Genomic DNA, 44,520 nt, shown 5'->3' with positions numbered 1-44,520 from the left:
GTTCGGCGAGCGATTTATGCAGGCGCGTGGATAACGCGTTGTTCAACCGCCTCGCCCACAAAAATGCGGACAGGTTCGTCAAACGGCCTATTTATCTGGCGCGCTACTCGCTCGCGTCGGATTCGATGTCCGGCACGTCGCTCGCCTTGACCTCTAGATCGAGGTCCGATGTAAATCCGCCGTTACCGTCGACCGTATGTGTAACGCGCGCAATGATCCAGTTGCAATCATCAATGACCCGTTTGTAACCGCGCACGGTTACAGGTAATTCGGTCATCAGCTCGGGGCGGCCGAGCGCCAGCACAATGCTGAATTCTGCGACGCCGCGCTGTAACTTCTCCCACTCTGCCTTCGCCGCGCGCGTCGCGTTCCCCTTGTTCGCATACGTGTGCCGTAGCGTTTTGACGTTCTCGGCCGTGCCGAACAACACGTCGCCGCTCTTGTCGATCGGCTTCTTCTTCGTTGTCGTGCGGCGCCGGCGCCGCTTGACGGTGGTCGACTGTTTCTTCGCGGTGCGCGTGTTGAGGTAGAACGCCTGCACGCCGGAATACGTGTCGCGATCGGCGACACCGAACTCGTGGCGATCACCGACGTCGCGCGTGATCGTGACGGCGGGCAGCGGCTTGCCGCTCGCCGTGGTCGCTTCGCCGGCCTTGATGAACAGCAACAGGCCGTTCTTCACGGTGGCAACCGCGTCGAACATCTTCGCCAGGCGCGACAGCAAATTGGCGTCCGATTCGGCCGTCTGGTCGATGTGGTCGACGAGCTGCGCGTCGAGGGCCTTGCTGATGCGCGCCTCGACCTTGTTCTGACTGGCGATCGCACGCACGATGGCACCGACCGTCTGCCGGTGCCAGGACCGCTCTTTCTTGATCGACAGGCCCGCGCGCAGATCGACGCTGCGCGCGCGGATCGTCAGCACGTCCGGCGTCCCGGTGTGCCGGACCTCATCGACCATGAATTCCCCCTTGTCGACCAGGCCGTTCGCCGCACCAGCCCAGCCGATCGACAGCTTCAGCGTGACGCCCCGACTCGGGATCTCGAGTGCGCCGTCCGAATCGTCGAGGCTGATGTCGAGCTGGTCGGCTTCGAAGCCACGGTTGTCCTGCAGCGTCATCGAGATCAGCCGGCCGTCAAACTTCTTCGTGATGTTCTTGCCGTTCAGCGTGATCGAGTAGATCGCGCGCGGCACGCGATCGTTGGCCAGCGCGGTTTTCTGTACCAGCTCGGCGCCGGGGATGTCGGCGAGGTTCATAACGAGATTGCCCCCTTGATGGCGTCGGTCACGATGCCGAGCAGGCTGAAGTCGTCGCAGCGCGTCAGCGTCATTGAGAATTCAATGCGGCGGGCGGCGCCGTCGTCGAAAAACAGCGTGCGCGTCGTTTCGATGTTGTCGATCGTGAACATGCCGTAAATGTGTCCGGTGCCCTCGATCAGCGGCCAGGAGGTGTGCTGACTCGCCATCGCTTCGATGACGGCAAGCGAGAGGTCGCCGCCCGTCAGCTCGGGCAGCAGCACGCCCGACAGATTCACGGTCTCGTCATCCTCGCCGACGTACTGCCGCGCGGGCTTCTTTCCCATGCGGGTGTTACTGGCATAGCGCCAGCCGCGCCGGCGCTTCAGCTCCTGGTACGGCAGGGTCGACAGGCTGAACACGAACAGCCCGAGCGCCATCATCATGAGAAACCCTCCATCAATCGCGATCGCGCAGACGCGAGCGCTCGCGCGCGGCCTGTTCCTGGCGCAGCACCTGGCGAACTTCCTGCGCGATCGCATGTGTGTCCATGCCCGGCGCCGCGTACACGTTGATCGTGATCGGCGCCGGCGCGGCCGGCGCGCGCGCAGCGGCCGACGCGGCCGTGAGCGGCGGCCGGTTGTCGACGGTGAGCGGTGCGCCGCCGGCGATCGCCGCGCCCGTGATGCCGATGCCGGCGCCGGCGGCGACGATCCGCTTGCCGACCTCGAGCACGGTCGACAGCGGCCCGTCCTGGCCCTCGCGCAGCCCCTGATCCAGGCCGGCCATCGTGAAGCCGCCGAGCGCGGCGAATACGCGGCTTGGCGAATGGATGCCGAGCTTTTCCTTGAACCAGCCGATCACGCTGCCGCCGGCCGACTCGATCGCATCCTTCACCGAACCCAGGCCGCTTTTGATGCCGTTGACCAGGCCGGACATCATGTTGGCGCCGAATTCGACGAAGCGGGCAGCGGCCTGCGCAGCCACGACGACGATGTCGGCGAGCCATGCGCCGAACCCCTTGCCGGCGTTGGTCGCCGCGTCGAGGCTCTTCTTGCTGGTGTCGACCGGCCCCAACAGACGCGTGATCCAGTCCCACGCACTCTTCACGGCACCGACCAACCAGTCGAACACGGGCTTCAGTGGCGCGAACGCGGCGCCGAGCGTCGCGAGCACGCCGCTGAACAGCGGCGCGAGCGGGCGCAGGCCCTCGGTCAGCCCCTGCCAGAAGCCCGCGAAAAACGCCTTGATCGGCTCCCAATACTTCACGATCAGCAGCGCGGCGAGCGCGATGCCGGTAATGACCAGGCCGATCGGATTCATCAACGCGGCGCGGCCGACGAACAGCAGCGTCTGCGCGAGCCCGCCGAGCGCCGCGCGCACGCCGTTGATCGCGCCCATCGTGCCGCCCTTGACCAGGTTGAGGCCGCCGCGCGCTGCGTCGACGGCCATGCCGGACGCGCCGCGCCGGCCGACATACTGGCGGGCTGCGGTCCAGCGCGACGCCGCTGCAGCGCGTGTCGCGGCAGCTTGCGCGGCGAAAGCGCGCCACACCTGGACGGTGTATTGCCGCGCGGCGCCAGCGCCATCCTTCATCGCGGTCACGGTCGACACGCCCCATTGCCGGATCGACGCCTTCGCGGCCTGGCACGCGGCCGGCACGCGCTGCGCGAGCGACGCGACATAGGTGCGCAGTGACGACGCCGCAGCGCGAGGCGACGAAGCCTGCCAGGCGCCCGACAGCGCCGCGCGAATGCGACCGGCGGCAGACTGCGTGCTTCTGCCGGCGGCGGTGACGCCGGATGCGGCGCCGGACGCCGCACGGGAAATGCCGCGCAGCGCACCGGCGCTGGCGCCGAGCGCACGCACGAAGACGCCGCCCTGAATGCCAAGCATCGACATGCTGAAGCGCACGATCGCCAGCGGCCCGAGAATGCCGGCGAGCGCGATCGTCAGCGTGCCGAGCACGGCGAGCAGCACGCCGAGCCCGGCCACCCCAATCGCGACCGCACGCGTGAAATTCGGGTATTCCTTCGCGAAGCCGAGCAGCCGCTCGAGGATGCTCGTCGTCAGCTCGAGCGCGCGGTTGTACACGGGCAGCACCTGCTCGCCGATCACGGTGCGCAGGTTGCGCACCTTCTCGAGCGCGATCAGCTCCTTCCCCTCCGTTTGCTTCTGGCCCAGCTCGTGCAGCTTGTCGATGCCGTACGCGCCACGATTCAGTTTTTCATTCTTGTGGATCTGCTCGCGCTGCATGTACATCGTGGCGAACAGGTTCGCGCCGTTGCCGTTGGTCATGATCGTGGAGAATTCCTCCAGAATCTTGGCGTCGGACGTGATGCCCTTCGCCTTCAGCTTCGGCAGCAGCACCTTCTCCAACCACTCGAACGGAGACGCGTTGAAGAGATCGCCGCCGATCAGCGCGCCCGGTTTGATGCGCTTCACGTTGCCGATCGTGTTGTACTCGACCGACTTCTTGTCGACGAGCCCAAGCTCGACCAGACGCTTCGCGGCGCGCACCGTCGTCTTGCCCTGCATCAAGTTGCTGTACGCGGCCTGCACGCCGGTGCCGGCAGCATGGCCGCCCATTTCCTGAATCAGCGGCTCCATCTGGTAATAGAACGCGTCCTGGCGCATCTGCTTGGCAGCGACCTTGCCGGTCTGGATGAAGTTGCGCCACTCGTCACCGCCGACGCGGCCGCCCGTCGCTGTCAGCACCTGCTGGACCATGTTCGCTTCGCCCTTGAACGCTGCTTCGCTTTTCGTGCCGCCGCGCAGCTCGATCACTTTCAGCATGTTCATGAACTTCTCTTCGTTCTCGTGCCCCTGGCCGGCACCGAACATTGCCTCGTTCGCGAACTTCATCTTCGCGAGGGTCGGCATCACCATCTGCGCGTGGTGCTCGTCCGCAAAGATGGACATCGCGTCGCGCATCAGCGTCATGTTCTCGGCGATCGCAACGCCCGGCGTCTTCATCGCGCGCACGTAGCGCTCGGCGTCCTGCGTGGCGCGATCGCCCAGGCCGAGCCCCTGGATACGGCCGCGCTCGTTCTGCACCTTCTTCGCCTCGGACAGCGGCTCGCGCAGATCGTTGAGGATGTGCGAGCCGGTCGCACGCGCGGCATATCCGCCGATCGCCATCTCGGCGGCGGCGCCGCGCATCGCGCCCATCTTGGCGCGAGTGTCCGCGATGCGCTTCTGGCGGGTGTTCAGCGCGTCCAGGCGCCGCGATTGGGCATCGATCGCGCCGGTCGTCGCGGTAATGTCAGTGCGCAGCGTGCGCTCGTGCTGGGAAAGCTTGCCCGTGTCGACGCCGGCGCGACTGAGCCGGTTGCGCAGCTCGTCGACACTGGCGGACTGCTTTTTGAATGCGGTGCCGAGCTTCGATGAGGCTTGCCGGGCCTTCGCCAGCTCGGCAATCATCTGCTGCGACGGAGGCCCGACCGCATGCAGCGATTTCGCGAGTTCCTTGACCTTCTTCTGCGCGTCGGCGAGCTTCGTCGCGGTGTTGGTCAGGCCCGTGCGCATCTCGCGGAACTCGCCGATACGCCGCTGCGTGTCGTTGAGTTCCTTGAGGCGCGTGCGGGAATCCCGCAGCTCTTTCACGAGCGTGCGGTTCTTCGTGGCGATCTCGCGGATCGGGCGGCTCGCCTGGTCGAGCGCCTTGAGGACGACCTCGAGGCGCAGGGAACGATCGCTCATTCATCGCCTCGTTCGTAGCGCACGCGTGCGCGCTCGCGCCAGCCCATCAGGTCCGGCAGCGACATGGCGTCCATCACGTCGGGTGACCAGTGGAAAACGAGGGCGATGTCTGCCATCACTTCGTCGACGGATCGAGGGACACGTCCACCTTCGACGACTTCGGCAGCAAAAAACCGGCCACCTCAGTACCGAGCTGCAGCAGGTCTGCCGGGTCCATGCGCAACACGTCCGGCTCGGTCAGCGTCGGATTGCTGATGCGCGGCAGTACCTTCGACAGAGCGATCACGTCGAGCTGCAGCAGGTCGGTGAGGGCAACGCCACGCAGCGCACCGGAATGCGGCTTGGTCAACGTGATCGCGGCGATTTCCTGCTCGCCGCGCTTGATCGGGGTGTCGAGCTGGATGATGGCGGATTGCTTCGATTGCATGGTGTGTTTCCTGAATGGATAGTGGAAAGGGGGTTACAGGCCGAGCGCGCGGCGCTGCTCGGCGAGGCGATCGACGCCGCCGACGATCTCGACGAAGTTGGGAATGTCGATCTCGATCAGGGTTTCGCCGTTGCTGACCAGGCGGTAATACGACAGTGACATCGTGCCAGTCTGGTCGGCGTTGTCGCCGGCCTTCGCCTTGCCGGGGTCGATTTCCTTGTAGCGGCCGCGCACGTACACCTCGACCGCATCGGTTTCCTCGGTGTCGTCGCGCTGGTAGGAGCCGGCGAAACGTACGGAGACACCGTCGATCTTCGACGTGCCCCACGTCTTGAACATCGCCTTCATGAAGCCGCCCATCGTGAGGCCCAGCTCGAGCTTCTCCATGCCAAGGTCGATGTCGACTTCGGCATTCATGCCGCCGCCGCGATATGCCTCCATCTTGCGCGTGAGCTTCGGCAACTGGATCTCGGGCACTTCGCCGACGAACGAGGTGCCGTCCTCGAACACGTTGAAATTCTTGAGTTTGGATGGCAGAGCCATTGCGTTTTCCTATGGTGAGTGGCGGGCCGTCAGACGGCGATGCTTTCTGCGAACTTGACCAGGTAGCGGTCGGTGATGCGCTGGCGGAACGTCAGGTCCTCGAGCGGGGGCGTCGGACAGAAGTCATAGTCGATGAAGCCCAGGCCGGCCTTGAGCGAATCCTTGTCGTTCGCGCCCGGATCGAACCAGCACTCGCCGTCGATCACGTAGCCGGCTGTTTTCCACGCGCGGAACTTCGCGTTCACGCCGTCGACGACGTCGCGGATCAGCGTCCGGCTCATCGGCTGGTCGACCGCCCACATGTGGGCCTCGGCCATCGTTTCGGCGATCACCTGCGCGCTGCGCACGTAATTCTCGAACGCCCACAGCTTGTCCTCGGAACAGGTGCGCGAACCCCATAGACGGTAACCATTCGCGTTCACGAGCGTGGTGACCTCGTGACTGTTCAGGTAGCCGGCGTCGGTGTTCGGGTCCTGCAGGTCCCAGAACACGTCGCGGCTGATGCCGGTGACGCCGTTCACGGCGACGTTCGAGATCGTCTTATGCCAGCCGGTCTCTTCGTCGATCTTCGCGCGCATGCCGAGCGCGCGCGCCGTCGCCCAGGTGATGTCCTCGGCGTTGGTCGTGGTGTTCCAGTTCACGAAGTCCGGCCAGATCGTCATCAGCTCGCGCTGACCGAAATTCGCGCGGTAGGCGACGGCCTCTTCCTTCGTCTTCGCGCCGAACGCGTTGACGTAGCCGAAGCCGCGCAGCTTCTGCGCGATCGTCGCCAGCTCGGTTGCAACCGGCAACGTGTCGAGGCCAGGGCAGCCGAGCACGCGCGGTTTCACGCCGAGCCGGCTCTTCGCGGCGAGCAGTGCCTTCATGCCGGTGTACTGGCCGTCCGCGGTGGTCGTGCCGATCACGTTGCTGGTCGTGGCGTCTGCATCCTTGCCGGTCGGCACGCGCACGCCGACGATCAGGGGCGAGGTCTGCGCGGCGATCGCGTCGAGCGAACGCGCGAGCGTGCCCTTCGTGCCGGCACGGCCGATCGCGGCCTGCACGTCCGTAATGAGGACGGGACGGTTTTCGGGGAAGGTGGCCGCATCGGCGTCGTCGCCGGTGCAGACCAGGCCGATCACGGCCGTGCTGACCGTGCGGATGGGGCGCGTACCGTCATTGATTTCAATGACGCGTACGCCGTGGTGGTAATCAGAAGGCAAGCTTTTCTCCCGGAAGTGAGCCTTCCGAAAGATTGCCTTCCGCGCGCGCGGAGATCACGCGCGGGAGGTTGTACAGCGGCAAGGTACAACCAAAGCCGCTGCAGGACGGCGTTATGCTGCGACGGGCAGCGTATCCAGTTCGGCCAGGCGCGCAGTCGCGACCTGGTGGTAGCTCGGTTCGAGCTCGCAACCGATCCAGTTCAAGCCGGCTTCCTTCGCTGCGGCGAGGAACGTGCCAGACCCCGCGAACGGGTCGAGGACAACACCGCCGGCCGGCGCCAGGCGCACGACGTCGCGTGCGAGTTGCGACGGCTTCTCGGTCATATGGCGCTTCGGATGCGCCAGGCGTTCCGAGAAGACGCCGGGCAGGTACACGTCGGTGCGTCGCACCGCGCCCTTCGTCGCCCAGACCAGGAATTCGGTCTGCTGCGCGAAGCCGCCCATACGCGGCCGCGTGCGGCCGCTCGTCTTGTCCCACACGGCGACGCCGCGCCACGTGAAGCCGGCCGCCTGGATCGCGTCGGTGAGGCTTGGCAACTGGCGCCAGTCGACGAAGCACGCGAGGTGCGCTTCGTTGCTGCACACACGATAGGCTTCCGCGAGCCACGTCATGCACCAGAACGTCCACGATCGCTGATCCTTGCTGTCGTGCTGAAATTCAGGATAGACGGTCTTCGTGTCGCTGCGGATGTACTTGCTCGACGGCGCCTGGCTGCGCGATGCACTCGTCGTGCCGCCGGACGAGTAGGGCGGATCGGTGAAGACCAGGTCGACGCAGCCATCGGGCAGCGCGCGCATGACGCTCAGGGCGTCAGCCTGGTGGACGCGATTGATCAGATCGGCGGAGAGAGTGTGTTGCATGGGGCGAGTTCCTTGTATCGGAGGCTCGATGGCCTGCGGGTAAGGGGCTCGCGGCCCTCAGAATATTCATTGCGCCGCAGCGCGGGCATTTGATGGTGAGCCGGACGTATTCGCCGGCGCCGAGTTTGCGGTTACAGCTTCCGCAACGGATGTCCTGCATGGGGTGAATCCTGCTTGTGCTAGGATGCCGGCGCCTCTCGAGAGGTGTCGCGGCCCTGGCCAATCCTGCAGGTCTGCTCTGCGGGTGCGGGGCGTGCACGATGTTCCTGCATCGCGCACGTCGCCGCGTCCTTTTCTTCCTACCTCGTGTTACGCGACGTATTCGCCACCGGCGAGCATGTAGCGATCGATCGAGCCGTACATCATCGACCCATCCGCATTCGCGGTGTCACCTTCGGGCTTCGGTTCCACCAGTCGTCGCTGGATATACGCGAACGCACCCTCGTCGGCTTCCGGCATGCCCGACACGAAAATCGTTACTCCGCCCTGCAGCGGCTGTTTCCCGGCCTTGAATGTCGCTTCCGACACGTAGCTCTGTATCGTTCCGCTCGTGAACTTCGACGCCGCGTCGATCGCGACGTTGCTGACGACGTGATATGACGCCTGCGCGCCGGTCGATTCGAGAACGAGTGCTTTCTTGATTGCCATGTGCGATTCCTGAAAATAATGAAAATGAAACGGGACTTCGGTTTATTGGACGACTACGCGGGCAACTGCGGCCAGACGACGTCGAGCGGAAAGCCAGCCTGCTGCGGTACGTCACGCAGCGCGGCGCGATAGCGGCGCAGCGCGGCCTCTCGATCCGCGTCGCTAGCGTCCGCCGCGCGTTCGACGAGCGGGTCGACCTCGGCGAGCAGCGTGTCGCGCTGTCGGCGGACCTTTTCCGACGCCTCAATGAGCGCGTATTCAGCTTCGAACTCGGGCCACCACGCGAGCAGGTCGGCGGGCGTCGGCTGCGGGATGTCAGTCGGCGTCCAGATTGGCACCCAGGCCGTTTTGGTCTGCTCGAAAGTCTGCTCGTGCACCGGATGCGCGACCCAGTAATCCCGGCAGCGCACTAGGTCCGGAAATTTCTCCGCGAGAATGAAGGCGGCTTGCTCGACGTTGAGCATGGTGTTCGTGTTCGTCATTGGTTCCTCAAAACTACGCCGTAGACAACGATCGCGTTAGCCGTGCCGTTGCCCGGACCGCTCAGGCCGCATACGACCCACGGCGCAGGCAGCGCACCGTTGAGCCGGTCGATTGTGCCGAAATTGTTGACGCCGGAATCCCACTGCACCCGTGCGCCGGCGTTGGCCTTGCCGTTGTCGCGGTTGTACAGATCGTCCAGGATTGCGTTCATCCATGCGCCGCGATACGCGCAGAACAGATTGCCGTCTGTATTGAGGATTTGTTGGCCGCGCATGAACATCGTGCCCGAGTCGTCCAACTGCCATGTGACGGCGTTGTACGCGCTGTTGATCAGTTCGATACCGCCGCCGCGCCTCGCGCGCAGGAACGTCTGTGCGCCGTCGGCCGCGCGCAATCCGAAATCCGCGTCCCAGCCATCGCGCGCGAGCATCAGACGGCCCCACATCGTGGTGCCGCTGCGGTTCACATAATTGTTCGACAGGAAGTTCGAAAGCCATCCGCCCCACACACTGCCGTACAGATTTCCGTCCAGCGCAACTCGAGTGGCGCCGCCAGCGGTCTGCAATTCGCCGCGTGCGATGACCGTGCCGCCTTCGTTGACCATCAAGTTGGCGGCCGTATTCGCGCTGTTCGTCACCATCCACGTGGACGTCGACGCCTGCACCTGGATTCGCGGAGCGTAGCCGTTCGAATTGAAGACGAGCTGCGATCCGTAGTCGCCGGCGCCGTACAACGTCACGTTGCCATTGACCTGGCCGCCGATATTCCTGTCGAGCGGCGTGAGGTTCGCGCTATCCCACGGCGTCGCGCCGGCCCACGTCGGGCGCTTCACGAAACTGACAACCTGCGACGCGCGCGGAATATCGAGTACGCGCCGTTGCGTGACACCGTCATCGTCGAACGCGCTGACTGCGAAATCGTCGGTATCGGATTTGCCGATTGTCCAGCGGTTCTTTCCGCCGTTCTTCAGATAGATCGTGCTCCAACCAGCGCCGCTGTCGATGATTGCGGCGGCTGAATACAGCGCGCCCGAGAGCTTCGCGGCTCCGGCGATTTGCAGCTTGTTCGCCCCGTCGTCGGCCGCCGTCCCGATCAGGAGGTTGCCGATAGCACTGATGCGCGCGCGCTCCGTCCCGCCCGTGCTGAACGTGACGGCGCCCGCGCCGGTCGTCGCGCTGCCGTAAAAGCCAATGTTCGGCCCGTTGGCCCCCTTGGAGATACCGATCAGGCCCGAGTCGCCGACACCCTGACCATTGATAAAGTAGTTCGCCGCGCGCACGCTGCCCGACACCTGCGCCGCATTCGCGCCGTCGTCGGCCGTTGCGCCGATGAGCACGCGGCCGCTATTCGGCGCGAGCGCGATGCTCTGGATCGCATTGTTGTTGCTCTGCCGTGCGACGTTGATCCACGGCACGCCCGACGTCCACCCATCGGTGACGGCGCGTCCCTGGAAAACCCCGTCGCCTGCCTTGAAGTCCCATACCTTCATGTCAGCCGCCGCCGTGGCCGATTTGAAGATGATCGTGCCGCCGCCGTTGTTTCCGAGCAGCACGCCGGAGCCCATCGCGGCGAGCCCGTTTCCCGGCGCCGCGCCCGTGAATGACGCGGCCCCACCGACTTGCAGCGCGCTGTAGAAGTCGTCGGGCGTTCCGCCGATCAGCACACGGTTCGTCGCGCCAGCGACAAAGCGCATCGTTTCTTTCGCGTTGTTGGCAACCGCAAACACGCCATCGGCAACGTGGAAGAACCCGGTGTCCGGGGCGCCGTCACCGACGAACGAAATGCCAGGAGCGGAGACGCTGCCTTCAGCGGCCAGAATTTGGCCGGACATGGTGAATCCCGTCGTCTGCGCCGGGTTCGGCAGATTCCCTGCGTGCCACACATCCTTGCCGTTGACGTGCAGATTCTTCCGCGTGAAATTGAGGGCGAACATCGCGCCGTTCGCCGGGAGGTAGAACCCGGCTTCCGATGCGTTTCCGAAGAAGTAGCCGCCATTCGGGCCGATCACAGCGCGCCCTTCGCCGCTGGCAGTACCGATGTTGAGCAACCCCTTGACGCTCAGGGGGCCGCCGACGAACGTGCCGACACCGGTATCGTCCAGCATCAGCGCGCCCGTGACTACATTCACGGTCAACGGCCGGAAATTGTTCCACTTGGCGTCGGCGCCGCTCGTGTCCGACAGCAGCACGTAGAAGTTCGAGCCGTCGTTTCGCAGCAGTACATCCCGGCTGTTCAGTAACCGGAAGTTGGCGCCGCCCGTGTCGAGGCCCGAGGAACCAACGCTGCCGGAGAACGCGCCGTTACCTGCGACCTGGAGCGCGTCATTGCCATTATCGTTTCGATTGCCTACAACGAGCCGACCGCCATACGTGATCCGCATGGCGCGGACCTGGTTCGTGTCGCTGTTGGAATCGTTGGGCGCTCGATTGATCCAGAAGTCCAGGTACTCGCGCCCCCACGTGCCGCCGTCGTAGCCGGCGCGGATCGACGCGATGAGCCGTGCGTTGGTGTCCGCGGTGCCCGCTGCGAACGTGCCGTGAAAGCGGATCTTCGCCCCACGGTTGAGCGCGCCCGAAGTAGCAGCGACGGCGAGCTGCGCGTCCTGGTCCGTCGACGTCGACGTGACGCTGACGGGGCCGATGAGCTGCGCGCGTACGAGCGGCGCATACCGCTTGGCGGCGGTTTTCGGCGTCACGGCGCGCGTGTCGTCCGCGCCGTCGTCGACCTCGGCCTGTGTCGCCAGTTCGACGACGCCCTTGCGCTCGGTGGTCGCCGGCGGATTGAGGAACGAGGTCGGCCCGAAAACCAGCTTCGTCACGTCGATCGAGGCGAACACGGTATCGGCGGCCAGCAGCAGCATCGACGCCGGCGCCTTCTCCAGGATCGGATCGTCTTGCACGTAGACGCTGAACAGCACGCCGTTGTCCAGGTACAGCCCGAACCCGTACAGCTTGTACTGGTCCGCGCTGTCGTCCTGGATCACGATATGGATCGTGTCCTGCGCAACGGTGTCGCCGCCGAACGTCGTGATGCGCTTCAGCTCGCTCGGCAGCGCGGTCATGTCCGGCTTGAACGCGAACGCCGCCGTGGCGAGGCCAATCTGCGTGACCTGGTGTGCGGTTGTGCCGGTGTTGCCGGGTGCCACCAGCGCGGCGCGGCCGGCGTCCGTAATGTAGATGAGGTTTCCAGCCATGTTCGTCAGTCCGTGAGAGAGAGGCGGCGATAGACGGCCGCGCGCACGCCGCATGCGACGCCGATCGGGCCGTGCATGCTGAATCCTTGCGTGAAGGTGTAGTGGGCGGTGCCGCGCTTCGCGCGATCGACCTCGGCCCGGATGTCGTTGACGTATTGCGCCGTGGCCGGCACGCCGTCACGCGCACCGACCGTCATCACGATCTCGAACGTGCCCGGCACGCCTCGCGGCGTTTTCTCGAACCACTCGCGCATCACCACGTTTGCGCCGAACGACGCGCAGACGTCGCGCACGGCGTCTGCCGTGCCCTTTTTGCGGGCGATGCGGATCGCGGATTTCACGCGTGCGCGCTTTACTTGCTCGGGCCATTCGTCGCGCCAGGTATCGACGCCCATGTGCCAGGCGAGCCAGGGCAGGAAGCGCAGCGGGATTCGATCCGGGTCCATCAGCGTGTCGATCTCGACCGGGATGTCGCGCACGTCCGCGTTGGCTTGCGCCAGACGCCGCTCGAGCACCGTCGCGTTCGGCGGCAGCAGGGAGGGGGCCAGCTTAGTCATCAGCCACCCCGCCATCCTTCAGCTCGATACCCGTGCAATACGGCGCCTGGTCAATCGCGATCGGCACGCCTTCTGCCGGCGTGTCGAGCAGCACCTTCTGGACGCCGGCGACGCGCATCGACGCGTACAGACCATCCTTCGTGATCTCGGAACCGGGGCGGTGCATCGATTCGGCGAACTGCTGCGTCTTCTTCTGCGCTTCCGCGAGCGCGACCGCGCGATCCGGGCCGTCGAAGAAGCGCAGCGTCGCGCCAATCGCGTACCGGACAATCTTCGCGCTCTGCACGATCACTTCGTCGGCCTGCGGCCGCTTCTTCTCCAGCGCTTTCTTGACGATATCGAGCAGCTCCTGGCTGGCCGTGCCGTCGCCTTCGCGCGACAGGACCGTGACGATCATCACGCACGGCGACGGGCTGTAGGCGGTCGCGGCCTTCACGCGCCCGTCAGCGGCCCGCGCGTGGAATACATACGCATCGGTCGGCCCGGCGACAGAAAACCCGCGCGGCGCGAGCTGGATGCGTTCGCGCAGGTTGTCGTCGTCTTCGTAGACGGGGTCGATACCCTTGTCCGGATCGCCGGCCGAGATCATCAGGCGGTCGACGTCGAAGAGGGCGCCGATGTGCTCGAGCGTCGTGCGTTTCGCGTACGCGAGCAGGATGCCGCGCGCCTTCTCATTGATGAGCGCGAGCAGCAGCATCTTGTCGTACGCGGCTTCCTGCAGCAGCTTCACCATCGGCTCGGATTCGAGCTCGAGCGTGGCTGCGATCTCGTCCTGCTGTTCCTTCGGATACAGGGCGACCAGGCGAGCCTTCTTTTCCGCCAGGATCGTTTCGTAGTCGAGTTCGTCGACGATGTCCGGGGCCGGGAGCTGCGACAGGTCGATTGGCGTCGTTCTCATGCCGCACCTCGTCCGTTCGTTGCCGGCAGGCGCACGGAGAATGGCGTGCCCGCGCGCGGGCCATCCGTGCGCTCGCCTCGCAGCTCAAGCACGGCGCCGCCGTCGATGCCCGTGCTACCGAAGTCCACCTGGTTGACCTGGATGCGCGGTTCCCACCGAGCCAGCGCCATGACAGACGCCGCCATGACACGCATGCGCATCAGCGGATTGACCGGGCCATCGATCAGCTCGGGAAGGAGCGAACCGTATTCACGGCGCATCACGCGCGTGCCGAGCGGCGTGAACAGAATGTCTGCGACGGACTGCTCGATGTGGGCCTGGCCGGCGATCGCGCGGCCGGTGCGGGCGTTCATGCCGATCATGCGCCACCCGCGATCGGTTTCGAGGTGTTGGCGAATTCGCCTTGTGCCTGGTGGGGATGGCCCACGAGGCTGACGTTGCGCGACTTCACATCGACGTCAGCGGTCACGGTGCCGGTGAAGTGTGCGCTGCCCTGAATTTCGATCACGGAGCCGCCACCGCCGGTGCTACCTCCATTCTTGCCGGTTGCGCCAGATTCGAACGTGAGCGGACCCTTCACGAGTAACGAGCCCGTAACCGTCGTATCGTCGGCGTCGAGCGTGACGGACTTCGCCTTGACGGTCGCAGTGTTGGTTTCGACCGTGACGCTGACCGGCGCGACGACGCGCACGGTGGCACCCGCCGGCAGTTCGGCGGTGAGAGCGTGCGATGCGAAGTCGTAGGCGATGCGCGCCTGGTCCTTGTAGACGCGCACGTGCTGCGTCGGGCTCGAGCTGGGCGAGTCGTGGCCGTCGCAGTACACGCCAGGGAGAAAGAGGCCCGTCGTCGGTTCGCCGGACGGGCAGAAGAGCAGACCCGGTTCACCGATCGACGGCGGGTCCCACACGATGCTGTCGCCGGTGCGCTGCGCGAGCCAACGAATCCAGTCGGTTTGCAGGCCGCCGGATTCGATGCGAACGCGGCGGGCGCCGTGGTCGACTTCGATCACGGTGCCCTCGCGCAGGAGGCTTTCGAGGCGGCGGTTCAGGTCAGCAAAATCATCCATGCGGCAAGGATGCCGCGCGCGTGGGAGAGGGTCACGCGCTGGAGGTTGTGCAGGGCCGAGCGACAACGCGAACTCGGTCGCGCGTCGCGCTATCGCGACAAGTGATCGAGGATCGGGTTTGAGGTGGCGGCGACGTTAGTGTCGGCAAGGCAGAGAAATGACCTGTTTTCGATGGACCGAATGCAACCTGTAGCGACATCAGGTGATTTTGCCAAGCGGAGTTTCAACGTAGGAGTGCGCGACCAGCGTGGTCTTGTGTGCTGGCCGCTCGATTGCGATGCTATCTACCGTTTCGCATGTCGTAAACGCCAACAAGGCGAAATTGACGGAGTGACTCATATTCGTCGATGTCGACAGGAGTGTCACCTTCCTGCATTATCTGACGAACGTATATTGGCAACGACTCGTTATCCTTATATTCATTAATTTGGCTGTCGCGTGAATTGCTAAAGTAGTGGTCGAAATAGTGGTATTCGTGAGCGAACGGGCAGCAAAAAATGCAATGAAAAGGGTTGGTAATTTCGAGTAATTTATCTCTTGTAATTCTATTTCCGTGTTTGCCATCTGCATATTCGTTAATTTCGCGTGCATCGGCTGTGAAGATGGCACCAAGTCCTTTGTGCCCGCCTTTGCATCTGATGTGCGGTGGAGAGTCGGGGAGGGAATAAATGAAGTAGAAAGGCTGTCGATTGTTTGATGCGGCATATGACAGAAGCGTATTTAATTGATTTTTCGTACTTCGAGGGTATCGGAGCTTAGCTACGTACGAGTCGGCACGTTTGACAAATTTCTTAGCCTGTACGGCAAGTGCTATATGGCGCTCTCGGCCTACCAACCAAAGCTCAATGTCAAAATCCGCTCCGGTCCGTGAACTTTCTTCTTCGTGATTGAACGGATAAACGCGAATGAAGTTGAAGCGCTTATCTAGTTCACGCCATTTCCATACGAGAAAGTCCGTAATGGACTCTTCCTTGACATCGGCGACATTTTCCATAAAGAGCCGGACTTCCCTGTCGAGGGCGAGGCTTGCGTCGCAGATATTCATGATGTCGACGATCCTGGATGAGGTTGTTGACGAAGCAGCAATTCCAACATTAGACGGCGACGCAAGGTTGAGCGAAACGCTCAACAACGAAGGGACGGACCCGGTACGGCCCCTAGTCGCGAACGACGCTAGTTTGTTCGTCAATGGACTACTGCTATCGCATTTTGGCTGGCGTATCGAAGGTCGGCAAGTGGCCGAACTTGGTCCGACGCAAGCTTGGATCGACGGATGGCGACGAATACCTGCCACGCGTCGTGCTATCGCGATAAGAAGTCGAGCACGACGCCCGCGATCCGATCGACATCGGCGTCGGCGAAGCCGAGCAGTTCGCGCACCGGATACTGGACGACCGGGCCGTTGCGCTCGACGCGATCGCGCAGGCCCTCCTGGTGGACGCGCGCGATGCGCTCGACCTGGCGCGTGAAATGCAGCACGGACGCGTCGGCCGTCGCGGCGGTTTTGAGGAAGCGGGCGGTGCGCAGCTTCGCGAACATCGCGCGGCGAATGCGGCCTTTCTTCCGCCGGGCCTGCGGCTTGCGCGGCGCGAAGCGGCTACCGTCCGGGTTGCGGGCCTCGGCGATGCGTCGCGAATGACGCCGGCGCAACTCGCCGGCCAGCCCCTTCGCCAGGACTACGCGCTGCGCGGGCGTGAGCTGGCCGAGCAGGCCGGAGGCCCAATCCTCAGCGCGGGACAGGCGATCGACCATCAGGTCCCCGCGATCGGCGGCTCGCCGAAGTGGCGAATCTCGTAGCCATCTGGCTGCTCGACCACGCCGACGCGCTCGGTCAGCTTCAGCAGGATCTCGACATCGGATTTGCCATTGTCGAGCAGCTCGGCCTGGAACTTGAACCCGTCGCGGCAGAGGTCGCGGTTGAGCAGCAGTTCGGGCTGGTGGATCTTCAGCCAGGCGATGATCGGCACCATCAGGTGATCCGAATGACCGGCGTAGTCGGTCACGACGATATCGAGCGTGTACGCATATTCGAACGACAGCGATTTCGCTGCGGTGACGGCAATCGACCCATGTTCGATGAAGATGTGCAGCCGGTCGGGATCGCGTGCGAACTCGGGCAGGGCGGCGGTGAGCGCCGCGCGCAGGCTGTTGGGCTTGTTCATGGTGCAGGTTCCTCGCCGTCGCGCACGCGAGCCTGCAGCGCGATCAACTGCTCGACGTTTTCGTGACAGGTGGTGTAGTTGTCGGCGACGGTTGCGGCGACGGCAGAAAGTGCAACGCCCGAGGGGGCCGCATCAGCGGCTCCGGGATCGCCCACCGGCACGTTGGCGGCGGCGCCGTCGTGCACCCGCACAAAACCGACAGGGACAACACAAGCACGATCGGCTTCGCGATCCACATAAACGGGAACCTCCTTGATGATGGTGTCGCCCTTCTCGCGGACGACCTGGACGCGGTCGACGTACTGCGTGACGACCTTCACATCGCGGCGGGCCGCGTCGCGCTCGGCCGTCCGCTCGCGCACGTCGCGCGCCAGATCGTCGGCGTGCCGGCCGGCGTCGACCAGGCGCGCATGCTGGATCGCGATGACGACGCCAGCCACGGCGAGCGCGATCGCGCCGGCGGCGAAGACACGGGCGCCGGCGGTCACGTGCCCGCCCGGCTGTAGCGATCGAACGCCCGTTCGAGCTTCACGTCGTACAGGTTCTCGGCGTACGCCCGGCCGTTGTACAGCTCGGCGAACTTCGCCCACTTCCGGCCGCGCAGCGCGGCCAGCAGCGTCTTGTCGTTCAGGATGAACCGGACGAACGCCTCGAGCTGCTCGGCCTCGCTGACCTTCATCGCCTCGACGAACGCGAACACGTCCGGATAGCCGAGTGCCTTCCAGTGGAAGCCCATGATTTGGAACGCGCCCCAGCTCGTCGCCTCGAGCGCGCACACGGCCGAAATTTGCGACGCACTCGCAAGGCGGGCATATTCGGCGGCATCGCCGGCATAGCCGCCGCGCTTCGGGTTGACCAGGGCCGGGTACTTCGCTGCCAGCGCATCGGCGTCCAGGCCGGCGGCCGCGAGCTGGCGGTACATGACGTGCCGCTCGTACAGGACCACGGGCCGGCCGTCCGGCAGGAACCCGGCGCCATGCGATTCCACCTCGTTGACGGCGCGCACGGCCGCGAGATCGACCTGCAGCCGATCGGCTGCACGCTGAAGATCCGCGTCGGTCAGGTGTCGCGGATCACGCCGGCCGGCCGCGAGTGTCGACCAGGTCTTCGGGCCGGCGACGCCGTCCGCTACCAGGCCGTGCGATGCCTGGAACGCCATGACAGCGGTGCGTGTCGCGCTCCCATAAATGGCGTCAGCGTCGATGCTCGCGCCGGCCGCGACGAGTTGGCGCTGCAGGTAGCCGACATCCGTGCCACGGTCGCCCAGGCGAAGGGTCTTATACATGGCGCCCCCATACCTTGAATTGCAGCACGCGGGCGAACAGGGAGTCGCGCGGGTTGCCACGGTGGAACAGCTCGACCACGTTGCCGCGCACGCCGTACACGGCGAGACACAGGACGCCGACCAGGACCGTGTCCGCGATTCCCGCCGGCGGCAGCGTGCCGAATGCCGCGCGGATCGGCGCGGCGCCGGCGGCGACGGCCAGCGCATAGGCCAGGCACGACGCGAGCGGACGGTGTGCGCCGGCGCCGCGACGGAAGGTGACTAGGCGCAGCGCGAGCAGCGCGCACAGCACCGCGTAGATGATCGTCAGCATCACTTTTCCCTCCCCTTGAACACGTTCAGCAGCCGGTCGGGCGCATCGGCCTGGGCGATCAGCCACAACAGCAGTTTCACGACGAGCGCGGAAGCGATCAGCGCGCCGATCCCGGCGTGCACCTCGACGCGGGCCGGCAGCACGGCATCGAGTGCGGCGGCGAACAGCTCGGCCGTGAGGCAGCCGGCGACGAACGAGATCACGAAGAACGCGATGCGCTTCGGGATCGACGGGTCGGCTGCCGTCATCACAAACAGCAGCGAGCCGGCGAACGCGCCCATGACGACGTTGGCGTCGACGCCGGGAAACAGCGACAGCGTTGCGACGCCGAGCGCCGCGACCGTCGCGGACGACGTGGAAATAGGTTCAGCCATTCTCAGTCCCATAACTGGAGCCGCTCGGCGCCGGATTGCGCCGCTTGCGGTACTTCGTCGGGCAGCTCGACGAGCAGCCCGTGAGGCAGGATCAGGCCGTACTGCGCCAGGTCCCGGTTGAGGTCGAGCACCGCTTCGACGACGCCGCGCGTGCGGCCGAGCACGCGCCAGCACAGCGCGTCGACGGTTTCCCCCTGGAGTGCGCGGACCATCATGGTTCGATGCGCCTGCCGCGCCGATCAAAAATAGCGACGAGAAACGGCGGCCGTCCGGTGAGCGTGGACAGCGCGAATTCGGCCTCCTGTTCCGTTTCGAACGATTCCTTGCGGGCATCCCGCCAGCCGCGCCACGTGCGCCGCTGAACGCGATAGCGCTCGACACGGCGGACCTGGTCGATCGGGTCCGGCGCAAGCGGATACCGAATCAGCAGTTCATCAACGAGCACGATGCGATAGAGCTTCTTCATCAGATCAGCTCCACCGTGACGCGCGGCCGGCGCAGCAGGGCGCTGATGGCCCATCGTGCGTCGCGGCGCAGCTCGTCGCCCTGCGGCTCGAGCTCGTCGGCACGGCGCGCGCCGTCGCCCGTCGTGTCGTAATCGCGGTACCGCTCGATCAGCGACGCTTTCGCCAGGCAGTACACGGCGCGGCGGTAGTGGTGCAGGAACACGCTTTCGCCGTCGAGCTGCTCGGCCGGAACGTCGCCGAGCCGACCGACGCCATCGGCCTGCCACGCGGCACGCGCGCCGCGTAGCTCGTCGTTCACGCTGGCGACCGCGTCGAGCAGCTCGTGACGCAAACGGGCGTCGGTCACGGAACCGTCGAGGCGCATCGTGTCGCGCGCATGCTCGAGTGACACATCCGGGTAAAACGGATCGTTCTTGATCGGCTTGGCGGGTTCCGTTTCCGCCGGCACGCGCGACAGTGGCGGGGTCGAGACAAAGGACATGGTCGGGCTCGTCAGGTTGATCGGGTGAGGCGGTGGACGGGGCTTTCGCGCGGACAGTGCCGGCTACGGCCCCGTGCCGCCTGGTGCGCGGGGTACGCTCGGTGTCAGCCACCGGGGCCGGACTGGCCCCCGTTGGCGGAATTTTTCAGCTCGCGCTCGAGCCGCTCGATGTCTTTCTTCACGCCCACGTTCGCGAAGAGCTGCAACGCGCGGCGCAGGTGGTCGAGTGCGCTTGCGGGATGGGACGCGGCCAGGCCGTAGCCGATCGCCTTGTGCAGCTTCGCGCGCACCTCGTCGGGCATGTCGGCCATTGCGGTGAGGTGCTCGATGTCCAGCAGCGGCTCGACCTGGATCGCTTCGCCCGCCCGGTTCGCGCGCAGCGCGGCCTCGGCGAATTCTTCGACCAGCAGGCACGGTGTGCTGCGCTTGTACTGGTCGGGCAGGGGCAGACCGTGCCGCAGCGCGTACGCGCCGATATCGAGTGCGCCACGGAAGTCGCCCACGTCGACGCGCCAGACCATGATCGTCATCAGCACGTCGTCCTGGGCGCCGGCCGCGCCGTCCAGCACGCCGGCGACCCATGCGTCGTACACGGGCAGGAACTGCCGCTTCAGGTCGGCCTTGCGCTCGAGCGACTCGACGGCCTTCAATGCCCGGCGGTGTTCGTCGAGCTGCGCGAGCATCAGCGTGTACGCCGAGTCGTCGCGCAGCCCGCCGACACTCGAGGGCGAACCGGTCGCGGCCCTGGCCGCGACGGTGCGCTGGAAGTGTTGGCGGAACGGGTTCGTCATGCGCCGGCCTTCGGTGCGTCGGCCGCGACGTCGACGAGCTGGATGTTCTCGACCACACAGCCCGCACCGTACTGCTCGATCACGTACGCATCATTTGAGCTTTCATAATTCTCGATGCGATCGCGTTCCGGCTTGTCTTTCAGTGCGCGACGGCGCGCGCTGATTTGCCAGTAGATCGACAGATTGTCCAGACGCGTGACCATCATGGCGTGCGCCGGGAAGAACGGCACGCTGACCGCCGGCAGGTTGCCGATGCGCTTCTGCGACACGACGATGTCGGTTGCAAGCGTTTCGGTCGACGGCTGCGCCTGGTTGATGAGCGGGAAGTACTTGTCCTGGAGCAGCTCGCGGCCGCAGATCACGACGAGATTCGGATCTTCGGCGTACCACGGCTCGAGGAACTCGTTGCGCGCGAGCGAAACGACCGCGTCGAGGTTCTTGAACTCCTCTGCTTTACCGATCTTGACACCAGACTTCACACGCTCGGGCGCGTTGTTGCGATACTGCTGAAGCCAGCCGATGTTCACGTCCTGAAGCAGCGGGTTCGCGTTGAGATCGGTGTCGGCCGCAACCTTCTCGCCGTTCCAGCCGATCATGACGCGATCGAGTGCCTGGCGAAGGATGATGGAATCGCGCACACGTGCCTGGAAGTCCGGAAACTTCGCCCACGCGTCGAGCTGCTGATAGCGGATGTGGGTGTCGTAGTCCGTCTTCTCGCAGCGGTATTTTTGGTTGTCGAGTGCCGACACGTCGCGCGTCTGTCGTTCGCGCTTGGTCGTGTCCGTGCGGCTCGCGATCGGCCCGGACACGCCCAGGCCGATCTTCTCACCTTCCATTTCCTCGACGCCGTGGATGTTGATCCGGCCGAGGAACGCGCTCGACTCCTGCATCTTGGTTTCGAGCGTTTGCTGCACGCTCGGCGCGACTGAAAACTTCTTCGTCGCGTCGCCGACGCCATTCAGTTCCTGGATGCGGCCAAGAAACCGGTTGTAGAGTTCGCGGGTATCGTTCCGCATGGGTTCTCCGTCTATCGAAAGTGGAATAAGGGCGGGTTAGCAGTCGGTCTGGGCTGCGTTGTCTCTGCCCGTCGACGTCGGCCGCTGCTGCGTGCTGCTGTCGGTGCGCGACAGCTTCGTGACCAGGTCGGTATGTCGCTTGTCGCTGGCCAGCTGCGCCTTCTGCAGATCGGTGAAATTCGCGTTGAACTTCTCGAGCTGCTCAAGCACCTGGCCCTGGCTTTCGGCGAGCGCGACGACCGATTGCGACAGGTCGGAAAAGCGCTGGTCGTCGGTCGCCTCTTTGCGATTCAGCATGCCGCGCACCTTCGAGAACAGCGACTTGCCGGCGTCGCCGGTGCGCGGTGCGTCGTCCTCGATTTCGATGTCGGCTTCGACGGCAGCGCTGAAGAGGTTTTCCGGGCGTTGCTTGCGCGTGTCGAATGCCTTGTGCTTCGCGCTGAAGGCGAGCATCTCGGTGCCGAGGCTCGCCGGGTTGTCGGTGACGGCGAGGCCAACCAGGTACGCCTCGCCAGTGCCGGCGAAGTCGGGGTCGACCTCCATCGACGAATAAACCTTCTGGCGCTGCTCGGTGGTCATTTCGACCAGGTCCTTCGTCGGCGAGAGCTGCGCGAGCAGGCGCAGCTTGCCGTCCTGCTCTTCGGTCTTCAGTGCGATCACGTCACCGTATGCGCGAAACGCGCTGTCCGGATACATGCCGCGAACGTGTTCCATGTTGATGCGCGCGCCGTACGTCTTCGGGTCGTAGCTGCTCGCCATTTGCTCGAGCATCGTGCGATCGATCGTGCGGCCGTCCGTCGTCGCGCCTTCGGTCGCGATCCGGAAAAACTTCGTCTTCTTTGCGTCCTGTGCCATGTGCGAATCCGCTGAGAGGGGGCTGTGTTCAGGGATTCCAGTTTCGGCAGTTCGCCCCACGGTCGCAACGCATGTTGGTTGTGCGCGCAACCGATACAACCGCATGCAGTAGGGCCTACGCGCGCGCGTCGGTAGCCTTGCTGCATGACTGCACTTCCCATCGATTCATCCGACGTTGATCCACGTCGACGCGCACGTGACCTGTACTGGCAGGGGTATCGCATCGCGCGTATCGCCGAGTTGCTCGGCGTGAAGCCGGCCACGCTCTATAGCTGGAAGAAGCGCGACCGATGGGACGAAACAGAGCCGGTCGATCGCGTCAACATGACGATCGAAGCGCAGTTGATCAAACTGGTCACGAAGGAGGCGAAGGAAGGGCGCGACTACAAGGAAATCGACCTGCTGACGCGTCAGCTCGACAGGTTGCGATCGCGCCCGGCGAACGACGCGAAGGTGAGCGAATCCGGGAGCGCGGGCAGCACCCGCCGGTCACGCAGCTCGGACGATCGCAACGCGTTCAGCGAAGAGCAGGCTGCGAAGCTGAACGACGCGTTCCTTGAGTCGATCTTCGACTATCAGCGCACCTGGTACCGGGCCGGCTTCAAAGAGCGAATTCGCAACATCCTCAAGAGCCGGCAGATCGGCGCGACCTGGTACTTCGCGCGCGAGGCGCTGCTCGACGCGTTGAACACGGGGCGCAACCAGATCTTCCTGTCGGCCAGCAAGGCGCAGGCGCACGTGTTCCGCCAGTACATCGTCCAGTTCGCGAAAGATGCGGTTGGCGTCGAGCTGCGAGGTGATCCGATCGTGCTGCCGAACGGGGCGACGCTGTACTTCCTCGGCACGAACGCACGTACCGCGCAGAGCTATCACGGCAACCTGTATTTCGACGAGTACTTCTGGGTGCCGCGCTTCCAGGACCTACGGAAGGTCGCGTCGGGCATGGCGATCCATTCGCAGTGGCGGCAGACGTATTTCTCGACGCCGTCGAGCCTGGCGCACGACGCGTATCCGTTTTGGTCCGGGAAACTGTTCAACCGCGGACGGCCGAAGGATCAGCAGGTATCGATCGACATCTCGAACGCGGCGCTCGCGGCGGGCCGCGCGTGCGGCGATGGTCAGTGGCGGCAGATCGTGACTGTCGAGGACGCCGTGCGCGGCGGCTGCAACCTGTTCGACCTCGAGCGGCTGAAGCTCGAGTACAGCGCTGACGAATACGCGAACCTGCTGCTGTGCCAGTTCATCGACGATTCGCTGTCGGTCTTCCCGCTGTCGACGCTGCAGACCTGCATGGTCGACGCCTGGGAGGTGTGGGACGACTTCAAGCCGCTGTACATGCGCCCATTCGGCGACGAAGAGGTGTGGATCGGCTACGACCCGTCACACACGGGCGACAGCGCTGGCTGCGTGGTCCTGGCGCCGCCGAAGTATCCCGGCGGGAAATTCCGCGTGCTCGAGCGGTTCCAGTGGCACGGCCTGGACTTCGAAGCGCAGGCCGCGCAGATCGAGGCGCTGACCAGGCGCTACCGCGTCACCTACATCGGCATCGACACGACCGGGATCGGGCAGGGCGTCTATCAGCTCGTCACGAAGTTTTTCCCGGCCGCGACGGCGTTCCACTACTCGGTCGAGATCAAGACCGCGCTCGTGATGAAGGCGCAGAACGTGATCCGCAAGGGCCGGCTCGAGTTCGACACGGGCTGGAAGGATCTCGCCGCGTCGTTCATGGCGATCAAGAAAACCATCACGCCCAGCGGCCTGCAGGTCACGTACAAGGCGAGCCGCTCCGAAGAGGCGAGCCACGGCGACCTGGCCTGGGCCTGCATGCACGCGCTCGCGAACGAACCGCTCGAGGGCGCGACGGGCACCAATACCGGATTCATGGAGATTTTTTAATGTCACGCAAGTATCGACGCGGCGCCGGGCGCCGCACGCACGACCGCGCCGAGCCGGCGGCCGACACGACGCCGGCGCCGGCGCCGCGCGCGGAAGCTTTCTCGTTCGGCGATCCGGTCGAGGTGATGGATCGGCGCGAGCTGCTCGAGTATGTTGAATGCATGCGGATGGGGAACTGGTACGAGCCGCCGCTGCCCCTTGACGGGCTCGCGCGCTCGTTCCGGGCGGCGCCCCATCACAGCTCGGCCATCTACGTGAAACGCAACATCCTCGTGCAGTCGTACGTTGAGCATCCGCTACTGTCGCGCGCCGACTTCAGCCGGTTCGTGCTCGAGTACCTGGTCTTCGCGAACAGTTACCTCGAGCTGCGCACGAACCGGCTCGGCACGCCGATGGCGCTGAAGTCGTCGCTGGCGAAATACACGCGCGTTGGCGTCGAGCCGGACGAGTACTGGTTCGTGACGAACGTGCGCGAGCCGCACGCGTTTCCGAAGGGCGCTGTCTATCACCTGTACGAGCCCGACCTGAACCAGGAGATTTACGGGCTGCCCGAATACCTGTCGGCGCTGAACTCGACCTGGCTGAACGAGAGCGCCACGCTGTTCCGCCGGCGCTACTACAAGAACGGCAGTCACGCGGGCTTCATCCTGTACATGACGGACGCGGCCGAGCGGCAGGAGGACGTCGACAATCTGCGTTCGGCGCTGAAGAACGCGAAGGGGCCGGGCAACTTCCGGAACCTGTTCATGTACGCGCCGAAGGGGAAGAAGGACGGCATTCAGCTCCTGCCGATCGGCGAGGTCGCGGCGAAGGACGAGTTCTGGAACATCAAGAAGGTGACGGTCGAGGATCAGCTCGCGGCGCACCGCGTGCCGCCGCAACTGATGGGGATCATCCCGTCGAACGCGGGTGGGTTCGGTGACGTGGAGAAGGCGGCCGGGGTGTTCAACGGCCTGGAGATCGATCCGCTGAAGGCGCGGCTCCGGGAGGTGAACGACTGGCTCGGGATCGAGGTTGTACGGTTCAGGGACTTCGAGCTGCCGAAGGGCTGACGCCCGAGCACACACCTGGCAAAGCAAAGCCGCCGGGCACTTCGGTGCCGGCGGCTTTTTTGCGTCTGGCGCCCTTGCACGGGGCGCGGCGGATTAGAGCGCCTCTGGGCGGCCGCCGCATGGATGCACCCCAAGGGTCGGACCAGCCCGCCGCAGGGCCGTGGCGGGCCGCCTGACGCGCCGGGGCGTCATTCCAAGGGCCGGACCCCTGCCCCTGGGATGACGATTCAGACCCGGCGCGCGCAGTTGTGACCCCGCCCCACCTGCCCGCGAAAACGAACGGTTTTTATGCACTCATGCGCCCGGCGCTCGGGGCCGCCTGGCGCGGGCCGCGCGGCGGTCGGCGGGCCGATTCTTCTATGCAGTTTTATGCGCCTTGGTTATGCAGTCTCGGCGTTTCTTGGCTCGCCCTCGGGTCATCGGCCATAATCGACGACTCACGCGGCGCCGACTTCGTGCGGTAAGAGCCCGCCCCCCAAGTGCCAGCCGGCCGCGCGAGCGGCGTATGGGGAAAGTCGGTGGTCGTGTGAGCCTATCCCCGTTTCATTGTGCGGCCGGCAGCTTTGCCGTCTTGTGAAGCGCGACCCAGTAGTCGGGGAGCTCGTCGTCGGGCACGTTGAAGCGCCGGAGCCACGCTTCGCTCGCGATCGTCGTACTGAGGAGGGGAGCGGTGCTGTTGACCGTGCCATCCTGCAGGCTGTCGATCGTATCGGCGACGATTGGGCGCAGAGCCCGGTTCAGCAGGACATATGCTGCTGGCGGCTCCGGCGGGTGCCCGGCACCAACCGACACGCCGGTTTGAGGTTCCACCCCTGCCTGAATGAGCAGGCCGCCATCGCCGAACGCAGACTTTCGATACCAGTCCGGCGGGAGCACCATTCCGTCTGCTCCGCCGGCGCGGCGGACGAGATCAGCATCGATCGCGGTCAGCCAGTCGACCGTCTTGAGCTTATCGGTCAGGTCACGCACGCACGTGCGCCGTGGGCTTCCGACGTCGAGCCCGGCCCCGTACTGCCGCGCCCAGAAATACTCGCTCGCTTCGTTTGGCTCCCGCCCCATCGGCGGCAGGTTGACCGCGTATCCGCCATGTCCGTGTACTGGCCGCAACCATTCCGCGAACTCGGCGAACAGCCGCTCGAACGCGCCGGGCGCGAGCTGCAGAAAGCTACGCGGCACCGTGAACGACATGACGTCGAGACTGCGCTCAAACTTCGCTTCCCAGTCTTCCAGGCAGAACACGGCGAAATCGTAGAAGCCGGCCGCGAGCTTGTGATCCGCGCTGGTCGTGGTCGACACCAGGGCGGCATTGCTCGGGACGCGCTTCGCCAGGTCGGGAAAGCCGGCGGATTTGTCGAACGCGACGGGAGCCGCGCCCTCGGCGTAGAACCATTGCATTGGGCCGGCCTTCGGCGGATCGCGGCCTTCAGCCTTTGCCAATGCCGTCTCGTATTTCGTGATGACGTCGAGATAGCGGTCGTAACATCGCACGAGCGCCTTGCGTGTCGCCTCCGCGTAACCGTTCCGAAAGTACAGGACGCCGCGCACGACAAACGCAGCGCCTACGATGCCTTTCTGATAGGGCGGCTCGAACAGTCCGTACGGCAGGGTGTCGCGGCGCTTTGGGTCGTTGGCCCATGCGGCCAGTTCGTCTTTCGTCATGGTATTCAGGGGAACGCGAAGCCGGGGACGCCCGGCGGAAGATGCGGGATCGGGGCAGGCATTGCGCGGTTTGACCCGGCTGGACTGACGCCAAAAATCGACTCGACGTCAGATTGCGTTTGCGTCGATCGCGCCGGTTTCTCGTCTGGCTTGTCGTCGCCACATCCACAGTCGGCAGGACGCAGCGTCGCCACCTTTTTGTCGCTGCCGGCGATTCGCACGTATGCCTCCCGTTGACGATCGCCGTACGAATCCTCGAACTTCATTTCGACGACGGTCTTGATATTCGACTGCTCGGGCGGCAGAGCAGGATCGCGCACAATCACGACGTCGGGTCGACGCGTTTGATCCAGCCCCACCTTCTTCCCGTCGCGGTAGCCTTTCATGCCGCCCGGCCAATTATCCCGTATCCAGTCGACGATGGAATCAGGGCGCAGCGGTCTGTCCTCCTCGGTCATGATCGGGACCGGTGGCGCAGGCGGTGTGGGGCTCATGTCGTAACTGACCTCCGGCAGATACTCGGTCGGCCCGCCGAACGTCGCGCGGGACGATTCGTTCAGTGCGTCCAGGCGTTGCGCGACGCATGCTTGTCGGAGCGTCCTCGATCTCCCGCGCTTGTCCACTCTCGTCTGGACGCCGATGCGCGCGCAGGGGCACATCACGCCGCAGAGCACTTCCTTATCCTTGCCTGACAGGCGACCGTCGAGCCCGACGAGGGTCGTGTTGCCGTCGCCCTTGCTCGCACCGGCGGCCGAGCTGCGCGAGTAGTCGGTCATGCCTTCGTGTCCGCGGTGCCTGTCGTGCCCGGCTGGCTGAACGACAGCGACGCGGCCTGTTGTGTGTTCAGCCAATCCGTATGGCCGTTCGCATCCGTCATGCCGTGTATCGTCTGGCCGTCCGTCGACGTCACGGTGTACGGATGGTTTGCGATGGGCCGGCGTGTGTTGTCGTCGACGACCTGGAAGCGTCCGCGATTTGGACCGTCGTTCTGCGCGACTACGCTCTTGCCGCCGCCGACCGGGGCGCCCGCGCCCGACGTCGGCGAGGCGGTTGCCGTGCCTTGGGACGCGATCAGGGTTGCGCCGCATGCGGTCACGTCGCCCTCGGACACGACTGGGCGCCCGTGGAACGTCATGTTCAAACCGGTCTTGACCTTGACGATCGGATACAGGCCGCCGCAGCGCGGACATGAAACCATGTCACCGAGCAGAGCGAGCGCTTTCCCGTCGACAGTGTTGGTCATGTCACTGGCGATAACGCGCCCACCGTGCGAGGTCGTGTCGCCATCCCGAATGAATGCGAAGCCCATGGCAAACCCTATGAAGAAACGGAGTCGCCGACTGTAGCACGCGACGCGCGACCCGCTCCCCTGTTGGGATTGACAGGTTTTTGAGATTGTCAAGCAATAGGAGGGGTGGCGGGCGAACGGGTCGGATTATTTCCGATCACTGCAGTTCTGCGCGGGGGAAGCGCCAATTCTTCGGGCGCGTGGCGCGGCGATGATCTATCAACAAAAAGCCCGCTCAACTGGCGGGCTCTCGGCGGTCTAGACCTGTCAATTTCGGGAGCTGAATAGCTCGACGGGTGTCAGCGAGCGGCGAGTGTCGATCGCACGCTGCTTCCGCTTGGCTTCGCGGGCAACTCGTGTGAGATCTTCCTGGGGCTCGACGATGCGCGAGACTGCGACAGCAAAGTCAGTTTGCTCGGTCAGCAGCCGAGTCGTCAGAGCGTCAAACTGTTCCTTGGTGACGGGGTTCATCGCATAGCTCCTATTGGTGGACGGCTCGTTGGCGCAAAATAAATCTCAAATTCTTGTCCGAATCGAAAAAATGTTTTCGTTTGATCCAGACGAGACCCTCAGACTTCGTGATCACTGCAACGTCGATCGGCCCACCGACGCTTTGCTTGGGAGTTGTCACTCTCTCCTTTAGAGACTCAAGCGTCACGAGCGTTTCCGCGAGGTGAGCCATCTCTTCAAGCGGTAATGCAGATATCACGCTTCTGAGCGGGTGATAGTGCCCTCTTAGAACCTTCCCATACCAGTCGTCCGTGAACGCCTCGCGTGATTGTTCCGCGTCTGCTTCCAGTGTAGGCGGTTCGGCAACGCCGAGACGACCAAGAACCGATCGGGCGAAGTCTAACGCATATTTCCGATACAGAGTGTCGACCGACCCGAAGACATCGAAACCAACCCCTCTCATAAATGCATCGACGGCTGATGTCATCGCGAAAGGGATGATGTTTGAAGGTACCTCGTTTGAAATGGCGCTCTGTTGTTTTACATCATATGCGAGATGGTCGCCCATGAAGCCGGCTACGGAATACTCGATGAGACAGGGGAAGTATTCGAGCTTGCCATAGCCGGCGAAAACGACGCCGGTGGTCGGTAGCAGCGACTCGTAGTTTCGGAAGTAGTACTTGCAGGCGACAGCAACGAAACGATCTAGGTCAATTACGTCCGACAGGCCGCCCTGTTCGAGCCCGCCTAAAACGATGTCCCTGAATCGCTGAGGCGGTGCAGCCAGTGTGCGAGCTGCCGCCTCTCCCAAAGCATCGGTCTTGTAGGGCCTACTGTCGAGTTCAGCCTCTATCGCCAGTAAGGCAGTGGAGGCTTGCGGCGCGCGTTCCGCTGATGGCAGCGCAGCGTCTGAGATCGTCGGGTCGTGACTTTGCATCAAACTCAACAACTGGCCCGCAGCCGTCTGCAGTCCGTCGACGAAAGAATCGTCGCGCACGGTCGTGGAAATTGGGCTGGCCGCCGATTGAAGGAATGAGAAGAAATTCTCGGCGTATTCTTGGACAGAGTCGAACTTGCTGGTTTGTAGGTGGTCGGCGCGATACGCCTTGATTACGACTTCCCACGGCATGCCACAGACGGACGCGGTCCCGAAGATCATTACTCCAACGGGTTCCGTATGGGACAGCTGGAAAATTTTGTTCCCGCCCTTCGAGTACCTCGGCTCCCCCTGACCGTTTGTCGTTGTAACCGCACTGTCAGCTGCAATGACGACCGCATACTTGTTAAGGACCGCGACTTCGCATGTCATCTGATTTCCCCGGGCGTTGGCTTGTGCATTCTTTGATCGGCAGCGTAGCGGTAGCGCATTGATTTCGCAATCGAGATTTGCCGAGGGGACGCGTGTCGCGCGGAACTGTTCCACTGAAATTGTGTGAGCTACAGTGAAATTACAGTTTGGATGAGCTTGGACAGCCCTGATTGATCTTGATTAGCCTTGGTTTTGCTGATTGCGAGTCGTGTAAGGCTTTGATTTTTAAAGGCTCCCGGTGTGCCGGTAAAGCTCCGAAGGCAGGGGTTGCTGGTTCGATCCCAGCCGGGCGCGCCAAATTGCCTGATTCCAGGCGTCGAATTTCCCGATCCGTTTTTCTGAATTCGCTGAAGCGTCGCGTTGCGCACTCGGCCGAGTCCGTGCGGCTTCCGGTGCCGTGGCGTGTCGGCACCCGCTCGCCGCTTCCCGCGCCGTTTCGCCGCCACCCCGTTATGCGAGAATCCCCGCAACGACAACTCCAAGCGTCGATCGCGGCGGCCGTCCGCGCATCGCGCCGACTCTCCCGATGGCAGCCATCCCGTCTCTCCCGGCCGCAGGCGATGCCCGCGCGCTGACCGACGCGCAGCAGGCGCTGCTCACGCGTCTGCTTGCCTATTCCACCGACGACCCGCACGCCGTGCTGCCGTACAGCCGCCGCCTCGCCGAAGCGGAAGGCTGGACGCATGCGCACGCGCTGGCCGTGATCGACGAATACAAGCGCTTCGCGTTCCTCGCGCAGGCGGCCGGACACCCGGTCACGCCGTCGGTCGCGGTCGATGCCGCATGGCATTTCCACCTGCAATACACGGTCGAGTACTGGGACGTGTTCTGCGCCGATGTGCTGCGCGCGCGGCTGCATCACATGCCCGGTACTGGCGCGCCGGACGAAGCCGCCGTGTACGCGCGGCGCTACCAGGACACGCTCGACAGCTATCGCCGCCTGTTCGGCCGCGAGCCGCCCGCGTCGATCTGGCCGCGTCCCGAGTCCCGGCCGGCCGACGCCGGATCGCCGCAGGCGAGGGCGGGGGCAGGCGCCGACAGGCAGGCGGAACCGCCGTCTGCAGCCGGCCCGGCAGCCCGCCGTACCTGGCGCGACCGGCTGCCGAAGGCGGCCGTGTCCGCTGCCGCCGCGAGCGTCATCGCGACGGCCGCATCGGCGCGCGACTTCGACGTCCTGAACTACACGGGACCGCAGTTTCTCGCGTTCTACCTGCCGGTCTGCGTCGTCGCGCTGTTGCTGATCGTCGTGCTGCAGCAGATCGAATACCGCTGCCGGCGCCGACGCGCGCAAGCCGTCTCGTCGGGCCTGACGGCCGAGGAGGCCGCCTATCTCGCGGGCGACGAATCGCGGGCCGTGCAGGTGGCGACGCTGTCGCTCGTCCAGGCAGGCGCGATCGACCTGTCGATGGCCGGGCGGCTGGGCGCGCGCGTGCGCAGCGTCGACCCGATGCGGGGCGGCGCGTATGCGGACGAGTGCCACTGGCTCGCCGCGCAGCCGGACGGCGAGGCCAGCTTCGGCGCGTTCCGTCAACTGCTCGCGCGCCGCGTGTCCGATGCCGCGAACGCGCTGCGCGGGCGTGGCTGGCAGTGGGCGGCGGGCGAGATGCGGGCCGCACGCATGGCCTCGTGCGCGATCGCGCTGGCCGTGCTCGGCACCGGCGCGGCGAAACTCGCGGTCGGATTGAGCCGAGGGCGGCCGGTGCTGCTGCTGGTCATCAGCATGGTGGTGTTTGCCATCGCGTACCGGATCGTCGCGCGGCGCCTGACGGGATTCGGGCGCGGCGGCCTGACGGTCGGTGCGAGAACGGCGCTCGCCGCGCACCGCAGCGCCCGCCGCGACGAGCCCGATTCGCCGGACGCGCTGCTGTGGGCGACCGCGTTGTTCGGCGCGGGCGCGCTGGCCGGCACCGCGTGGGCCGCGCATTCGATGGTGCTGATGGAGCCGCCGCCGGTGCCGCCGGTGGCGGCGCGCAGCGGCGGCTCGTCGGGTTCCACGTACAGCTCGACCGACTCGAACACGAATTGTTCGTCGTCGGGTTCGTGCAGTTCCAGCTCGTGCAGCTCGAGCAGTTGCGGCGGGTGTTCGTCGAGCAGTTGACGCGCGAAGGCCCGCGCGCCGTCGTCAATCGATCGCGGCGTCCGCGAGCGCCGTTTCCGGCGTGCCGGCGCCCGTCTCCATGTCCGCGGTGTCGATGATCGCGACCCAGTCGAACGCGGGCATCGCGCTCAGCTGGTCGGCGGTGGCCGCGTACTCCTGCGCCGACGTGCCCAGGTAGCGCAGCCGGTCCGTCCACTCGGGCCAAGGGCCGGGCGACGTCGTCAGCACGACGCTCAGCAGATCCCGTTCGGCACGCGCCGCGACGATGCGCAGCGCGGCCTGCACGCGTTCGGCGTCGCCGGTGGCGTCGAGGATCAGCACGCCGGGAATCGGCGCATCCCGCGGCGGCAACCGTACGGCCGTGCCTTCGCGTTCGATACACATCCGGTAGGTCTCGCGAACCAGCGGCAGGCGCGCCTGCAGCGCGTCGTGCTTGCGCACGCGTGCCTGCGCGGTACGGGCGATTCGCCGGCGCAGCGCGGGCCGCGTGATCAGGCGGTCGAGCGCGTCGTCCCATGCGTGCGGGGCATCGCCGGCGAGCAGCACGTCGTCGCCGTCGTTCAGTGCGATGCGCAGGGCCGGCCGGTCGCTCGCGACGACGGCGATGCCGGCGGCCGCGAATTCCTGTCGCTGGATCGTGCTGCCCGCGCCGTCGCCGGTATCGGCGAGCGGCATCAGCGCGACATCCCAGTCGAGCACGCGCAATTGCTGCGCGTATGCGCGGTATCCGTCGGGCGCGGGCCGGAACGCCGCCGCCGGATGATGCTCCCAGCCGGCCGGCACCCGCGCGCCGAAGAATTGCACGGCAATGCGGCCGGCATGGCGCTCGCAGAGCGCACGCAGCGAGGCGTCCACCAAGGCGAAATTGGCCGGCAGCAGCGATGCGCCGGCGACGCCGATCGTCACGCTTGCGTTGCTGGATGCCGGCACCGCGCGCAGGAACAGGTCGAGATCGACGCTGTCGGGCAGCACGAACACGTTCGGGTTCCAGGGCAGGTACTGGCGCGCAAGATCCGGCGTCGGGACGATGATCGCGTGCGCGTTGCCGAGCGCAAACGCGATGCCGGTCCACGTCGCGTCGGCCTGCGCCGACGGCCGCACGGCGAGCGGAAGATCGGTCGCGTAGATCACGGGTTTGTCGAACTCGAAGATCGCGCTCAGCGCCGTCAGCGGCAGCAGGCCTGGCGTGTGGCGATCGAGCAGCACGGCGTCGGCTGCGGCGATCGCCGTGCTGTCGGCCAGGCCGCTGACGAGCGCCCAGTCGTCCTCGAGCCGTGCGAACGGCAGCGCGAGGCGGCGTTGCACGGATGCGCCGTCGACCGGATCGATCGCGTAGGCGACAAGGCGCTTCTTCTGCTGCGCGCGCATCGCGCGCGATTCGCAGGGTGCCGGAGCCGTGGCGGCCGGCCGCCGCCCCTGTTCGGCGAGCCGCGCGTACAGTGCGCCGTGCCGTGCGGGCTCCGCATCGGCCGGCAACACGTGTACCGCCGCGTTCACGTGACGATACGTGGCGGCCATTGCGTCCGATCGCACCACCAGTGCATCGGCACGGCGGATCGCGTCGCGCATGGCGGCGAGCCGGCGCGCGCTGCCGGCGATATGCGGATCGTCGAGCGAAAACGCGTCGAGCGGCCGGTCGAGGTCGCAGACGACCGGCTTGCCGAGCGTGAACATCTGCTCGAGCGCGGCGCCCGACAACAGGCTCGGCGCCGCGCCGTGCAGGACGATCACGTCGGCCCGTTGCAGCGCATCGAGGTCGATGCCGTTCGCGCCGACGGGAAAGTCGGCCGTCCATTCGCGCTCGAGCGCGCGGAACGGCGTGGCGAAACGCGTCGTGATGTGCGGATCCGTGGCCGGCTCCACGCACACGACGGCCATGCGCCGCGTCGCGGGCGCGGCCGGTCGCGTGGTGGCCGCGCCGTTCGGGCCGGCGCGCGCATCGAGCGCATCGGCGTGCGCCTGGGTCTTCTCGACGAACTGCCGCAATTGCCGCCAGAACGTCGCCTGTTCTTCCCGATACACGTCGCGCGCCGCGTGCACGGTCGCTTTCGCGTGCGCGATTTCGTGCGGATCGAGCCCCCACGCGATCCCCTTGCCGCCCATCACCCAGCGTTCCGCGGTCGGCATCGACGCGTCGTTCAGGATGCACACGACCGGGCAGCCGCACAGCAGCGCCTCGAAGGCCGCGGTGGACCATTCGTACAGGTACAGGCATTCGACACGGCGAAACAGTTCGGCGAGTTCGTGCGCGGAGCGCTGCACCACGCGTCCCGAGATCTCGATCGACTCGGCCGTCGCGGGATGCAGGCTGCCGCCGCGGCGCAGATGTCGGTTCAGGAACACGGCCGTGCCGCGGCGGGTGGCATCGTCGACGCCGTCGCAGTGGAAGATGCGCGTATCGACGAGCGGCATTCTCAGCAGATCGGCCTGCCATCCGTCGGGAACGATCGATGGCCCGAACGCGATCACGAGATCGGTCGGCGCGAGGTCGATCGGATTGCCGTTGATGCGGCCCGGCTCCGCGAGCAGGTAGCGTGCGACGCAGCGCGCGCCGAGCGGATTGCCTTCGACGATCTCCGGATAGACGGCGATCGGGCTGCGGCCCGCGGCCAGGTGCGCGTGCGCGATCTCCTGCGTCAGCAACGGCGTACGCAGCTCGGGATGGACTTCCGTCGTATGGAGGTAGGCCTCGCAGCCGAGCAGGTTCAGCGCGTGGCACAGGTAGTGCATCGCGCGCACGCCGCCGGACGTCTGCTTGTAGCCGGGGGCGGAGACGTAGTAAGGATGGCCGAGCGGCGCGAAGATGCTGGGCGAATCGTTCATGGAGCGGATGGCACGAGGTGCGATGAAGGTTGGCGGCCGGCCGTTCGCGCCCCGGTCCGGTAGAAGTCGGATACCACCTGAATGACGCGGTCCTGCTCCGCGTCGCTCATCGCGTGGTATAGCGGCAGGCGCACGAGCCGGTCGGCGACGTCATCGGTCACCTGCATGCCGGAGCCGCAACGGCCGTAGCGGCGGCCCGCCGGCGAGCTGTGCAGCGGCACGTAGTGGAACACGGCGAACACGCCCGCATCGCGGATCCGCTCGAGCAGCGCCGTGCGCTCCGCGAGGTCGCGCGCGAGGAAATAGAACAGGTGGCCATTGCCCGCTTCGCTCAGCGGCGTCGCGGGCAGCGTGAGGCGGCCGGCATCGTGCAGCGGCCGCAGCGCATCCTCGTAGCGCTTCACGGTCGCGCGCCGCTGCGCGGTGATCGCGTCCGCATGCTCGAACTGCGCGTACAGGAACGCGGCGATCAGTTCGCCGGGCAGATAGGACGAACCGACGTCGACCCACGTGTACTTGTCGACCTGGCCGCGAAAGAACTGGCTGCGGTTGGTGCCTTTTTCGCGGATGATCTCCGCGCGCTCGACGAGTCGCTCGTCGTTGACGAGCAGCGCGCCGCCTTCGCCGGCGATCACGTTCTTGGTCTCGTGGAAACTGAGGCACGCGAGATGGCCGAGGCTGCCGAGCGGCTTGCCCTTCCAGGTCGACTGGATCGCCTGCGCGGCGTCCTCGACGACCCATAGCCGATAGTCATCGGCCAGGTGCGCGAGCGTGTCCATGTCGCACGACACGCCCGCATAGTGGACGGGGACGATCGCGCGCGTGCGCTCGGTGATCGCGGCGGCAACCAGTCTTTCGTCGAGGTTCAGCGTATCGGGACGGATGTCGACGAACACGGGCGTTGCGCCGCGCAGCGCGAACGCATTGGCGGTCGACACGAACGTATAGGACGGCATGATGACTTCGTCGCCCGGGCCGACGTCGGTGAGGATCGCCGCCATCTCCAGGGCGGCCGTGCACGAGTGCGTGAGCAGCGCGCGATGACAGCCGATGCGCGTTTCCAGCCACTGGTGGCACAGCCTGGTGAATGCCTGGTCGCCGGCGAGCCCGCCCTGTTCGACCGCCTTCGCGATGTAGTAGAGCTCCTTGCCGACGATGAACGGGCGGCCGAACGGAATGCGGTCGAGATTGGGAGGAGCGAACATGGCGGGACTCCGCGAAGGCGTGAAGAGGGGCAACGGGGCCGGTGGCTTGCGCGTGGGCGCTCAGCCATCCTTCCGGACGAGGATCGTGAATTCGTACAGCCCGTAGTCGTGCAGCAGCGCGACGTGGCGCGCGTAGCGGCGCTTGCAGCGATCGAACAGCGCGCACGGATCGGCGTAGTACAGCCGCTCGGGACGCATGTGCGGCGGATCGGAATACGACGTCAGGCAGTTGAACGCGAAGCCGAGACGGCTCGTCGCATGCAGCGTGTCGAGCGTTGCATGGATGTACTCGAGCCACGCGTCGTCGCCGTGGCCGCGATGCACGTTGAAGATGCCCGACGCGATGCCGTAGTCGGCGACCGACGACGGCGTGTCGCCGACGTGGAACGACACGTCGCCGCGATCGCGATAGCGCTGCCGGGCCGCATCGATCATCTCCGGTGAAACGTCGTTGCCCGCATAGGTATGGCCGCGCCCTGCCGCCTGCTCGTCGAGAAAGTCCACCAGCGCGCCGTAGCCGCATCCGAGGTCGTTGATCGAGAAGCCTTCGGCGGCTGGCGCGACGATCTTCGTCAGCTGGGCGAACCGCAGCCGCTGGCCGTCCTCGCCGTTCCAGTCCACGCCGCGCGCGGTCTGGCCATGCTCGGCGAGACGCGCGCTGTAATACGCGGCGACGTCCGCCAGCAGGTTGGAGTGTCGGGAATCGTGCATCGCGCAATCCTCAGTTTCGGCCGGTCACGACATGCCGGCGCGCATCCGGGCCGCAATGAAACAGCACGTCGAGCACCGTCACGCCGTGGACGAACTCGCCCCACAGCTGCGCATACGGCGGATAGTCCGGATAGTCGAACCAGCGCACCGCGACCTGCGCGGCCGTGAACCGGCTTTCGTCGAGATAGTCGCGTGCGGCGGGGCCCGACAGGTATTCGGTCGCACCGGCCTGCAGGCACAGGTTCAGCAGCTTGTCGGTGCGATCGCCTTCCAGCACGTAGTCGGACGACGACGACATGCGCGTGGCGATGCCGAGCTGCCGGTTGATCCAGGTCAGCATCGCGAGATTGAGCGCGCTCAACGTGTCGTGCCGGCCGTGCAGGTAGAGCGCTTCGAGCTCGTCCGCGTAGCGCGAGAAATGCGGCGCGCGCGCGTAGTTCTGCCGCAGCCGCGTCCAGTGCTGTCCGGCCCAGTCCGTGCCGTCGATCTCGGTGTCGCGAATGCTCTGGTGATAGCGGCCCTTCACCCGGACCGGCACGGTCAGCCATTGCACGCCTTGCGGCGTCTTGATCTGGTTGCGGTTGCGCCAGTCGCGCCGCGTGTACTGCGCGTCGTCGTACAGGATGAACTCGTCGGTCGCGGCGATCAGGTCGAAGTAGCCCTTCCACGGGATGTAGTTCGACTGGACGATCGCGATGCGTTTCGGCTGGGCAGTCATGTCGCTCAGGCCGGGATGTGACCGTACCGGTACATGTCGACGAGCTCGGGCGGAATGCCCCAGTCGGTCGCGCCGAGCCGGTCGTGCAGTGCCTCGAGGTCCGCGCGGATCGAGCGTTCGAGCTGCTCGACCATGCGGTTGCGCGCGGGCACGAAGTCGTGCTGGTAAGCGGCGTTGATCTGGTGGCGGATCGTCTTCGCGATCGCCGCCTCGCGCGACAGGTTGCGGATCAGCGGCCGCTCGGGCGCCAGCTCCGCATAGCGCGGATCGATCGGCAGCCCGCGCATCGCGGCGACGAGGTCGCGGCACAGCACGGGCGACAGGTGGAAACCGTCACGCTTGGTGCCGCCGAGAATCCACAGGTCGCGCACGCTGGTTTCGCCGATCAGCGGATACAGGTCGGACGTCGTCGGCCGCCAGCCGACGTTCACGTTGACGAGATTCGCGCGCGAGAACCGCGAGTTGATCTGGTCCATCGCGGATTTGAGCAGCGTGTACGCGCTGCCGGCATGCCCGTGTTCGTGCGGCACCGGGCTGATGTAGTTGCTCGCGCCGACGAGCGTGCGGTCCGGGCCGTAAGGCGCCGAATAGACGCCGCACGCGAGGCCGCGGTTGGTCGTGCGCACGCAGTGCGTATGCACGCTCTCGCTGCTCTGCAGCTCGATCGACATGCCGATCCCGTAGAACAGCCGTTGCACCGGAAGGTCGGGCAGGCTCGCCTGCAGCACGCGCGTCAGGTTCGCGCCGTTGCAGAGCACGAACCGGTCGGCGTCGAGCGTCGCACCGTCGCTCAGGCGCGCACCGGCGACGCGCCCGCCCGCGACGTCGATGCGCTCCACTTCGGCCGACACGAACGTGACGTTGCCGGCCGCGGCCACGCTGGCCTGGAGCGCATCGAGAAACTGTTTCGGGTTCGCCCAGCCTTCGCGCTTCAGATACACCGCGTTCAGCGCGCGAAACTGCGGGAGCGGGTGGTAGTTCGGGATGCCGGCCGGATCGACGGCTTCGCACGGCTCCTCGAACTCGCGGCAAAAGCGCCGCATCGCCGCGAAGTTCTCGTCGTCGAGCGCGTCGGTCGCGGCGTTGTTGAGCACGTAGGTGCCGAAGCCGTGCGCGACCGCGCGATCCGGCGTGCAGATCTCGGCGAATACGTCGGGCCACGCGGCGGTCGCCGCGCGGCTCAGTTCGAACTTGAAGCGGTCGATCGGCGTGCCGAGCGAATCGCCTTCCAGTTCGGTGAACGAGTTGAGCATCGCGGCGGCCGCGCGCGTCGCCGAGCCCGGGCGCTGCGCCGGACCGACGACGACGAGCTCGATGCCCGGCTCGGCGCGCTGCCAGGCACGGGCCGTCATCAGCCCGAGGATGCCGTTGCCGAGGATCGCGATCTTCATGTGCGCACCCCGCCGCCTTCCGGGAAGGTGAGGTAGCACAGCGACGGATACGACTTCGCCTTGTGGATCCGGTGCGGATGCTTGCCGAGCAGCTCGCGCACGTAGTGGATCCCTTCGGCCGGCGTCTGGCCGCCGCGCGTGAGCTGCCAGAACGCGACCACGCCCCCCGGCACGAGGCGCCTCATCACCGTCTCGAACGCCTGCCGGGTGGGCCCCGGCACGTTCAGGTCGAACCACGCGAGCGCGACCGGTTCGCCCGGATGGGCTTCCTCGTAGGCGGCCAGCGTGTCGCGGCAATCGCCTTCCCACACGTGGTGCTTGCCGTTCACGTGGCCCATCGCGTTGTTGCGCTCGTGCAGCGACAGCAGGTTGCGCAGCAGGTCCGCATAGTCGCCGGCGAGCGAGTACGTGCCGTCGGAGAACAGCTTGCGGTCGCGCGAATCGCTGTCGGAGAAGCCCGCGTAGCCGGTGAACGTATCGAACGCGTGAATCCGGCGCTGGAAGTTCAGCGGCTCGAGGATCGCGCGGAAGTTTTCGCACAGCACGGCAGTCTGGCCGCGCCAGGTGCCGAGATCGAGGATCGAGCCCGGCAGCGGCACGATCTGCTCGTAGACCTCGAACGTCGCGAGAATCCGCGCGAGCAGCGAGCCGCGCACGAACAGCCCGAGCGAGCGTTCGAGCTCCTCTTGCGTCGCGGGATAGGTCTGCATCAGGTCGAACAGCTCGCGCCGTGCGGCGAGCTGGTCGTCATTCGAGTTGGAGATGATTGAGGACTCGTGCATACACATGGCTCCAGGCGCTGAGGGGGGAGTCGGAGCATCCCTGGCCGCGTTGCCGGCAAGCGGCTTGCGCCCTGCGCGATCGTCCGCGCGGTGGACGCCTCCAAGTCTGTGCCCGAGTCTATCGGTCCGTGCGCGGATCAAATGCCGGATTAGCGGGCCGTTTTCCCCCGCATTTCGGTGAATGCCGGCACACGCCGGGGCTCGGGCGGCTGGGCTCCGGGCGTCCGGCCGTTGCGGCAAACCGTTGTCGTGCAACGCGCGCAACGGTCACGCGAGGAATCGCCGGGGCGCTTGCCCGGTGCGCCGTGCGCGCGAACCGCGACCTTGATCGTCGTCAAGCCGCCGGCCGCACCGTCACATGAAAAGCGACCAAATCCGCCACCTGCTCCGCCGATTGGAACGGCGGCCCCACGCCGAAAATGCTGGCATGTCGAGGGCCGTCCGCGCGGATGCGATGCCGGCCTCCGCGCGGATGCGCGCTTCGTATCGAACCCACGCTGGCTTACCACGATGACTGATCTCACGCTGTCCGACTCTCCCGTCGCCACGATCGAAGCGGCGCTGGCGCTTCACCAGGCCGACCGGCTCGAAGAGGCCGAGACGCTGTACCGCCGGATCCTCGACACCGATCCGCGGCACGCGGACGCGCTGCACCTGCTCGGCCTGATCGGTCACCAGTACGGGCGTTATCACGAGGCATCCGAACTGATCATGGCCGCGATCGAGATCAAGCCCGACGCGATCTACTACTACAACCTCGGCAACGTGATGCAGGCGCACAACCGCCCGGCCGCGGCCGCCGAGTGCTTCCGTCTCGCGATCGAGCTGCGGCCCGGCTACGTCGACGCCTACAACAACCTCGGCAACGCGCAGCGGCTTGCGGGCAACGCGCGCGGGGCCGTCGACGCGTTCTGCCAGGTGATCGCGTTGCAGCCCGACCACGGGCAGGCGTACAACAACCTGGGCAACGCGCTGCTCGACCTGAACGAGATCCCGGCCGCGCTCGAGGCATACCAGCACGCGGTCGCGCTGCGTCCCGAACTGCCGGAGCCGCGCAGCAACCTGCTGTTCGCGTACCACTACAGCGACGCGTTCGACCCGCACGCGTACCTCGACGAAGCCGCGCGCTTCGATGCGCTCGTCACGCAGCGCGCGCAGCCGTATTCGACGTGGCGGGTCGACCTGGCCGCGCGCATCGGGCGGCCGCTGCGCGTGGGCATCGTGTCGGGCGACCTGAAGGCACACCCGGTCGGCTATTTCATCGAAGGGATGCTCGCGCACCTGAAGCGCGAGCGCGTCGAACTGCATGCGTATCCGACGCGCGACGTCGAGGACGACGTCACCGCGCGGCTCAAGCCGCGCTTCGCATCGTGGACGTCTCTCGCCGGCCTCGACGACGCGGCCGCGGCCGCGCGGATTCGCGACGATGGCATCGACGTGTTGATCGACGCGTCCGGCCACACGATCCATAACCGCCTGCCGCTGTTCGCGTGGAAGCCCGCGCCGCTGCAGGTGAGCTGGCTCGGCTACTTCGCGAGCACCGGCATGCGCGCGATCGACTACGTGCTGGGCGACCGCCACGTGATGCCGGCCGACGAGGCCGCGCATTTCGTCGAACGCGCGTGGCACCTGCCCGACAGCTATCTGTGCTTCACGCCGCCCGCGATCGAGCTCGACGGCGGCCCGTTGCCGATGCTCGCGAACGGCTATCCGACCTTCGGCTATTTCGGCAAGCTCGCGAAGCTCACCGACCGCGTGATCGACGTCTGGTCGCGCGTGCTGCGCGACGTGCCGGACGCACGGCTGTTCGTGAAGGCGCCGCATCTCGACGACCCGCGCGAGCAGGACGCGCTCGCGGCCCGCTTCGCCGCGCACGGCATCGACGCGGCGCGCCTGCTGTTCGAAGGCCGCTCGCCGCGCGACGAATACCTGGCCGCCTACCGGCGCGTCGACCTGATGTTGAGCCCGTTCCCGTACCCGGGCGGCACGACCACGGCCGAAGCGCTGTGGATGGGCGTGCCGGTGCTTGGCCGCCGCGGCGCGCGGTTCCTGTCGCATATCTGCGAAAGCCTGCTGCAGGCGGCGCGCCTGCCCGAATGGATCGCGGACGACGACGATGCGTACGTCGCGAAGGCCGTCGCGTTCGCGCGCAATCCGGCCGAGCTGGCCGTGCTGCGCACGACGCTGCGTGCGCAGGTGCTTGCATCGCCGCTGTGCGATGCGCCCCGCTTCGCGCGTCATTTCGAGGAAGCGCTGCACGCGATGTGGGTGCGCCGCGTCGACGCCGCACCGGGTGCCGCATCATGAACGGCCAGTCCGTCCTCATCACCGGCGGCGCGGGCTTTCTCGGCTCGCATCTGTGCGAGCGGCTCGTCGGCGCCGGCTACGACGTGATGTGCGTCGACAACTTCCACACCGGCAGCAAGCGCAACATCGAACACCTGATCGGCCAGGTCAATTTCGAGGTGATCCGCCACGACGTGTGGCTGCCGCTCTACGTCGAAGCGGACCGCGTGTTCAACATGGCCTGCCCGGCGAGCCCCGTGCACTACCAGAGCGACCCGGTGTCGACGGTGAAGACGGCCGTGCTCGGCGCGATCAACATGCTCGGTCTCGCGAAGCGCTGCGGCGCGCGCATCCTGCAGGCGTCGACGAGCGAGGTATACGGCGACGCGCAGCAGCATCCGCAGCAGGAAAGCTACTGGGGCAACGTGAATCCGAACGGGCTGCGCGCATGCTACGACGAAGGCAAGCGCTGCGCCGAGACGCTGTTCTTCGACTATCACCGCCAGCACGGCGTCGACATCCGCGTGGTGCGGATCTTCAATACCTACGGTCCGCGCATGCGCGTCGACGACGGACGCGTCGTGTCGAACTTCATCATGCAGGCGCTGCGCGGCGAGCCGATCACGCTGTACGGCGACGGCAGCCAGACGCGCTCGTTCTGCTACGTCGACGATCTCGTCGAAGGCCTGTTGCGGATGATGGACCAGGACGACGACACCGGACCGATGAACCTTGGCAACCCGAGCGAGATCACGATCCGCGAGCTGGCTGAATGCGTGCTGCGGCTCACCGGCTCGAAAAGCCGCATCGAATATCGCCCGCTGCCGGCCGACGATCCGCTGCAGCGCCGTCCCGACATCGGCCGCGCGCGTCAGCGCCTCGACTGGCAGCCCGGCATCGCGCTCGAGGATGGCCTGAAGGAGACGATCGCCCATTTCCGCAAACTGGTGAATGCATGAGCCACGATCTGATCGACGCCCCCTGCCCCGTCTGCGCGCACACCGTTGCCGCGCCGTTCTTCCCGGCCGGCGAGCGCACGCTCGCGACGCTCGCGTGGCCCGCGTCCGCCGAGGCGGCGCGCGAGCTGCCGCGCCATGCGCTCGATTTCGTCCAGTGCCCGCGGTGTTCGCACGTGTGGAACCACCGGTTCAGCTACGACGCGATTCCGTACCAGCGCAACCCGAACCGGATGTTCAACAGCGGCGGGATCTGGAAAGGCCATCTCGCGGCCACGCGCGACCTGCTGCTCGGCGCGCTGCCGGCCGAGCCGACGGTCGTCGAGATCGGCTGCGGCGAAGGTCATTTCGTGCGCGGCCTCGCACAGGCGAGCCGCGGCGGCCGCTTCGCGGGCTTCGATCCGAACGCGAGCGCGGGCACCGGCAACGGCATCGAATTCCACGCGCGGCTGTTCGCACCGCTGGCCGACATGCCCGCGTTCCGCCCCGACGCGATCGTGATCCGGCACGTGCTCGAACACCTGACCGAACCGGCGAAGCTCGTCGAGCAGCTCGCATGGGGCGCGGCGCGCCAGCCGAACGCGTGCTGGCTGTTCGCGGAAGTGCCGTGCATCGATCGCGTGTTCGAGACGGATCGCCTCGCCGACTTCTTCTACGAGCACGTATCGCAGTTCACGACGGAGTCGTTCCGCACGCTGATGGCGCGCGCCGGCGAGATCGTGACGCTCGCGCACGGCTACGACGGCGAAGTCGTCCATGCGCTGGTGCGGCTCGGCGTGCCCGAGCACGCGCGCACGCGCGCCGACGCGTCGCTGCAGTTCGCGGCGCGCTCGGTCGGGAACCGCGCGGCGATCGCCGGCCAGCTCGCGAAACTCGCCGAATCGGGGCAGCGCGTCGCGATCTGGGGCGGCACGGGCAAGGCCGCCGCGTTCATCCATCACTTCGATGCCGACGCGGCGCGCTTCCCGCTCGTCGTCGATTCCGATCCCGACAAGGTCGGCACGTATGTGCCGGGCACCGGCCAGAAGATCGAATTCCGCGACGCGCTGAAGGCGGCGCCGGCCGACGTGGTCATCATTCCGACGCAATGGCGCGCGCGCGACATCGTCGCCGAGATGTCGCGCGAAGGGATCGCCGCCGCGGCCGTGATGATCGAGCACGACGGCCGACTGATCGACTTCGGGCGCGAACCGCATCCGTATTGAGCGGCGCGCAATGGAGCCGATCGAACTGCAACTGCGGGCGGCGCTCGCGCATCACGAGGCCGGCCGTCTCGCGCAAGCGAAGACGCTGTACGACGCGATCCTGCACGCGCAGCCCGGACAGCCGGACGCGATG

General features: G+C 65.9%; 48 protein-coding genes. 8 read left to right on the top strand and 40 right to left on the bottom strand.

What is annotated here, in order from left to right; all coding sequences use genetic code 11:
- Positions 1 to 103 precede the first annotated feature (103 nt).
- From DIE22_RS35245 to DIE22_RS35170, 16 genes are all read right to left on the bottom strand, one after another.
- Positions 104 to 1,255, bottom strand: a complete 1,152-nt coding sequence (locus DIE22_RS35245; protein WP_124607284.1) for a phage late control D family protein — start codon at positions 1,253 to 1,255, stop codon at positions 104 to 106.
- On the bottom strand, positions 1,252 to 1,680 hold the full coding sequence (locus DIE22_RS35240) for a phage tail protein (protein ID WP_124607283.1): 429 nt from the start codon (positions 1,678 to 1,680) through the stop codon (positions 1,252 to 1,254). Before DIE22_RS35240 ends, DIE22_RS35245 begins: the two co-directional genes overlap by 4 nt.
- 13 nt (positions 1,681 to 1,693) lie before the next feature.
- Positions 1,694 to 4,936 carry a hypothetical protein gene (locus tag DIE22_RS35235; protein ID WP_124607282.1) on the bottom strand — a complete coding sequence of 1,081 codons (3,243 nt, stop codon included), beginning with the start codon at positions 4,934 to 4,936 and terminating at the stop codon, positions 1,694 to 1,696.
- A complete protein-coding gene (locus DIE22_RS35230; RefSeq protein WP_124607281.1) occupies positions 4,933 to 5,052 on the bottom strand; it encodes a GpE family phage tail protein in 120 nt (39 codons plus the stop codon). Before DIE22_RS35230 ends, DIE22_RS35235 begins: the two co-directional genes overlap by 4 nt.
- Positions 5,052 to 5,363, bottom strand: a complete 312-nt coding sequence (locus tag DIE22_RS35225) for a phage tail assembly protein (protein ID WP_124607280.1) — start codon at positions 5,361 to 5,363, stop codon at positions 5,052 to 5,054. Before DIE22_RS35225 ends, DIE22_RS35230 begins: the two co-directional genes overlap by 1 nt.
- 33 nt (positions 5,364 to 5,396) lie before the next feature.
- Positions 5,397 to 5,906 (bottom strand): phage major tail tube protein, encoded by a 510-nt coding sequence (locus tag DIE22_RS35220; protein ID WP_124607279.1) that lies wholly within the window; start codon positions 5,904 to 5,906, stop codon positions 5,397 to 5,399.
- A gap of 29 nt (positions 5,907 to 5,935) precedes the next feature.
- Positions 5,936 to 7,108, bottom strand: coding sequence for a phage tail sheath protein (locus DIE22_RS35215; RefSeq protein WP_124607278.1), 1,173 nt, complete (start codon positions 7,106 to 7,108; stop codon positions 5,936 to 5,938).
- 111 nt (positions 7,109 to 7,219) lie between these two features.
- The gene (locus DIE22_RS35210; RefSeq protein WP_124607277.1) at positions 7,220 to 7,969 is read right to left on the bottom strand and encodes a site-specific DNA-methyltransferase; all 750 of its coding nucleotides are present in this window, start codon (positions 7,967 to 7,969) and stop codon (positions 7,220 to 7,222) included.
- A complete protein-coding gene (locus DIE22_RS35205) occupies positions 7,920 to 8,129 on the bottom strand; it encodes a Com family DNA-binding transcriptional regulator (protein ID WP_124607276.1) in 210 nt (69 codons plus the stop codon). Before DIE22_RS35205 ends, DIE22_RS35210 begins: the two co-directional genes overlap by 50 nt.
- A gap of 149 nt (positions 8,130 to 8,278) precedes the next feature.
- Positions 8,279 to 8,617, bottom strand: coding sequence for a hypothetical protein (locus DIE22_RS35200; RefSeq protein WP_124607275.1), 339 nt, complete (start codon positions 8,615 to 8,617; stop codon positions 8,279 to 8,281).
- Positions 8,618 to 8,670: 53 nt separating this feature from the next.
- Positions 8,671 to 9,099 (bottom strand): phage tail assembly chaperone, encoded by a 429-nt coding sequence (locus DIE22_RS35195; RefSeq protein ID WP_124607274.1) that lies wholly within the window; start codon positions 9,097 to 9,099, stop codon positions 8,671 to 8,673.
- Positions 9,096 to 12,293 carry a phage tail protein gene (locus DIE22_RS35190; RefSeq protein ID WP_124607286.1) on the bottom strand — a complete coding sequence of 1,066 codons (3,198 nt, stop codon included), beginning with the start codon at positions 12,291 to 12,293 and terminating at the stop codon, positions 9,096 to 9,098. The genes DIE22_RS35195 and DIE22_RS35190 overlap by 4 nt, the downstream gene beginning before the upstream one ends.
- A gap of 5 nt (positions 12,294 to 12,298) precedes the next feature.
- Positions 12,299 to 12,850, bottom strand: coding sequence for a phage tail protein I (locus DIE22_RS35185; protein ID WP_124607273.1), 552 nt, complete (start codon positions 12,848 to 12,850; stop codon positions 12,299 to 12,301).
- Complete coding sequence (locus tag DIE22_RS35180; protein ID WP_124607272.1) at positions 12,843 to 13,748, bottom strand: baseplate J/gp47 family protein; 906 nt, start codon at positions 13,746 to 13,748, stop codon at positions 12,843 to 12,845. Before DIE22_RS35180 ends, DIE22_RS35185 begins: the two co-directional genes overlap by 8 nt.
- Positions 13,745 to 14,110 carry a GPW/gp25 family protein gene (locus DIE22_RS35175; RefSeq protein WP_124607271.1) on the bottom strand — a complete coding sequence of 122 codons (366 nt, stop codon included), beginning with the start codon at positions 14,108 to 14,110 and terminating at the stop codon, positions 13,745 to 13,747. The genes DIE22_RS35180 and DIE22_RS35175 overlap by 4 nt, the downstream gene beginning before the upstream one ends.
- The gene (locus DIE22_RS35170; RefSeq protein ID WP_124607285.1) at positions 14,107 to 14,814 is read right to left on the bottom strand and encodes a phage baseplate assembly protein V; all 708 of its coding nucleotides are present in this window, start codon (positions 14,812 to 14,814) and stop codon (positions 14,107 to 14,109) included. The genes DIE22_RS35175 and DIE22_RS35170 overlap by 4 nt, the downstream gene beginning before the upstream one ends.
- Here DIE22_RS35170 and DIE22_RS38430 point away from each other — a divergent pair.
- Complete coding sequence (locus DIE22_RS38430) at positions 14,740 to 14,919, top strand: hypothetical protein (RefSeq protein ID WP_185640762.1); 180 nt, start codon at positions 14,740 to 14,742, stop codon at positions 14,917 to 14,919. The two genes, DIE22_RS35170 and DIE22_RS38430, sit on opposite strands and share 75 nt — an antisense overlap.
- Before the next feature lie 175 nt (positions 14,920 to 15,094).
- Here the strand turns inward: DIE22_RS38430 and DIE22_RS35165 are convergent, their stop codons facing one another.
- From DIE22_RS35165 to DIE22_RS35105, 13 genes are all read right to left on the bottom strand, one after another.
- The gene (locus DIE22_RS35165) at positions 15,095 to 15,859 is read right to left on the bottom strand and encodes a DUF6615 family protein (RefSeq protein ID WP_124607270.1); all 765 of its coding nucleotides are present in this window, start codon (positions 15,857 to 15,859) and stop codon (positions 15,095 to 15,097) included.
- 257 nt (positions 15,860 to 16,116) lie between these two features.
- Positions 16,117 to 16,566: a phage virion morphogenesis protein gene (locus DIE22_RS35160; protein ID WP_124607269.1), complete on the bottom strand. Its 450-nt coding sequence runs from the start codon at positions 16,564 to 16,566 to the stop codon at positions 16,117 to 16,119.
- Positions 16,566 to 16,976 (bottom strand): phage tail protein, encoded by a 411-nt coding sequence (locus DIE22_RS35155; RefSeq protein ID WP_048025276.1) that lies wholly within the window; start codon positions 16,974 to 16,976, stop codon positions 16,566 to 16,568. Before DIE22_RS35155 ends, DIE22_RS35160 begins: the two co-directional genes overlap by 1 nt.
- Positions 16,973 to 17,464: a hypothetical protein gene (locus DIE22_RS35150; RefSeq protein WP_124607268.1), complete on the bottom strand. Its 492-nt coding sequence runs from the start codon at positions 17,462 to 17,464 to the stop codon at positions 16,973 to 16,975. The genes DIE22_RS35155 and DIE22_RS35150 overlap by 4 nt, the downstream gene beginning before the upstream one ends.
- Positions 17,461 to 18,261, bottom strand: coding sequence for an N-acetylmuramidase family protein (locus tag DIE22_RS35145; protein ID WP_124607267.1), 801 nt, complete (start codon positions 18,259 to 18,261; stop codon positions 17,461 to 17,463). The genes DIE22_RS35150 and DIE22_RS35145 overlap by 4 nt, the downstream gene beginning before the upstream one ends.
- Positions 18,254 to 18,574 carry a phage holin family protein gene (locus DIE22_RS35140; protein ID WP_124607266.1) on the bottom strand — a complete coding sequence of 107 codons (321 nt, stop codon included), beginning with the start codon at positions 18,572 to 18,574 and terminating at the stop codon, positions 18,254 to 18,256. Before DIE22_RS35140 ends, DIE22_RS35145 begins: the two co-directional genes overlap by 8 nt.
- Entirely contained in the window at positions 18,574 to 18,948 is a 375-nt protein-coding gene (locus DIE22_RS35135) for a putative holin (protein ID WP_012327676.1), read from the bottom strand. Before DIE22_RS35135 ends, DIE22_RS35140 begins: the two co-directional genes overlap by 1 nt.
- Positions 18,949 to 18,950: 2 nt before the next feature.
- Positions 18,951 to 19,163 carry a tail protein X gene (locus DIE22_RS35130; protein WP_124607265.1) on the bottom strand — a complete coding sequence of 71 codons (213 nt, stop codon included), beginning with the start codon at positions 19,161 to 19,163 and terminating at the stop codon, positions 18,951 to 18,953.
- Complete coding sequence (locus DIE22_RS35125) at positions 19,160 to 19,414, bottom strand: hypothetical protein (protein WP_124607264.1); 255 nt, start codon at positions 19,412 to 19,414, stop codon at positions 19,160 to 19,162. The genes DIE22_RS35130 and DIE22_RS35125 overlap by 4 nt, the downstream gene beginning before the upstream one ends.
- Positions 19,414 to 19,896 (bottom strand): head completion/stabilization protein, encoded by a 483-nt coding sequence (locus DIE22_RS35120; protein WP_124607263.1) that lies wholly within the window; start codon positions 19,894 to 19,896, stop codon positions 19,414 to 19,416. Before DIE22_RS35120 ends, DIE22_RS35125 begins: the two co-directional genes overlap by 1 nt.
- A gap of 104 nt (positions 19,897 to 20,000) precedes the next feature.
- Positions 20,001 to 20,687 carry a terminase endonuclease subunit gene (locus DIE22_RS35115; RefSeq protein WP_124607262.1) on the bottom strand — a complete coding sequence of 229 codons (687 nt, stop codon included), beginning with the start codon at positions 20,685 to 20,687 and terminating at the stop codon, positions 20,001 to 20,003.
- Positions 20,684 to 21,703, bottom strand: a complete 1,020-nt coding sequence (locus DIE22_RS35110) for a phage major capsid protein, P2 family (RefSeq protein WP_124607261.1) — start codon at positions 21,701 to 21,703, stop codon at positions 20,684 to 20,686. The genes DIE22_RS35115 and DIE22_RS35110 overlap by 4 nt, the downstream gene beginning before the upstream one ends.
- Before the next feature lie 36 nt (positions 21,704 to 21,739).
- On the bottom strand, positions 21,740 to 22,558 hold the full coding sequence (locus tag DIE22_RS35105) for a GPO family capsid scaffolding protein (protein ID WP_124607260.1): 819 nt from the start codon (positions 22,556 to 22,558) through the stop codon (positions 21,740 to 21,742).
- 144 nt (positions 22,559 to 22,702) lie between these two features.
- Here DIE22_RS35105 and DIE22_RS35100 point away from each other — a divergent pair, with 144 nt between their 5' ends.
- Together DIE22_RS35100 and DIE22_RS35095 are read left to right on the top strand one after the other, a co-directional pair.
- A complete protein-coding gene (locus DIE22_RS35100; protein WP_124607259.1) occupies positions 22,703 to 24,454 on the top strand; it encodes a terminase ATPase subunit family protein in 1,752 nt (583 codons plus the stop codon).
- Positions 24,454 to 25,506, top strand: coding sequence for a phage portal protein (locus DIE22_RS35095; protein ID WP_124607258.1), 1,053 nt, complete (start codon positions 24,454 to 24,456; stop codon positions 25,504 to 25,506). The genes DIE22_RS35100 and DIE22_RS35095 overlap by 1 nt, the downstream gene beginning before the upstream one ends.
- Positions 25,507 to 26,049: 543 nt before the next feature.
- Here the strand turns inward: DIE22_RS35095 and DIE22_RS35090 are convergent.
- The 5 genes from DIE22_RS35090 to DIE22_RS35070 all read right to left on the bottom strand — a co-directional run bounded on the left by DIE22_RS35090 (position 26,050) and on the right by DIE22_RS35070 (position 30,062).
- Positions 26,050 to 27,165 carry a DUF3396 domain-containing protein gene (locus DIE22_RS35090; protein WP_124607257.1) on the bottom strand — a complete coding sequence of 372 codons (1,116 nt, stop codon included), beginning with the start codon at positions 27,163 to 27,165 and terminating at the stop codon, positions 26,050 to 26,052.
- Between the two features lie 5 nt (positions 27,166 to 27,170).
- Positions 27,171 to 27,941: a VRR-NUC domain-containing protein gene (locus tag DIE22_RS35085; RefSeq protein ID WP_124607256.1), complete on the bottom strand. Its 771-nt coding sequence runs from the start codon at positions 27,939 to 27,941 to the stop codon at positions 27,171 to 27,173.
- On the bottom strand, positions 27,938 to 28,474 hold the full coding sequence (locus tag DIE22_RS35080; protein WP_124607255.1) for a PAAR domain-containing protein: 537 nt from the start codon (positions 28,472 to 28,474) through the stop codon (positions 27,938 to 27,940). The genes DIE22_RS35085 and DIE22_RS35080 overlap by 4 nt, the downstream gene beginning before the upstream one ends.
- Positions 28,475 to 28,720: 246 nt before the next feature.
- Positions 28,721 to 28,924, bottom strand: a complete 204-nt coding sequence (locus tag DIE22_RS35075) for a hypothetical protein (RefSeq protein ID WP_124607254.1) — start codon at positions 28,922 to 28,924, stop codon at positions 28,721 to 28,723.
- A gap of 10 nt (positions 28,925 to 28,934) precedes the next feature.
- On the bottom strand, positions 28,935 to 30,062 hold the full coding sequence (locus DIE22_RS35070; RefSeq protein WP_124607253.1) for a hypothetical protein: 1,128 nt from the start codon (positions 30,060 to 30,062) through the stop codon (positions 28,935 to 28,937).
- Between the two features lie 676 nt (positions 30,063 to 30,738).
- On the opposite strand from DIE22_RS35070, the gene DIE22_RS35060 reads away from it, so the two are divergent.
- Positions 30,739 to 32,310, top strand: a complete 1,572-nt coding sequence (locus DIE22_RS35060; protein ID WP_124607252.1) for a TIGR04222 domain-containing membrane protein — start codon at positions 30,739 to 30,741, stop codon at positions 32,308 to 32,310.
- A 24-nt stretch (positions 32,311 to 32,334) separates the two neighbouring features.
- Here DIE22_RS35060 and DIE22_RS35055 read toward each other — a convergent pair whose 3' ends face one another.
- Genes DIE22_RS35055 through DIE22_RS35030 form a run of 6 tightly spaced genes read right to left on the bottom strand, consistent with a single transcriptional unit; the run spans position 32,335 to position 39,940 of the window.
- Complete coding sequence (locus DIE22_RS35055; RefSeq protein WP_124607251.1) at positions 32,335 to 35,133, bottom strand: glycosyltransferase; 2,799 nt, start codon at positions 35,131 to 35,133, stop codon at positions 32,335 to 32,337.
- Positions 35,130 to 36,338 carry a dTDP-4-amino-4,6-dideoxygalactose transaminase gene (gene rffA, locus DIE22_RS35050; protein WP_124607250.1) on the bottom strand — a complete coding sequence of 403 codons (1,209 nt, stop codon included), beginning with the start codon at positions 36,336 to 36,338 and terminating at the stop codon, positions 35,130 to 35,132. The genes DIE22_RS35055 and rffA overlap by 4 nt, the downstream gene beginning before the upstream one ends.
- Before the next feature lie 60 nt (positions 36,339 to 36,398).
- Positions 36,399 to 37,049, bottom strand: coding sequence for a trans-aconitate 2-methyltransferase (locus tag DIE22_RS35045; protein WP_124607249.1), 651 nt, complete (start codon positions 37,047 to 37,049; stop codon positions 36,399 to 36,401).
- A gap of 10 nt (positions 37,050 to 37,059) precedes the next feature.
- Positions 37,060 to 37,767 carry a WbqC family protein gene (locus DIE22_RS35040; protein WP_124502130.1) on the bottom strand — a complete coding sequence of 236 codons (708 nt, stop codon included), beginning with the start codon at positions 37,765 to 37,767 and terminating at the stop codon, positions 37,060 to 37,062.
- Between the two features lie 5 nt (positions 37,768 to 37,772).
- Positions 37,773 to 39,158 carry an NAD(P)/FAD-dependent oxidoreductase gene (locus DIE22_RS35035; RefSeq protein WP_124502131.1) on the bottom strand — a complete coding sequence of 462 codons (1,386 nt, stop codon included), beginning with the start codon at positions 39,156 to 39,158 and terminating at the stop codon, positions 37,773 to 37,775.
- Positions 39,155 to 39,940, bottom strand: a complete 786-nt coding sequence (locus DIE22_RS35030) for a class I SAM-dependent methyltransferase (RefSeq protein WP_124502132.1) — start codon at positions 39,938 to 39,940, stop codon at positions 39,155 to 39,157. The genes DIE22_RS35035 and DIE22_RS35030 overlap by 4 nt, the downstream gene beginning before the upstream one ends.
- Positions 39,941 to 40,450: 510 nt before the next feature.
- Here DIE22_RS35030 and DIE22_RS35025 point away from each other — a divergent pair.
- The 4 genes from DIE22_RS35025 to DIE22_RS39400 form a co-directional block, all read left to right on the top strand.
- Positions 40,451 to 42,247, top strand: coding sequence for a glycosyltransferase family 41 protein (locus DIE22_RS35025; protein ID WP_124607248.1), 1,797 nt, complete (start codon positions 40,451 to 40,453; stop codon positions 42,245 to 42,247).
- Entirely contained in the window at positions 42,244 to 43,185 is a 942-nt protein-coding gene (locus DIE22_RS35020; protein ID WP_124502134.1) for a UDP-glucuronic acid decarboxylase family protein, read from the top strand. The genes DIE22_RS35025 and DIE22_RS35020 overlap by 4 nt, the downstream gene beginning before the upstream one ends.
- Positions 43,182 to 44,387: a class I SAM-dependent methyltransferase gene (locus tag DIE22_RS35015; RefSeq protein WP_124607247.1), complete on the top strand. Its 1,206-nt coding sequence runs from the start codon at positions 43,182 to 43,184 to the stop codon at positions 44,385 to 44,387. The genes DIE22_RS35020 and DIE22_RS35015 overlap by 4 nt, the downstream gene beginning before the upstream one ends.
- Before the next feature lie 10 nt (positions 44,388 to 44,397).
- Positions 44,398 to 44,520, top strand: a 123-nt coding sequence (locus tag DIE22_RS39400) for a tetratricopeptide repeat protein (RefSeq protein WP_409410209.1), incomplete at its 3' end; no start/stop codon positions are given.

It is taken from the genome of Burkholderia sp. Bp9142, from assembly GCF_003853415.1.
In the GTDB taxonomy this organism is placed as follows: Bacteria; Pseudomonadota; Gammaproteobacteria; order Burkholderiales; family Burkholderiaceae; genus Burkholderia.
Note: the sequence above shows the minus strand (reverse complement) of the source record. Positions and strands in the feature narration are given on the sequence as shown.

Bases quoted from the DNA above. Each gene is read 5' to 3' on its own strand.
- DIE22_RS35090 (WP_124607257.1), bottom strand. From the start codon at position 27,165: ATGACGAAAGACGAACTGGCCGCATGGGCCAACGACCCAAAGCGCCGC.
- DIE22_RS35155 (WP_048025276.1), bottom strand. From the start codon at position 16,976: ATGAACAAGCCCAACAGCCTGCGCGCGGCGCTCACCGCCGCCCTGCCC.
- DIE22_RS35140 (WP_124607266.1), bottom strand. From the start codon at position 18,574: ATGCTGACGATCATCTACGCGGTGCTGTGCGCGCTGCTCGCGCTGCGC.
- DIE22_RS35220 (WP_124607279.1), bottom strand. From the start codon at position 5,906: ATGGCTCTGCCATCCAAACTCAAGAATTTCAACGTGTTCGAGGACGGC.
- rffA (WP_124607250.1), bottom strand. From the start codon at position 36,338: ATGTTCGCTCCTCCCAATCTCGACCGCATTCCGTTCGGCCGCCCGTTC.
- DIE22_RS35165 (WP_124607270.1), bottom strand. From the start codon at position 15,859: ATGAATATCTGCGACGCAAGCCTCGCCCTCGACAGGGAAGTCCGGCTC.
- DIE22_RS35125 (WP_124607264.1), bottom strand. From the start codon at position 19,414: ATGAAGAAGCTCTATCGCATCGTGCTCGTTGATGAACTGCTGATTCGG.
- DIE22_RS35085 (WP_124607256.1), bottom strand. From the start codon at position 27,941: ATGACCGACTACTCGCGCAGCTCGGCCGCCGGTGCGAGCAAGGGCGAC.
- DIE22_RS35120 (WP_124607263.1), bottom strand. From the start codon at position 19,896: ATGTCCTTTGTCTCGACCCCGCCACTGTCGCGCGTGCCGGCGGAAACG.
- DIE22_RS35235 (WP_124607282.1), bottom strand. From the start codon at position 4,936: ATGAGCGATCGTTCCCTGCGCCTCGAGGTCGTCCTCAAGGCGCTCGAC.
- DIE22_RS35025 (WP_124607248.1), top strand. From the start codon at position 40,451: ATGACTGATCTCACGCTGTCCGACTCTCCCGTCGCCACGATCGAAGCG.
- DIE22_RS35245 (WP_124607284.1), bottom strand. From the start codon at position 1,255: ATGAACCTCGCCGACATCCCCGGCGCCGAGCTGGTACAGAAAACCGCG.
- DIE22_RS35115 (WP_124607262.1), bottom strand. From the start codon at position 20,687: ATGACGAACCCGTTCCGCCAACACTTCCAGCGCACCGTCGCGGCCAGG.
- DIE22_RS35170 (WP_124607285.1), bottom strand. From the start codon at position 14,814: ATGGATGATTTTGCTGACCTGAACCGCCGCCTCGAAAGCCTCCTGCGC.
- DIE22_RS35040 (WP_124502130.1), bottom strand. From the start codon at position 37,767: ATGACTGCCCAGCCGAAACGCATCGCGATCGTCCAGTCGAACTACATC.
- DIE22_RS35210 (WP_124607277.1), bottom strand. From the start codon at position 7,969: ATGCAACACACTCTCTCCGCCGATCTGATCAATCGCGTCCACCAGGCT.
- DIE22_RS35130 (WP_124607265.1), bottom strand. From the start codon at position 19,163: ATGATGGTCCGCGCACTCCAGGGGGAAACCGTCGACGCGCTGTGCTGG.
- DIE22_RS35185 (WP_124607273.1), bottom strand. From the start codon at position 12,850: ATGACTAAGCTGGCCCCCTCCCTGCTGCCGCCGAACGCGACGGTGCTC.
- DIE22_RS35105 (WP_124607260.1), bottom strand. From the start codon at position 22,558: ATGGCACAGGACGCAAAGAAGACGAAGTTTTTCCGGATCGCGACCGAA.
- DIE22_RS35100 (WP_124607259.1), top strand. From the start codon at position 22,703: ATGACTGCACTTCCCATCGATTCATCCGACGTTGATCCACGTCGACGC.
- DIE22_RS35060 (WP_124607252.1), top strand. From the start codon at position 30,739: ATGGCAGCCATCCCGTCTCTCCCGGCCGCAGGCGATGCCCGCGCGCTG.
- DIE22_RS35135 (WP_012327676.1), bottom strand. From the start codon at position 18,948: ATGGCTGAACCTATTTCCACGTCGTCCGCGACGGTCGCGGCGCTCGGC.
- DIE22_RS35075 (WP_124607254.1), bottom strand. From the start codon at position 28,924: ATGAACCCCGTCACCAAGGAACAGTTTGACGCTCTGACGACTCGGCTG.
- DIE22_RS35230 (WP_124607281.1), bottom strand. From the start codon at position 5,052: ATGGCAGACATCGCCCTCGTTTTCCACTGGTCACCCGACGTGATGGAC.
- DIE22_RS35055 (WP_124607251.1), bottom strand. From the start codon at position 35,133: ATGAACGATTCGCCCAGCATCTTCGCGCCGCTCGGCCATCCTTACTAC.
- DIE22_RS35110 (WP_124607261.1), bottom strand. From the start codon at position 21,703: ATGCGGAACGATACCCGCGAACTCTACAACCGGTTTCTTGGCCGCATC.
- DIE22_RS35145 (WP_124607267.1), bottom strand. From the start codon at position 18,261: ATGTATAAGACCCTTCGCCTGGGCGACCGTGGCACGGATGTCGGCTAC.
- DIE22_RS35175 (WP_124607271.1), bottom strand. From the start codon at position 14,110: ATGATCGGCATGAACGCCCGCACCGGCCGCGCGATCGCCGGCCAGGCC.
- DIE22_RS35190 (WP_124607286.1), bottom strand. From the start codon at position 12,293: ATGGCTGGAAACCTCATCTACATTACGGACGCCGGCCGCGCCGCGCTG.
- DIE22_RS35225 (WP_124607280.1), bottom strand. From the start codon at position 5,363: ATGCAATCGAAGCAATCCGCCATCATCCAGCTCGACACCCCGATCAAG.
- DIE22_RS35045 (WP_124607249.1), bottom strand. From the start codon at position 37,049: ATGCACGATTCCCGACACTCCAACCTGCTGGCGGACGTCGCCGCGTAT.
- DIE22_RS35180 (WP_124607272.1), bottom strand. From the start codon at position 13,748: ATGAGAACGACGCCAATCGACCTGTCGCAGCTCCCGGCCCCGGACATC.
- DIE22_RS35160 (WP_124607269.1), bottom strand. From the start codon at position 16,566: ATGGTCGATCGCCTGTCCCGCGCTGAGGATTGGGCCTCCGGCCTGCTC.
- DIE22_RS35020 (WP_124502134.1), top strand. From the start codon at position 42,244: ATGAACGGCCAGTCCGTCCTCATCACCGGCGGCGCGGGCTTTCTCGGC.
- DIE22_RS35205 (WP_124607276.1), bottom strand. From the start codon at position 8,129: ATGCAGGACATCCGTTGCGGAAGCTGTAACCGCAAACTCGGCGCCGGC.
- DIE22_RS35030 (WP_124502132.1), bottom strand. From the start codon at position 39,940: ATGCACGAGTCCTCAATCATCTCCAACTCGAATGACGACCAGCTCGCC.
- DIE22_RS35070 (WP_124607253.1), bottom strand. From the start codon at position 30,062: ATGATCTTCGGGACCGCGTCCGTCTGTGGCATGCCGTGGGAAGTCGTA.
- DIE22_RS35095 (WP_124607258.1), top strand. From the start codon at position 24,454: ATGTCACGCAAGTATCGACGCGGCGCCGGGCGCCGCACGCACGACCGC.
- DIE22_RS35035 (WP_124502131.1), bottom strand. From the start codon at position 39,158: ATGAAGATCGCGATCCTCGGCAACGGCATCCTCGGGCTGATGACGGCC.
- DIE22_RS35015 (WP_124607247.1), top strand. From the start codon at position 43,182: ATGAGCCACGATCTGATCGACGCCCCCTGCCCCGTCTGCGCGCACACC.
- DIE22_RS35200 (WP_124607275.1), bottom strand. From the start codon at position 8,617: ATGGCAATCAAGAAAGCACTCGTTCTCGAATCGACCGGCGCGCAGGCG.
- DIE22_RS35195 (WP_124607274.1), bottom strand. From the start codon at position 9,099: ATGACGAACACGAACACCATGCTCAACGTCGAGCAAGCCGCCTTCATT.
- DIE22_RS35240 (WP_124607283.1), bottom strand. From the start codon at position 1,680: ATGATGATGGCGCTCGGGCTGTTCGTGTTCAGCCTGTCGACCCTGCCG.
- DIE22_RS35080 (WP_124607255.1), bottom strand. From the start codon at position 28,474: ATGGGCTTCGCATTCATTCGGGATGGCGACACGACCTCGCACGGTGGG.